General features: G+C 74.5%; 59 protein-coding genes (2 of these 59 running past the window's edge). 25 read left to right on the plus strand and 34 right to left on the minus strand.

The genetic code is table 11. The annotated features are described in order from the left end of the window. The 3 genes in view from nusB to PH189_RS00295 are tightly spaced (at most 14 nt apart) and all read right to left on the minus strand, a layout consistent with a single transcriptional unit that may run on beyond the window. A protein-coding gene (gene nusB, locus PH189_RS00285) for a transcription antitermination factor NusB (RefSeq protein ID WP_274186732.1) crosses the window boundary here: on the minus strand, window positions 1-41 show its beginning. 490 nt of this gene lie to the left of the window's left edge; the window shows 41 of its 531 coding nt (coding positions 1-41); it begins with the start codon at window positions 39-41; the stop codon falls past the left edge of the window. A 1-nt stretch (window position 42) separates the two neighbouring features. After that, complete coding sequence (efp, locus tag PH189_RS00290) at window positions 43-606, minus strand: elongation factor P (RefSeq protein WP_274186733.1); 564 nt, start codon at window positions 604-606, stop codon at window positions 43-45. Window positions 607-620: 14 nt separating this feature from the next. Further along, window positions 621-1760 carry a M24 family metallopeptidase gene (locus PH189_RS00295; RefSeq protein WP_274186734.1) on the minus strand — a complete coding sequence of 380 codons (1140 nt, stop codon included), beginning with the start codon at window positions 1758-1760 and terminating at the stop codon, window positions 621-623. Window positions 1761-1811: 51 nt separating this feature from the next. On the opposite strand from PH189_RS00295, the gene PH189_RS00300 reads away from it, so the two are divergent. Beyond that, window positions 1812-2759 (plus strand): hypothetical protein, encoded by a 948-nt coding sequence (locus PH189_RS00300; protein ID WP_274186735.1) that lies wholly within the window; start codon window positions 1812-1814, stop codon window positions 2757-2759. Between the two features lie 87 nt (window positions 2760-2846). Here the strand turns inward: PH189_RS00300 and aroB are convergent, their stop codons facing one another. From aroB to PH189_RS00380, 16 genes are all read right to left on the minus strand, one after another. Beyond that, window positions 2847-3932, minus strand: a complete 1086-nt coding sequence (gene aroB / locus PH189_RS00305) for a 3-dehydroquinate synthase (protein WP_274186736.1) — start codon at window positions 3930-3932, stop codon at window positions 2847-2849. Next, window positions 3922-4449: a shikimate kinase gene (locus PH189_RS00310; protein ID WP_274186737.1), complete on the minus strand. Its 528-nt coding sequence runs from the start codon at window positions 4447-4449 to the stop codon at window positions 3922-3924. Before PH189_RS00310 ends, aroB begins: the two co-directional genes overlap by 11 nt. After that, the gene (gene aroC, locus PH189_RS00315) at window positions 4446-5666 is read right to left on the minus strand and encodes a chorismate synthase (RefSeq protein WP_274186738.1); all 1221 of its coding nucleotides are present in this window, start codon (window positions 5664-5666) and stop codon (window positions 4446-4448) included. Before aroC ends, PH189_RS00310 begins: the two co-directional genes overlap by 4 nt. Before the next feature lie 27 nt (window positions 5667-5693). After that, window positions 5694-6320 (minus strand): prepilin peptidase, encoded by a 627-nt coding sequence (locus tag PH189_RS00320; protein WP_274187150.1) that lies wholly within the window; start codon window positions 6318-6320, stop codon window positions 5694-5696. Window positions 6321-6602: 282 nt separating this feature from the next. Then, complete coding sequence (locus tag PH189_RS00325) at window positions 6603-7466, minus strand: shikimate dehydrogenase (RefSeq protein ID WP_274186739.1); 864 nt, start codon at window positions 7464-7466, stop codon at window positions 6603-6605. A gap of 2 nt (window positions 7467-7468) precedes the next feature. Continuing rightward, entirely contained in the window at window positions 7469-8986 is a 1518-nt protein-coding gene (locus PH189_RS00330) for an endolytic transglycosylase MltG (protein ID WP_274186740.1), read from the minus strand. 65 nt (window positions 8987-9051) lie between these two features. Next, window positions 9052-9549 carry a Holliday junction resolvase RuvX gene (gene ruvX, locus PH189_RS00335; protein WP_274186741.1) on the minus strand — a complete coding sequence of 166 codons (498 nt, stop codon included), beginning with the start codon at window positions 9547-9549 and terminating at the stop codon, window positions 9052-9054. After that, window positions 9521-12193: an alanine--tRNA ligase gene (gene alaS / locus PH189_RS00340; RefSeq protein WP_274186742.1), complete on the minus strand. Its 2673-nt coding sequence runs from the start codon at window positions 12191-12193 to the stop codon at window positions 9521-9523. Before alaS ends, ruvX begins: the two co-directional genes overlap by 29 nt. Before the next feature lie 51 nt (window positions 12194-12244). After that, window positions 12245-12547, minus strand: coding sequence for a hypothetical protein (locus PH189_RS00345; RefSeq protein WP_274186743.1), 303 nt, complete (start codon window positions 12545-12547; stop codon window positions 12245-12247). Then, a complete protein-coding gene (locus PH189_RS00350; protein WP_274186744.1) occupies window positions 12544-12939 on the minus strand; it encodes a DUF948 domain-containing protein in 396 nt (131 codons plus the stop codon). Before PH189_RS00350 ends, PH189_RS00345 begins: the two co-directional genes overlap by 4 nt. A 157-nt stretch (window positions 12940-13096) precedes the next feature. Next, a complete protein-coding gene (locus tag PH189_RS00355; protein ID WP_274186745.1) occupies window positions 13097-13864 on the minus strand; it encodes a hypothetical protein in 768 nt (255 codons plus the stop codon). Between the two features lie 177 nt (window positions 13865-14041). After that, the gene (locus PH189_RS00360; protein ID WP_378014881.1) at window positions 14042-15463 is read right to left on the minus strand and encodes a replication-associated recombination protein A; all 1422 of its coding nucleotides are present in this window, start codon (window positions 15461-15463) and stop codon (window positions 14042-14044) included. After that, the gene (locus tag PH189_RS00365; protein WP_274186746.1) at window positions 15460-15723 is read right to left on the minus strand and encodes a hypothetical protein; all 264 of its coding nucleotides are present in this window, start codon (window positions 15721-15723) and stop codon (window positions 15460-15462) included. The genes PH189_RS00360 and PH189_RS00365 overlap by 4 nt, the downstream gene beginning before the upstream one ends. Next, a complete protein-coding gene (locus PH189_RS00370; protein ID WP_274186747.1) occupies window positions 15720-15926 on the minus strand; it encodes a hypothetical protein in 207 nt (68 codons plus the stop codon). Before PH189_RS00370 ends, PH189_RS00365 begins: the two co-directional genes overlap by 4 nt. Then, window positions 15926-16807 (minus strand): polysaccharide deacetylase family protein, encoded by an 882-nt coding sequence (locus PH189_RS00375; RefSeq protein ID WP_274186748.1) that lies wholly within the window; start codon window positions 16805-16807, stop codon window positions 15926-15928. The genes PH189_RS00370 and PH189_RS00375 overlap by 1 nt, the downstream gene beginning before the upstream one ends. Window positions 16808-16816: 9 nt before the next feature. After that, window positions 16817-17785, minus strand: coding sequence for an asparaginase (locus PH189_RS00380; RefSeq protein ID WP_274186749.1), 969 nt, complete (start codon window positions 17783-17785; stop codon window positions 16817-16819). Window positions 17786-17837: 52 nt separating this feature from the next. Between PH189_RS00380 and PH189_RS00385 the strand changes: the two genes are divergently transcribed. Together PH189_RS00385 and PH189_RS00390 are read left to right on the plus strand one after the other, a co-directional pair. Beyond that, a complete protein-coding gene (locus tag PH189_RS00385) occupies window positions 17838-18317 on the plus strand; it encodes an Lrp/AsnC family transcriptional regulator (protein ID WP_274186750.1) in 480 nt (159 codons plus the stop codon). After that, window positions 18317-19486, plus strand: a complete 1170-nt coding sequence (locus tag PH189_RS00390) for an aminotransferase class I/II-fold pyridoxal phosphate-dependent enzyme (protein WP_274186751.1) — start codon at window positions 18317-18319, stop codon at window positions 19484-19486. The genes PH189_RS00385 and PH189_RS00390 overlap by 1 nt, the downstream gene beginning before the upstream one ends. Window positions 19487-19527: 41 nt before the next feature. Here PH189_RS00390 and PH189_RS00395 read toward each other — a convergent pair whose 3' ends face one another. Beyond that, a complete protein-coding gene (locus tag PH189_RS00395) occupies window positions 19528-20301 on the minus strand; it encodes an isocitrate lyase/PEP mutase family protein (RefSeq protein WP_274186752.1) in 774 nt (257 codons plus the stop codon). A gap of 191 nt (window positions 20302-20492) precedes the next feature. Here PH189_RS00395 and PH189_RS00400 point away from each other — a divergent pair, with 191 nt between their 5' ends. The 13 genes from PH189_RS00400 (at window position 20493) to PH189_RS00455 (ending at window position 30485) form a co-directional block, all read left to right on the plus strand. After that, window positions 20493-21500 carry an NADH-quinone oxidoreductase subunit B family protein gene (locus PH189_RS00400; RefSeq protein ID WP_274187152.1) on the plus strand — a complete coding sequence of 336 codons (1008 nt, stop codon included), beginning with the start codon at window positions 20493-20495 and terminating at the stop codon, window positions 21498-21500. Between the two features lie 50 nt (window positions 21501-21550). After that, window positions 21551-23356: a nickel-dependent hydrogenase large subunit gene (locus PH189_RS00405; RefSeq protein ID WP_274186753.1), complete on the plus strand. Its 1806-nt coding sequence runs from the start codon at window positions 21551-21553 to the stop codon at window positions 23354-23356. Continuing rightward, on the plus strand, window positions 23356-23886 hold the full coding sequence (locus PH189_RS00410) for a NifU family protein (RefSeq protein ID WP_274186754.1): 531 nt from the start codon (window positions 23356-23358) through the stop codon (window positions 23884-23886). Before PH189_RS00405 ends, PH189_RS00410 begins: the two co-directional genes overlap by 1 nt. Beyond that, the gene (locus tag PH189_RS00415; protein WP_274186755.1) at window positions 23883-24539 is read left to right on the plus strand and encodes a DUF5947 family protein; all 657 of its coding nucleotides are present in this window, start codon (window positions 23883-23885) and stop codon (window positions 24537-24539) included. The genes PH189_RS00410 and PH189_RS00415 overlap by 4 nt, the downstream gene beginning before the upstream one ends. Further along, window positions 24536-25207, plus strand: a complete 672-nt coding sequence (locus PH189_RS00420) for a DUF6084 family protein (RefSeq protein WP_274186756.1) — start codon at window positions 24536-24538, stop codon at window positions 25205-25207. The genes PH189_RS00415 and PH189_RS00420 overlap by 4 nt, the downstream gene beginning before the upstream one ends. Beyond that, window positions 25204-26565: a hypothetical protein gene (locus PH189_RS00425; protein ID WP_274186757.1), complete on the plus strand. Its 1362-nt coding sequence runs from the start codon at window positions 25204-25206 to the stop codon at window positions 26563-26565. Before PH189_RS00420 ends, PH189_RS00425 begins: the two co-directional genes overlap by 4 nt. Beyond that, window positions 26562-27089, plus strand: a complete 528-nt coding sequence (locus PH189_RS00430) for a hydrogenase maturation protease (RefSeq protein WP_274186758.1) — start codon at window positions 26562-26564, stop codon at window positions 27087-27089. Before PH189_RS00425 ends, PH189_RS00430 begins: the two co-directional genes overlap by 4 nt. Next, window positions 27086-27190 (plus strand): DUF6893 family small protein, encoded by a 105-nt coding sequence (locus PH189_RS30390; RefSeq protein WP_378014882.1) that lies wholly within the window; start codon window positions 27086-27088, stop codon window positions 27188-27190. The genes PH189_RS00430 and PH189_RS30390 overlap by 4 nt, the downstream gene beginning before the upstream one ends. A gap of 4 nt (window positions 27191-27194) precedes the next feature. Next, window positions 27195-27566 carry a hydrogenase maturation nickel metallochaperone HypA/HybF gene (locus tag PH189_RS00435; protein WP_274186759.1) on the plus strand — a complete coding sequence of 124 codons (372 nt, stop codon included), beginning with the start codon at window positions 27195-27197 and terminating at the stop codon, window positions 27564-27566. Beyond that, on the plus strand, window positions 27566-27853 hold the full coding sequence (locus PH189_RS00440) for a HypC/HybG/HupF family hydrogenase formation chaperone (protein ID WP_274186760.1): 288 nt from the start codon (window positions 27566-27568) through the stop codon (window positions 27851-27853). Before PH189_RS00435 ends, PH189_RS00440 begins: the two co-directional genes overlap by 1 nt. Continuing rightward, the gene (gene hypD, locus PH189_RS00445; RefSeq protein ID WP_274186761.1) at window positions 27850-29001 is read left to right on the plus strand and encodes a hydrogenase formation protein HypD; all 1152 of its coding nucleotides are present in this window, start codon (window positions 27850-27852) and stop codon (window positions 28999-29001) included. The genes PH189_RS00440 and hypD overlap by 4 nt, the downstream gene beginning before the upstream one ends. Window positions 29002-29081: 80 nt before the next feature. Then, window positions 29082-30137, plus strand: a complete 1056-nt coding sequence (hypE, locus tag PH189_RS00450; RefSeq protein ID WP_274187153.1) for a hydrogenase expression/formation protein HypE — start codon at window positions 29082-29084, stop codon at window positions 30135-30137. A 24-nt stretch (window positions 30138-30161) separates the two neighbouring features. After that, the gene (locus PH189_RS00455) at window positions 30162-30485 is read left to right on the plus strand and encodes a hypothetical protein (RefSeq protein WP_274186762.1); all 324 of its coding nucleotides are present in this window, start codon (window positions 30162-30164) and stop codon (window positions 30483-30485) included. A 56-nt stretch (window positions 30486-30541) separates the two neighbouring features. Here PH189_RS00455 and hypF read toward each other — a convergent pair whose 3' ends face one another. The 3 genes from hypF to PH189_RS00470 form a co-directional block, all read right to left on the minus strand. After that, window positions 30542-32797: a carbamoyltransferase HypF gene (gene hypF, locus PH189_RS00460; protein WP_274186763.1), complete on the minus strand. Its 2256-nt coding sequence runs from the start codon at window positions 32795-32797 to the stop codon at window positions 30542-30544. Next, window positions 32794-32973, minus strand: coding sequence for a HypC/HybG/HupF family hydrogenase formation chaperone (locus PH189_RS00465; protein ID WP_274195293.1), 180 nt, complete (start codon window positions 32971-32973; stop codon window positions 32794-32796). Before PH189_RS00465 ends, hypF begins: the two co-directional genes overlap by 4 nt. A gap of 80 nt (window positions 32974-33053) precedes the next feature. Then, complete coding sequence (locus PH189_RS00470) at window positions 33054-33401, minus strand: helix-turn-helix transcriptional regulator (RefSeq protein WP_274186764.1); 348 nt, start codon at window positions 33399-33401, stop codon at window positions 33054-33056. 119 nt (window positions 33402-33520) lie between these two features. Here PH189_RS00470 and PH189_RS00475 point away from each other — a divergent pair, with 119 nt between their 5' ends. Further along, window positions 33521-34174, plus strand: a complete 654-nt coding sequence (locus PH189_RS00475) for a hypothetical protein (RefSeq protein WP_274186765.1) — start codon at window positions 33521-33523, stop codon at window positions 34172-34174. A gap of 6 nt (window positions 34175-34180) precedes the next feature. Here the strand turns inward: PH189_RS00475 and PH189_RS00480 are convergent, their stop codons facing one another. The 5 genes from PH189_RS00480 to PH189_RS00500 all read right to left on the minus strand — a co-directional run bounded on the left by PH189_RS00480 (window position 34181) and on the right by PH189_RS00500 (window position 40313). Next, window positions 34181-35428: a hypothetical protein gene (locus tag PH189_RS00480; RefSeq protein ID WP_274186766.1), complete on the minus strand. Its 1248-nt coding sequence runs from the start codon at window positions 35426-35428 to the stop codon at window positions 34181-34183. A gap of 13 nt (window positions 35429-35441) precedes the next feature. Continuing rightward, on the minus strand, window positions 35442-36407 hold the full coding sequence (locus PH189_RS00485) for a DUF389 domain-containing protein (protein WP_274186767.1): 966 nt from the start codon (window positions 36405-36407) through the stop codon (window positions 35442-35444). After that, window positions 36404-38218, minus strand: a complete 1815-nt coding sequence (gene aspS, locus PH189_RS00490; protein WP_274186768.1) for an aspartate--tRNA ligase — start codon at window positions 38216-38218, stop codon at window positions 36404-36406. The genes PH189_RS00485 and aspS overlap by 4 nt, the downstream gene beginning before the upstream one ends. A gap of 69 nt (window positions 38219-38287) precedes the next feature. Further along, window positions 38288-38701 carry a PPOX class F420-dependent oxidoreductase gene (locus PH189_RS00495; protein ID WP_274186769.1) on the minus strand — a complete coding sequence of 138 codons (414 nt, stop codon included), beginning with the start codon at window positions 38699-38701 and terminating at the stop codon, window positions 38288-38290. 28 nt (window positions 38702-38729) lie between these two features. Further along, window positions 38730-40313: an Rv2578c family radical SAM protein gene (locus tag PH189_RS00500; RefSeq protein ID WP_274186770.1), complete on the minus strand. Its 1584-nt coding sequence runs from the start codon at window positions 40311-40313 to the stop codon at window positions 38730-38732. 56 nt (window positions 40314-40369) lie between these two features. Between PH189_RS00500 and PH189_RS00505 the strand changes: the two genes are divergently transcribed. The 4 genes from PH189_RS00505 to PH189_RS00520 all read left to right on the plus strand — a co-directional run bounded on the left by PH189_RS00505 (window position 40370) and on the right by PH189_RS00520 (window position 45642). Beyond that, window positions 40370-41227 carry an SCO6745 family protein gene (locus PH189_RS00505; RefSeq protein WP_274186771.1) on the plus strand — a complete coding sequence of 286 codons (858 nt, stop codon included), beginning with the start codon at window positions 40370-40372 and terminating at the stop codon, window positions 41225-41227. Between the two features lie 65 nt (window positions 41228-41292). Continuing rightward, window positions 41293-42663 carry an acyl-CoA dehydrogenase family protein gene (locus PH189_RS00510; RefSeq protein ID WP_274186772.1) on the plus strand — a complete coding sequence of 457 codons (1371 nt, stop codon included), beginning with the start codon at window positions 41293-41295 and terminating at the stop codon, window positions 42661-42663. 310 nt (window positions 42664-42973) lie between these two features. Continuing rightward, a complete protein-coding gene (locus PH189_RS00515) occupies window positions 42974-44158 on the plus strand; it encodes a YibE/F family protein (RefSeq protein ID WP_274186773.1) in 1185 nt (394 codons plus the stop codon). Continuing rightward, on the plus strand, window positions 44155-45642 hold the full coding sequence (locus tag PH189_RS00520) for a hypothetical protein (protein WP_274186774.1): 1488 nt from the start codon (window positions 44155-44157) through the stop codon (window positions 45640-45642). The genes PH189_RS00515 and PH189_RS00520 overlap by 4 nt, the downstream gene beginning before the upstream one ends. 197 nt (window positions 45643-45839) lie before the next feature. Here PH189_RS00520 and PH189_RS00525 read toward each other — a convergent pair whose 3' ends face one another. The 5 genes from PH189_RS00525 to PH189_RS00545 all read right to left on the minus strand — a co-directional run bounded on the left by PH189_RS00525 (window position 45840) and on the right by PH189_RS00545 (window position 51078). After that, window positions 45840-46835: a hypothetical protein gene (locus tag PH189_RS00525; protein ID WP_274186775.1), complete on the minus strand. Its 996-nt coding sequence runs from the start codon at window positions 46833-46835 to the stop codon at window positions 45840-45842. Between the two features lie 183 nt (window positions 46836-47018). Then, window positions 47019-47747, minus strand: a complete 729-nt coding sequence (gene eutC, locus PH189_RS00530) for an ethanolamine ammonia-lyase subunit EutC (RefSeq protein ID WP_274186776.1) — start codon at window positions 47745-47747, stop codon at window positions 47019-47021. Beyond that, a complete protein-coding gene (locus PH189_RS00535; protein ID WP_274186777.1) occupies window positions 47744-49117 on the minus strand; it encodes an ethanolamine ammonia-lyase subunit EutB in 1374 nt (457 codons plus the stop codon). Before PH189_RS00535 ends, eutC begins: the two co-directional genes overlap by 4 nt. Continuing rightward, window positions 49114-50550 (minus strand): ethanolamine permease, encoded by a 1437-nt coding sequence (gene eat, locus PH189_RS00540; protein ID WP_274186778.1) that lies wholly within the window; start codon window positions 50548-50550, stop codon window positions 49114-49116. Before eat ends, PH189_RS00535 begins: the two co-directional genes overlap by 4 nt. Before the next feature lie 96 nt (window positions 50551-50646). Beyond that, window positions 50647-51078 carry a MarR family winged helix-turn-helix transcriptional regulator gene (locus tag PH189_RS00545; RefSeq protein WP_274186779.1) on the minus strand — a complete coding sequence of 144 codons (432 nt, stop codon included), beginning with the start codon at window positions 51076-51078 and terminating at the stop codon, window positions 50647-50649. An 88-nt stretch (window positions 51079-51166) separates the two neighbouring features. Between PH189_RS00545 and PH189_RS00550 the strand changes: the two genes are divergently transcribed. The 4 genes from PH189_RS00550 (at window position 51167) to PH189_RS00565 (ending at window position 55243) form a co-directional block, all read left to right on the plus strand. Beyond that, window positions 51167-51943 carry a crotonase/enoyl-CoA hydratase family protein gene (locus tag PH189_RS00550; protein ID WP_274186780.1) on the plus strand — a complete coding sequence of 259 codons (777 nt, stop codon included), beginning with the start codon at window positions 51167-51169 and terminating at the stop codon, window positions 51941-51943. After that, complete coding sequence (locus PH189_RS00555; RefSeq protein WP_274186781.1) at window positions 51943-53871, plus strand: acetoacetate--CoA ligase; 1929 nt, start codon at window positions 51943-51945, stop codon at window positions 53869-53871. Before PH189_RS00550 ends, PH189_RS00555 begins: the two co-directional genes overlap by 1 nt. Next, window positions 53868-54746, plus strand: coding sequence for a 3-hydroxyacyl-CoA dehydrogenase NAD-binding domain-containing protein (locus PH189_RS00560; RefSeq protein ID WP_274186782.1), 879 nt, complete (start codon window positions 53868-53870; stop codon window positions 54744-54746). Before PH189_RS00555 ends, PH189_RS00560 begins: the two co-directional genes overlap by 4 nt. A gap of 83 nt (window positions 54747-54829) precedes the next feature. Beyond that, window positions 54830-55243 (plus strand): DoxX family protein, encoded by a 414-nt coding sequence (locus PH189_RS00565; protein ID WP_274186783.1) that lies wholly within the window; start codon window positions 54830-54832, stop codon window positions 55241-55243. A gap of 19 nt (window positions 55244-55262) precedes the next feature. Here PH189_RS00565 and hisS read toward each other — a convergent pair whose 3' ends face one another. Beyond that, window positions 55263-55823: the 3' end of a histidine--tRNA ligase gene (gene hisS, locus PH189_RS00570; RefSeq protein WP_274186784.1), read on the minus strand. Its footprint extends 714 nt past the window's final position; only the last 561 of its 1275 coding nucleotides appear in the window; the start codon falls outside the window, past its right edge; it ends in the stop codon at window positions 55263-55265.

A 55823-nucleotide genomic window follows, 5' to 3' on the forward strand; every position in this document is an offset into this window, starting at 1 on the left:
GCCTTGGACCGGGAGCCCTTCCGCGCCTGGGGTGCGGTCACCTCAGCTGCTCACGCGGCCCAGGTAGCGCCCGTCGCGGGTGTCCACCTTGACCCTCGTACCGGTCTCCAGGAACAGCGGGACCTGGATCTCCGCACCGGTGGAGACGGTGGCGGGCTTGGTGCCGCCCGTGGAACGGTCGCCCTGCAGGCCCGGGTCGGTCTGCGTGATCTCGAGCTCGACCGAGGCCGGGAGCTCGATGTAGAGCGGGGCGCCGTCGTTGAACGACACCTGGACCTCCTGGTTCTCCAGGAGGAAGCGGGCCTGGTCGCCGACCGTCTGCTCGGGGATCGGGATCTGCTCGTAGTCCGCGGCGTCCATGAAGATGAAGTCGGCGCCGTCGCGGTAGAGGTAGGTCATGTCGCGGCGGTCGACGTTCGCGGTCTCGACCTTGGTGCCGGCGTTGAACGTCTTGTCGACCACCTTGCCGGTCATGACGTTCTTCAGCGTGGTGCGGACGAAGGCACCGCCCTTGCCGGGCTTGACGTGCTGGAACTCGGTGACGGTCCAGAGGTTGCCGTCGATCCGCAGCACGAGGCCGTTCTTCAGGTCGTTCGTGGTCGCCACGGTGACGCTCTCTCCTACGGTTCGTCTCGGGACTGGGGAACGAGGTCCCGGGGGCTCTGCGTGAGGGCGGCGGCACCGTCGTCGGTGACGACGAGCGTGTCCTCGATCCGGACCCCGCCCCGCCCGGCCAGGTAGACCCCCGGCTCGACGGTGACCGTCATCCCTGCCTCCAGGGTAGCGGTCGCGGTCGACGACACCGCCGGAGCCTCGTGGATGACGAGGCCGACGCCGTGCCCGAGGCCGTGGACGAACTGCTCGCCGAACCCCGCGGCCGTGATGACGTCCCGCGCGGCGGCGTCGACGTCGCGGGTCGCGACCCCGGGGGCGAGGGCGGCGCGCCCGGCGGCGGCGGCCTCCGCGACGAGGTCGTGCAGGTCGCGCTGCCAGGCCCCGGGCACCCCGACGACCAGGGTGCGGGTCATGTCCGAGTGGTAGCCCTCGACGAGCGCGCCGAAGTCCATGGTCAGGAGGTCGCCGTCGGCCAGCGGCGCGTCGGTGGGCCGGTGGTGCGGGATCGCAGCGTGGGCGCCCGCGGCGACGATGGTGTCGAACGACGGCCCCTCGGCGCCCGCCTCGCGCATGCGCTCCTCGAGGTCGCGGGCCACCTCGCGCTCGGTGCGCCCGGCCCGCAGGCCGCCGGCGGCGATCATCCCGGCGAGGGCGACGTCCGCGGCGGCGCAGGCCTGGCGCAGCGCGTCGACCTCGCCCGCGTCCTTGACCGCCCGCAGCGTCTCGACCAGACCCGGGGCGCGCCGCAGCTCGCCGTGCGTCAGCGCCGCCGTCAGCTCGGCGTGGCCGTCGACGGTGACGTGGGCGCTGTCGAAGCCGACCGCGCCGTGCTCCCCGTCGGCGCCGAGGAGTCCGGCGGCGCAGGCGCGGGTGACGAGGACGCGCAGGTCCGGCGTCTCGTGCGCGGCCTGCTGGGTGTAGCGGCCGTCGGTGGCGAGGACGGTGCGGTGCTCGCCCCGGTCCGCGTCGTCGCCAGCGTGCACCAGCACCGCGGCGTTGGAGCCCGTGAAGCCGGTCAGGTAGCGGACGTTGACCAGATCGGTGACCAGCAGGGCGTCGAGATCCGCCCTGCGCAGCAGGTCACGCAGCGCGTCGCGGCGCCGGGCGTGCCCGCCCGGCGCCCGTTCGGGACGGGTGGGCTCCACGCCCGTCAGCCTAGGTGAGGACGGGTGACAGGGGTCTCGTACGGTGTCGGGGTGCGTCCCTGGGTTCCGCGAACGCTCGTCCTGACCGTCGTCTACGGCATCGCCGAGACGTTGTTCGTCGCCCTGCGGTCGTGGTCCCCCGACCTGTTGAGCCTCTGGAGCGTCCTGCTGCTCCTGGTCGTCGTCGCCGTGGTGATCGGCTGGGTGGGGGCCGAGATCGTCCTCGACCGGCGCCCGCCGGAGTGGACGTGGTTCATCACGGCGCTCGCCACCGCGCCCGCGGCGGGGCTGCTGAGCTGGATCCTGCTCGCCCTCTTCGTCGACGACACCGGCGTCGCCGACCTCCAGGCCGCGCTCGTCGGGCGCGCCTCGTTCACCGCGCTGCTCATCCTCGCCGCGGTGTTCATCGGCTCGCGCCTCGGCTGGCTCTCGATGCGTCGCCACGGCGAGGGTGCCGACGACCCGATGCTCGACGCCGACGACGACGAGGTCGCGCGCCAGGCCGGTCTCGAGCGCTCCGGCGCCTCCGCCGGCGACGACCGCGCGGCGGCCGCGGCGCGCGCGGCGGCCCGCGTCGGCGTCACGCCCTCCCCCCGCGCGGCGCCCGGACCGTCCGTCCCCGGGGTGCGCACCCCCGGGCGTCGCTCGCCCGAGCGCGTGCCCGCGGCGACCGGCCCCGAGCTCGCCGAGCGCGCCCGCATGCCCGAGGCGCCCCGCCTGGCGGGCGAGCGGCGGGTGTCGACGGTGCGCACGACCGCCCGCCCCGCCGAGCCGGTCTCCTCGCCGTTCGGGGCCGAGGCCAGCACGCCCGCCCTCGAGCGGCCCACGTCCGATGTCCCCGAGTCGCTCGAGCCGCCGGTCGTCGCGGTCCTGCCCGCCTTCCCGATGCCGGGCGGCCCGCTCGACGACACCGGCAGCCAGCAGGCCGTGCCGGACCAGGAGCCCGCGCCGGAACAGCCCTCGCGCCGCACGTTCGGCCTGCGGCGCCCGAAGTCCTGAGCGGCCAGCTCTCCCGGCAGCGAGGGACGCCCCGGCTGCGCAGGACGCAGCGGGGGTGACCCTCGCTCCTCGGGCGGGCGCGGGGCGTCAGGTCGCGAGGGCCGCGTAGGCCGCCGCGAGGTCGGCCGGGTCGGGGCCCTCGAGGCGCCCGGGCTGCCCGAGCCCGTCGAGCACGACGAAGCGCAGCAGGGCGCCGCGGGACTTCTTGTCCAGGCGCATGGTGTCGGCGAGCTCGTCGAAGGCGGCGGCCGGGTAGGTCACCGGTAGCCCGACGGACGCGAGCGTGGCGGCGTGCCGGTCGGCCGTCGCGTCGTCGAGGCGCCCGACCCGGCGGGCCAGCTCGGCGGCGAAGACCAGCCCGATCGACACCGCCTCACCGTGGCGCCAGCGGTAGCGCTCGCGGCGCTCGACGGCGTGGCCGAGGGTGTGGCCGTAGTTGAGGATCTCGCGCAGGTGGGACTCGCGCAGGTCCGCGGCCACCACGTCGCCCTTCACCCGGATCGAGCGGACGACGAGCTCGCCGAGCACGTCGCCGGTGGGGTCGAGCGCCGCCTCGGGGTCGGCCTCGACGAGCTCGAGGATCCGCGGGTCGGCGATGAAGCCGGTCTTGATCACCTCGGCGAGGCCCGCCGCGAGCTCGGGACGGCTGACGGTGGCGAGGGTGTCGAGGTCGGCGATCACCGCGGTGGGCTCGTGGAAGGCGCCGACGAGGTTCTTGCCCGCGCCGGTGTTGATCCCCGTCTTGCCGCCGACCGCGGCGTCGACCATGGCGAGCAGGGTCGTCGGCACGTGGACGATCCGCACGCCGCGCATCCAGGCGGCCGCGACGAAGCCGGCGAGGTCCGTCGCCGCACCGCCGCCGACCGCCACGAGGGCGTCGGAGCGCGTGACCCCGAGGCGGCCGAGCTCCTCCCAGCACGCCCCGGCGGTGGCGAGGTCCTTGCCGTCCTCGCTGTCGGGCAGGGCGAGCAGGTGCGTGCGCGTGCCCGCGGCCTCCAGGGCGTCGCGCACGGCGCCGGCCACCCCCGCGACGGCGGGCTGGTGGCAGACGACGACGGTCGCGGTGCCGGCGAGGGCCTCGGCGACCGCGCCGGTGATCCCGCGGCCGACGACCACGTCGTACGGGGAGGCGCTCGCGACGTGCAGGCGCTCGAGGACCGACTCAGCGGGCACCGTCGCCGACCTCCGCGCGCAGGGCCGCCAGGACGGCGTCGACGACGCCGTCGGGGCTCACGTTGTCCGTGGCGATCTCGTGGCGGGCCACCGAGCGGTACACCGGCAGGCGTTCCTGCAGCAGCGCGGAGAACGTCGCGCGCGGGTTGACCCCGGCGAGCAGGGGCCGCGCCGTCGACAGGCCGACGCGGCGGACGCCGACGGCCAGCCCGACGCCGAGGAACACCACGGGGTGCCCGTCGAGCAGGTCGCGGACCGCCTCGGTCATCACCGCTCCCCCACCGAGCGCCAGCACGCCGTCGTGGTCGGCCAGCCCCCCGGCCACCGCGTCGCGCTCGAGCGCGCGGAACACCGGCTCGCCGTCGGTGAGGAAGATGTCGCTGATCGCGCGGCCGGCCGTCGCCTCGACCAGCGCGTCGCTGTCGGCGAAGGGCACGCCCAGGCGCTCGGCCAGCAGCGTCCCGACGGTCGTCTTGCCCGCCCCGGGAGGCCCGACGAGGACCGCGACCGGGCTCACGGCAGGCCCGCGCCGTCGCCGGTGTCGACATGGCGACGCGGGTCGATCGCCGCGGCGTACGCCGAGGCGTTGCGGGCGGTCTCGCGCAGCGAGTCGCCGCCGAACTTCTCCAGCGCCGCCTCGGCGAGCACGAGCGCGACCAGGGCCTCGGCCACCACGCCGGCCGCGGGTACGGCGCAGACGTCGGAGCGCTGGTGGTGCGCGGTGGTGCCCTCGCCGGTGACGACGTCGACGGTGCGCAGCGCCTTCGGCACGGTGGAGATCGGCTTCATGGCCACGCGCGCCCGCAGGGGCTCGCCGTTGGTCATGCCCCCCTCGATGCCGCCGGCGCGGTTGGTGAACCGGGCGACGCCCGTGTCGTGGGCACCGTGGAGGATCTCGTCGTGCGCCGCGGACCCGCGGCGGCGCGCGGTGGTGAACCCGTCGCCGATCTCCACGCCCTTCATCGCCTGGATGCCCATGAGGGCTGCGGCGAGGCGGGCGTCGAGCCGGCGGTCGGCCTGGACGTAGGACCCGAGGCCCACGGGCAGCCCGTGGGCGACGACCTCGACGACGCCGCCGAGCGTGTCGCCGTCCTCCTTGGCGGCGTCGACCTCGGCCACCATCCGCGCGGTGGAGGCCTCGTCCACCGCGCGCACCGGGCTCGCGTCGATGCGCTCGCCGTCGCCGGGCATCGGGATGACGTCGGGCGTCGCGTCGGCCGTCCCGAGGCTCACGACGTGCGAGAGCACCTCGACGCCCAGGGCCTGCGTGAGGAACGCCTTCGCCACCGCGCCGAGGGCCACCTTGGCGGCGGTCTCGCGGGCGCTCGCGCGCTCGAGCACCGGGCGGGCCTCGTCGAAGTCGTACTTCGTCATGCCGGCGAGGTCGGCGTGGCCGGGGCGCGGACGCGTCAGCGGGGCGTTGCGCGCGCGTCCCTCCAGCAGCACCGGGTCGACGGGGTCGGCGGACATCACCGTCTCCCACTTCGGCCACTCGCTGTTGGCGATGCGGATGGCGACCGGGCCGCCCATCGTCAGGCCGTGCCGCAGGCCCCCGGAGAGCTCGATCTCGTCGGCCTCGAAGCTCATCCGCGCGCCACGGCCGTAGCCGAGACGCCGCCGGGCGAGCTCGGCCGACACCTCCTTCGAGCTCACCGAGACGCCCGCGACCATGCCCTCGAGCACGGCCGTGAGCGCCGCTCCGTGCGACTCTCCCGCCGTCAGCCACCGCAACACGGACCCATCGTTTCACGTCGCCGACGGTCATCGGGCGATCACGGTCGCGGCGAGGGTGAACCACGTCGCCCCGAGCAGCGGTGGGCCGTACGGGACGCGGCGCGCGCCACCCGCGAGCACGAGGACGAGGACGCCGACGGCGGCCAGCACCGGGGCCGCCACCAGCCCGCCCCAGGACGCGGCGGCCAGCGGCGCGCCGAGCGCGGGGGCCAGCTTGACGTCCCCCGCTCCCAGCGCGCCCGGGGCCGCGAGGTGCACCGCGGCGAACGCCCCGCCGAGGACGACGGCGCCCAGGAGGCCGGCGACGAGGTGCCCGGTGCCGAGCGGGACCAGGGCGGCGAGGGCGGCCGCCGCGCCCGGCAGCGTGACGGCGTCCGGGAGGCGCCGGGCGACCAGATCGGTGGCGCTGCCGGCGACGACGAGCACGCCGAGGACCAGCCACGCCGGGAGCCATGTCGTGGGCACGAGCCCCGCGGCGACGCCCCCCGCCGGCGCGGCCCAGAGCGCCGCCAGCGTCCCCGCGCACGGCAGGACCGGGACGAGCGCCCCGCGCCGCACCCGCGCGAGCAGGGCCCGCACGCCCACCCCCGCGAGAGTGCCCGCCGACCCGGCGCCGAGGACCACCGCGAGGACCACTGCGGGGACCGTTCCCATGACCACGCCGTCGAGCCTGGAGCAGCTCGACCACCCCGGTCACGCACCGTCTCGGGACCTGTGGACAGGTCCGGAGGATGGGGACGGCGCACGGAGCAGCGAGCAGGGTCGAGCCCCGCCGGCAGCGTTGGGAACGCTTCGGTTTCCGAAGCATCTCGCGCGGAGGAGGTCAGGTATCACCGGACCACGCGCCGACCTCAGCCGCGCGACCCCGGGGCACCGAGCGGGGGGATTTCCTGACGTCTGACGTGAGGGTGGCCCCAGGCTGGCACCCGCGCGCGCTCACCCCGGCAGGGGCAGGAGGGCGACGTCGGTGGTGGCCGCGAGGGCCTCGTGCATCGCCTCGCGCGGCGCAGGCAGGCCCGTGAACTGCTCGACCTGACCGAACGCCTGGTGCAGGAGCATGTCGAGGCCCGTGGCGACGGGAAGGCCCCGGGCCGCGGCGGCTGCGGCCAGGGGTGTCGGCCAGGGGTGGTAGACCGCGTCGAGGACCACCGACCACGGGGGCAGCGCCGCGACGAGGCGCTCGGCCAGCCCGGGCCCGATCGCGTCGGCCGGAGTGGTGTTGATCAGCGACGTGGCCGTGACCAGATGGCCCACGTCGAGGTCGTCCCACGTGACGGGGCGGCGGTGGAAGCCGTGGGCGCGGGCCACCGCGAGGGTGCCGGCGGCCCGGGCGACGTCGCGCACCACCAGCGTCACCGACTCGCTGCCGACCTCGAAGACGCCGGCGATCGCGGCGCACGCCGTGGCCCCGCTGCCGAGGACGACCACGTCCGTGATGCCCGCGGCGATGCCCGCGTCGCGGACCCGCGCCGCGCGCAGGGCGCCGGCGATGCCGTCGACGTCCGTGCAGTCCGCGGCCCAGCCGCCGTCCCGGGGCACCAGCGTGTTGGCCGCCCCGACCCGCCGGGCCCGGGGGGTCACGCTCGACGCCAGCTCGAGAGCCGCGCGCTTGCCCGGCATCGTCACCGACAGGCCCGCCCACGACGCGTCGCGGGCCGCGACCCAGCGGGGCAGCTCCTCGGCGGTGCACTCGACGGCCTCGTAGGTCCAGTCGTCGAGGCCCAGCGCGGCGTAGGCGGCGCGGTGCAGGACCGGGGAGCGGGAGTGCGCCACCGGCGATCCCAGGAGTGCGGCGCGCACGATCAGTAGACCCCGCGCTCTTGGGCGAGGCGGCGGTTGGCGTCGTGCTCCTCGGGGGCGACGGCGAAGCAGGAGATGCCGTCGGTCTGGCACTTCACGAAGTACACCCACGGCCCTGGCGTCGGCTCGAGGGCCGCCCGCAGCGCCTCCGGGCTGACGGCGCCGATGGGGGTCGGGGTCAACCCGAGGTTGAGGTACGTGTTGTACGGACCGGGCCGCGCGCGGTCGAACGGGCTGGTCAGGAGCGTCTGACGGTCGAGGGGATAGTTCACCGTCGAGTCGAACTGGAGGCGCATCGGGACCGCGAGCCGGTTGTAGATGACCTGCGCGACCTTCCCGAAGTCCGCCGCGACACCCTCCCGCTCGGCGAGCGAGGCGACGATCAGCGCGTCGTAGGGCGGCACCCCGCGCGCCTGCGCCTCCTCCACGAGACCGGACGACTCGAGCCGCGGCACCGACGCGCGCACCACCTGCTCCAGCGCCTCCCGGGCACCGATGCCCGGCGCGAGGTCGACGGTGCCGGGGGCGAGGAGACCCTCCAGCCGGCGGGCCGGCTCGGCGCGCCGCACCCCGTCGAGCGCCCAGGTCGGCACCCCGAGCTCGGCGGGGTCGGTGTCGGCCATGGCGGCACGCAGGTCCGCCACGGAGGCGCAGCGCTCGGCACCGGCGTCGTCGACGGTGCACGTGGCCCGCGAGATCAGCGACAGGACGCCGGGCACCGTGGAGTCGCCCGCGCCGACGGTGTCGTCGAGCTGCACCCCGCTGCGGATCTCCAGACGGCCGACCCTGCTGGCCGGGTCGAGCAGGGCCTCGACCGCACCGGCCGAGGACATCTGGCGGCGGAGCTCGTAGAAGCCGGGCTGGATGCCCCGGCCGTTCGGGTTCTCCTCCGCGGCGTCGCCGAACGAGCGGGCCGAGGCCACGACGTCGTCGGCGACGAGCTGCTCACCGATCTCGCGGGTGGACGAGCCGTCCGCCACCTCGACGACGACCCGGCCGGTGCCGGGGCCGTCGTAGTCGGGCGGGAAGACGATCGGGAGCAGGTCGCGCGCGAAGAACACCCCGCCGGCGAGGACGACGACCAGCAGGACCGCGATCCCCGGCCACAGGAGGCGCCGGCGGGACCGCTCCGCGCGCCCCTGGGGCAGGGCCTCGGTGAGCGCGTCGCCCCCCGGGGCGGGCGGGTCGTCGCCGAGGAGCCAGCCGGGGTCCGCCTCGGGATCCGGCTCCGGCTCGGGTTCCGGGTCGCGACGGTCCGACCCACGGTCCGATCCGTACGTAGCGAACGCGGTCCCGGCGACGTCGGTCTCGGCATCTGCGTCGGCGGCGTCGCGCGCGATCTGCTCCGGGCGCAGCCAGGCCGAGGCGTAGTGGCGCTCGGTCTCGGCGTCCCCGTGATCGCCGGGGCGGCCCCCAGCGCGGTCGACGGGCCGTGCGACGACCGGTCGTCCTGCCGTCGGCCCGCGCCCCGCGACGGGGCGTCCGGCACGCACCCCCGGCCGCTGGGGGGTCGCCGACATCCTCACGATCCGCCGCCCCGACGGCGTCCCGTTCTCCGGCGCGTCCGGCCGCCCGTGACGTCCGGTCACGTGTCCTCCGCGGTCGCGCCGCCTGCGGGCCGCGCGCGGCGGGCGTCGAGGTAGCCCTGCAGGATGCCGACGGCGGCGGCCTGATCGATCACCTTGCGCTGCTTGCGGCCCTTCACGCCCCGGTCCGAGAGCGTGCGCATGGCGGTGACGGTGGTCAGGCGCTCGTCGGCCAGCACGACCGGCACGTCGCGCCCCGCCGCCGACAACCGCCCGCGCAGGGCGGCCGCGTAGTCCTGGGCCTTCTGCGCGGCCGGACCCTCGCGTCCGGCCAGCGTGCGGGGAAGCCCCACGACCACCTCGACCACCTCGTGCTCGTCGACGAGCGCCACCAGCCGGGCCAGGTCGGCACCGGCCGATTCATCGTGATCGAGGGTAACGAGCGGTGTCGCGAGCACCCCGCCGGGATCGGACAGGGCGACGCCCACGCGCACGCTGCCGACGTCCACGCCGAGGCGCCGGCCGTTGTCAACCGCCAGCGCGGGCCACCTCCGCACGCAGGGCGGCGATGGCGTCGTCGATCCCGGCGACCCCGCTGCCACCGCCCTGGGCCAGGTCCGGCTTCCCACCGCCCCGGCCGTTCACGGCGGGCGCGAAGGCCTTGACCAGGTCGCCGGCGGCCAGGCCGCGCTCGCGGGCGCCCTCGGTGGTCGCGACGACGAACGAGACCTTGTCCCCGTCGGGCGCGAACAGGGCCACGACGCCGGGCCGGGCCTGCAGTCGCCCGCGCACGTCACCGGCGAGCGACCGCAGGTCGCCCCCGCCCACGCCCTCGGGCGTGCGGGCGGCGACCAGGGCGATCCCGCCGACGTCCTCGGCGCCGTCCACGAGCGACCCCGCCGAGGAGAGCACCTCGCGGGCCCGGATCGTCTCGAGCTCCTTCTCCGCGGCGCGCAGGCGGTCGACCACCCCGCCGATGCGCTCGGGCAGCTCCTCGGGCTGGGCGCGGAACTGCTCGGCGAGCTGGTTGACCAGCACGTGCTCGCGGGCCAGGAACCGGAAGGCGTCGATGCCGACGAGGGCCTCGACGCGGCGGACGCCGGACCCGATGGAACCCTCGCCCATCAGCTTGACCAGGCCGAGCTGCCCCGAGCGGCCCACGTGGGTGCCGCCGCAGAGCTCGCGGGAGTACTCGCCGACCTCGACGATGCGCACGGCATCGCCGTACTTCTCCCCGAAGAGGGCGACGGCGCCGAGCTTGCGGGCCTCGTCCATCGACGTGACGAAGGCGCGCACCTCGTCGTCGCCGAGGAGCACGGTGTTGACCTCGTCCTCGACGTCGGCGAGCACGCTGGCCGGCACCGCGCCCTCGGGCGAGGTGAAGTCGAAGCGCAGCCGGCCCGGGGCGTTGAGGGACCCCGCCTGGGCGGCCGAGTCGCCGAGGGCCTTGCGCATCCCGGCGTGCACGAGGTGGGTCGCGGTGTGCGCGCGCGAGATCGCGGCGCGCCGCTCGACGTCGATCTGGGCCGAGACCGCGGCGTCGAGGGTGGCCTCGCCGTGCAGCACGCGACCGCGGTGGACCGACAGGCCGGGCACCGGGGTCTGCACGTCGGTGATCTCGATGGTGAACCCGTCGCCGAACAGCCGCCCGGTGTCGGCCTGCTGGCCGCCGCCCTCGGCGTAGAACGGGGTGCGGTCGAGCATGACCTCGACGTCGTCGCCCTCGGTGGCGGCGGGGACGCCGACACCGTCGACGACGAGCCCGACGATGGTGGCGTCGGCGCGCTGGTCGGAGTAGCCGAGGAAGTCGGTCAGCCCGGCCCGCTCCAGGACCTCGCGGTAGGCGCTGGCGTCGGCCCCGCCGTGCTTGCGGGCGGCGGCGTCGGCCTTGGCGCGGGACCGCTGCTCCTCCATCAGCGAGCGGAAGGCGCCCTCGTCGACCGAGAGCCCGGCCTCCGAGGCCATCTCCAGCGTCAGGTCGATGGGGAAGCCGTAGGTGTCGTGCAGGGCGAAGGCACTGGACCCGGGCAGCATCGTCGAGCCGGAGGCCCGGACGTCCGAGACCGCCGACTCGAAGATCCGCGAGCCGGTGGCCAGCGTGGCGAGGAAGGCCTCCTCCTCGCGGCGCACCACGGCGGCGATGCGCTCGTAGGAGGTGACGATCTCCGGGTACGACGGGCCCATGGCGTCCCGCACGACCCCGACGAGGTCGACGAGCACCGGCTCGGTGATGCCGAGGAGCCGGGCGTTGCGCACGACGCGGCGCAGCAGCCGGCGCAGCACGTAGCCGCGGCCCTCGTTGCCGGGCACGACGCCGTCGCCGATCAGCATGGCGCCGGTGCGGACGTGGTCGGCGATGACCCGGAAGCGGACGCCCTGCTCCTCGGTCCCCTCGTCGTAGGAGCGGCCCGAGAGCTCCTGCACGCGGTCGATCACCGGACGCAGCAGGTCGGTCTCGTAGACGTTCTCCACGCCCTGCAGCAGGAACGCCACGCGCTCCACGCCGAGCCCGGTGTCGATGTTCTTCTGCGGCAGCTCCCCGATGGGGGCGGCCCCGTACTTCGGGCTGGCCTCCCCGCGGATGTCCTGCATGAAGACGAGGTTCCAGATCTCGACGTAGCGGTCCTCGTCGACCACCGGGCCGCCCTCGAGCCCGTGCTCGGGGCCGCGGTCGTAGTAGATCTCCGAGCACGGCCCGCCGGGGCCGGGGATGCCCATGTCCCAGTAGTTGTCGCGACCGTCGCGGCGCTGGATGCGCTCGGGCGGCAGGCCGGCGACGTCCTGCCACAGGCGCTCGGCCTCGTCGTCGTTCTCGAAGACGGTGACCCAGATGCGCTCCGGGTCGAAGCCGAACCCGCCGTCCTCCAGGGAGCCGGTGACCAACGTCCAGGCGTGACGGATCGCGCCTTCCTTGAAGTAGTCACCGAACGAGAAGTTGCCCGCCATCTGGAAGAACGTGTTGTGGCGGGTGGTGTGGCCGACGTTCTCGATGTCCCCGGTGCGCACGCACTTCTGGATCGACGTGGCCGTGTCGTAGGGCGCCGGGGCCTCGCCGAGGAAGTACGGCTTGAACTGGACCATCCCCGCGTTGACGAACAGCAGGGTCGGGTCGTCGAGGATCAGCGAGGCGCTGGGGACGGGGGTGTGACCGGCGTTCTCGAAGTGGGCGAGGAAGCGTCGGCGGATCTCGTGGGTCTGCACGTCTGTCCTGCTTCGCAGAGATGCGGGTGGGGGCGAGAGGGCGCGGGGGCCTCAGCGGGCGTGCGAAGCTCCCCGCCGCGGCGCTCGCGCGTGACGGGCGTCCGAGGCGGGCTCGGGCCGCACCGGGATCTCCGTCGTGTCCTCCACCATCGCGTACAGCTCCTCGGAGCGTTCGTTCATTCCGGCGCGCACCTCGGCGCCGAACGCCCCGAGCCCGGCGCCGAGCTCGCGCAGCCCCTCGCCGAGGCTGGTGCCGATCCCCGCCGGCGTGGCCTTCTGCGTGAACTCGTTGACCTTGCGGGTCGCGGTGACCCCGACGGCCACCCCGACACCGACCCAGAACAGACGCTTCATGCGCGGGCACTCCGCTTCGACTTCTTCGGGGGCGGGGCGTTCTTCAGCCGACGGGCCTGCTGGGCCTTGCGGAGGCCGTAGGACAGCGCCGCGGCCTTGACCAGCGGGCCGCCGAGCGTCGCGGTGAACAGCGTGCTCAGCGCCTTGGTGTTGGCCGCGACGGCCTGGGCGCTGGCGGTGACGCCGTCGACGCGCTCGAGCTGGGTGTTGACCGTGGTGAGCGTGACCCCGGCGTCGGAGAGCAGGGGCTCGGTGCCCTCGTGGGTCTTGCGGATCGCGATCGTGGCCTCGTCGAGCGTGCGACCGAGCTTGATCAACGGGATGGCGAGCAGCACCACCAGGATCACGAACGCCCCCGCGGCGATGATCGCCGCGATCTGGCCGACCGACACGGGTCCTCCTCGGTGCTGGGTGCGATACAGGTCCCCGGACCGCCGCCCGGCGACACCACCCCACAGGGCGGGGTCGTCGGCCGACACCTGGCGCAGGTGGCGGCAGGTTACCGTGCGCCGTCCGGACCTCTCCGGGGGACGGTGATCAACCGAGTGGTCAGCAGAGGGGCAGTCCGAGACCCCCGCGGTAGGCCGGCGCGAGGTAGACCTCGGAGATGTAGCCGACCCGCCCGTCGGGCGCCCGCGCGCCCAGCCAGAGCTCCGAGACCGCCGCGTTCGGGTTCTGGCCGATGCTCGTCGACGTGAGGTCGGCATTGGTGATCGACTCACCCGTGAGCTGGCAGACCGCGACGAACGTGGCGCCGGTCCCCACGTCGGTGCCGGGGATCTTGCAGCCGGGCATGTTCGCGCAGCGCGCGACGGGCCGCACCCCGAGGTAGGACGGCGTCCGGTCCTCGACCAGCTGACCCTCCCCGATCGCCACCTTGTTCTGCACCACGACGGTGCGGGTCTCGACATCCGGCGGGCTCGTCAGCACGACGACGAGGGTGGTCGCCAGGGCGACGACGAGCACGACGAGGGCGGCGAACACGGCGATCTCGACGCGCCGCCGGGTAGTGCGCGGTCCGGTGGGGGGTCCGGGGGCGTGCCCCTGCCCGGGTTCGGGCGGTGCGGCGGGAGCCGTGTCCCGCAGCGCCTCGTGACGGGCCCGCCAGCCCTCGACGTCGGCCGGCTCGACACCGACCGCGGCGAGCACGTCGGTGACGAGGTCGACGTTCGGCAGCCCGGGCCCGCGCGTCGCCGCCGCGATCGTCGACTTCCCCCAACCCGAGAGCCCTTCCGCACGCCGGAACGAGACGCCGCGTCGTTGCATGATCGCGAGGAAGTCGGCGCAGAACTGCGCGGGGGTGTCGCCGGGGCTCACGGCGCCGCCCGTCCGGCGGATCGGCGTCGTCGCAGGTCATGCGCGTCCGGACGGTGTCCGGGACACCGGCGGACGCCGCGTCGCGAACCGTCGGGGATCACAACGGGAAGGCTACGACGAGGCGGGCCCACAGCGATGCGGGGCGCGGGTGCTTCCGGGGGGCGCACCTGCGGGACCTCACCGCTCGGGCCCGCCTCCCCGCACGACCTCGCGCAGCCGGGCGAGCCGCTCGCCGCGGTTCCGTTCGTCACCCCGGCCCGCCGGGCGGTAGTAGTCGCGGCCCACGAGCTCGTCGGGCGGGTACTGCTGGGCGACCACCCCGGCGCGGTCGGCGTGGGGGTAGACGTAACCCACCGCGTTGCCCTGGGCCTCGGCCCCCGCGTAGTGCCCGTCCCGCAGGTGCGGGGGCACCGGGCCGGCGGCGCCCTGACGGACGTCGCTCATCGCCTCGTCGATCGCCGTGATCACCGCGTTGGACTTGGGGGCCGTCGCGAGGTGGATCGTCACCTGCGCGAGGTTGATCCGGACCTCGGGCAGGCCGATCAACTGCACCGCCTGGGCTGCGGCGACCGCGGCCGGCAGGGCGGTGGGGTCGGCGAGCCCGATGTCCTCGCTGGCGTGGACGACGAGGCGGCGCGCGATGAACCGCGGGTCCTCCCCCGCCACGATCATGCGGGCCAGGTAGTGCAGGGCCGCGTCCGGGTCCGAGCCGCGGATGGACTTGATGAACGCCGAGATGACGTCGTAGTGCTGGTCGCCGGCGCGGTCGTAGCGCACCGCGACCTCGTCGACCACACGCTCGACGTCGGCGAGGGTCAGCGGACCGGTGTTCCCGACGGCGTCGGCGGCGGCCTCGAGCGCGGTGAGGCTGCGCCGGCCGTCGCCCGCCGCCAGCCGGACGAGGTGGGCGCGAGCGTCGGGCTCCAGAGTCACGGCGCCGCCGAGGCCCCGCGGGTCGGCGACCGCCCGGTCGAGCAGCAGCCCGACGGCCTCGTCGTCGAGGGCGTGCAGGCCGAGGACGAGGCTGCGGCTCAGCAGCGGGGCGACGACGGAGAAGCTCGGGTTCTCGGTGGTGGCGCCGACGAGCAGCACGACACGGTCCTCGACGGCGGCGAGCAGCGCGTCCTGCTGGGTGCGGGAGAACCGGTGGATCTCGTCGATGAACAGCACCGTGCGCCGCGGCTCGGAGGCCGCGAGGCGACGGCGCGCGACCTCGATGACCCCGCGCACCTCCTTGACCCCGGCGTTGAGCGCGGACAGCGCCTCGAACGCCCGGCCGGTGGCCTGGGAGATCAGGCGGGCGAGCGTCGTCTTGCCCGTCCCGGGCGGACCGTGCAGCACGACCGACGCCGGCGCGGCGCCCTCGACGAGGCGGCGCAGGGGCGCTCCCGGCGCGAGCAGGTGGTCCTGGCCGACGACCTCGTCGAGGCTCGCGGGCCGCATCCGCACCGCCAGCGGCGTCCCGTCCCCGCTGGTGGGGGCGGGGCGGTCTTCCACGACCCCCCGCGTCACCGGACGGCCGAGATCCTTCTGGCTGGGATCGGGGCCCGTCACCGGCGCCTCCGGCACCTCGACCTCGAACAGCCCGTCGTCGCTCACGCCCCGAACGGTACTGAGGCTCCCGACACGCTCCAGGTCGCGGAGTCACGCGGGACGACGTCGACGACGCCACGACGGACCCGCAGCCGGCGCCGGGGCCCGGGGTCGGGTCCGGAGAGGACGAGCGGACCGTCGCTGAACAGCGCCGCCACCGAGACCCGCACGACGGCCTCGGCGAGGTCGAGTCCCGCGTCGGGGTCGTCCTCGGGGAGGCGCCGGCGGAGGGCGTCGGGCCGGGCGGCGTGCGCCCGGTCGATCACCTCGTCGATCCCGGTGGCGGCGCGAGGGCCCCGTGCGGTCCGACGAGCGTGTACCCGCCCGTCCAGGCGCGGACCGTCCAGCGCCAGGGCGCCAGCCAGCGGGTGAGGGCGGCCGCGCGGCGCCGGGCCGCGCCGGGGTCGGGCGGGCCCAGGGTGTCCTCCCACGGGGCGCGGACCCGGCCCGATCCGCAGGCGCCGCACATCAGGTGCGACGCGGGGACCGCGCGACGAAGTCCTGCGCGATCGCGTCGAACGTCGACCAGCGCACGCCCTCGTGGCCGTTGATGTGCTCGATGAGCCGCTCGAGCGCCATCAGCACCTGCGGGCGCCCGGAGACGTCGGGGTGGATCGTCATGGTGAACGCCGCGTAGTCGCACTCGCGGTAGGTCCAGTCGAACTGGTCGCGCCACATCTGCTCGATGTCGCGCGGGTTGACGAAGCCGTGGCTGTTCGGGCTGCCCTTGATGAACATCATCGGGGGCAGGTCGTCGAGGAACCAGTTCGCCGGGATCTCGACGAGGTCGGTCTCGTGCCCGCGCTCGAGGGGCTTCATCCACGTCTGCGCCGGCTGGTCGTAGTCGATCGGCGTCCAGGTGTCCCCGACGCGGACGTAGTACGGCGTCACGTCGCGGTGCATGAGCGAGTGGTCGTAACGGATGCCGCGGTCGAGGAGGATCTCGTTGGTGACCCGGCTGAACTCCCACCACGGCGCGACGTAGCCGGTGGGACGGCGCCCGCTGCGGCGCTCGATCAGCTCGACGCAGTAGTCGAGGATCGTCTCCTCCTGCTCGCGGGACATGGCCAGCGGGTTCTCGTGGCTGTAGCCGTGCACGCCGATCTCGTGGCCCGCGGCGACGCAGGCGTCGAACTCGTCCGGGAAGGTCTCGACGGAGTGGCCGGGCCAGAAGAACGTCTGGGTCATGTCGTGGCGGCGGAACAGCTCGAGCAGCCGCGGGACGCCGACCTCGCCGGCGAACAGCCCGCGGGAGATGTCGTCGGGCGAGTTCTCGCCGCCGTACGAGCCGAGCCAGCCGGCGACGGCGTCGACGTCCACCCCGAACGCCACGAAGATCTCTTTGGGCACGGTTCCTCCTCAGGTCAGGTGCTCGTCGAGGAGTGCCCGCGGGCGTGCCGGATCAGCCGCCAGGGCGAGTCCGAGCAGCATCCGGGCCTGCCACGGGCTCAGGTCGCCGACCAGGAGCGCCCCACGGTCGGCCAGCGCGCCGCCGCCGGCCGCGTAGCGCGGCGAGACCGGGCCCTCGGGGACGCGGCTCGCGACGAGCACGACCACCCCGGCGTCGACGGCCTCGCCGACCGCCGCGACGACGTCCGGGCTCGCGTTGCCGATGCCCACGGCGGCGAGCACGACGCCCCGGGCGCCCGCGGCGACGGCGGCGCGCACCAACGCGCCGTCGGCGCCGTGGTGGGCGGCGACGACGTCGACCCGCGGCGGGTCGGTCTCCGTCGCAGGCAGGGTCGCCGGCAGGGTCGCCGGCAGGACGGGGCGGCGCACCGGCCGGGTCACGCGCCGGACCGTCCCGTCGACCACGCGGTGCACGACGGTCCCGCCGAAGGCACCGGCGGCGAGCGTGTGGCGCTTGGCGACGCCCCGGGCGGCGAACGCCTCGCCGTCGAAGCAGACGAGGACCCCGTCGCCCCGCGCGGCGGGGTCGGACGCCAGGGTCAGCGCCGCGCGAAGGTTGGCCGGGCCGTCGGCTCCGGGCTCGTCGGCGGCGCGCTGCGCACCGGTCAGCACCACGGGGCGGTGGTCGGCGAGCAGCAGGTCCAGCCCGTACGCGCTCTCCTCCATGGTGTCGGTGCCGTGGGTGACCACGACGCCGTCGGCCCCCTCGTCGAGCGCCGCCACCACCGCCGTGCGGAGGCGCCGGAGGTCGTCCCACCCCATCGCGAAGCTCCCGGCGGTCGCGAGGTCGGTGACCGTGACCTCGGCGTCCGTCCCCGTCGCGGCCAGGAGCGCGCGCCCGTCGCGCGCGGCGCGCAGCGGTCCCGGGAAGCCGGTGCTGGCGATGGTGCCGCCGGTGGCGACGAGGTGGACGGGCATCGGTGCGCCTCCGGAGGCCGGGAACGACGGGGGACGACTAGGGTCGTTCCCCATGCGCGAGATCCTCACCGTGCTCGAGGCCGACGCCCGCGCCACGCCGGAACGGATCGCGGGCCTCACGGGGATCCCGGAGGACGAGGTCCGCGCGGCGATCGCAGGCTGGGAGGCCGAGGGCGTCATCCGCCGGTACAAGACGGTGGTCGACTGGGACCGCCTGGGCGACGAGCGCGTCACCGCGTTCGTCGACGTCACCGTCGCCCCCGAGCGGGGTCGCGGGTTCGACGACGTCGCCGAGCGGATCGCGCGGTTCCGCGAGATCCGGGCGGTGCACCTCGTGTCCGGCGCGCAGGACCTGCGGGTCGAGGTGGAGGGCTCCTCGATGAAGGAGGTCGCCGACTTCGTCGCCCAGAAGCTGTCGGGCGTCGAGCGCGTCACCGCGACGAGCACCCACTTCCTGCTGCGCCGCTACAAGGACGACCACCAGCTGCTGACCGAGCCCGAGCCCGACCAGCGGCTGTCCGTGATGCCCTGATGGGGGCGCCGCAGAAGCCGCTGTCACGGGTCGTCGAGGCCTGCCCGCCGTCGGGTATCCGCAAGTTCTTCGACCTCGCGCAGACGATGACGGGCGTCATCACCCTGGGGGTCGGCGAGCCGGACTTCCCGACGCCGTGGGGCGTGCGGGAGGCGGCGATCCACGCGCTCACCCGCGGGGCCACCACCTACACCGGCAACTCGGGGCTGCTCGAGCTGCGCGAGCTGATCTGCGCCGACCTCGAGAGGCGCCACGGCACGAGCTACCGCCCCGCCGACGAGTGCCTGGTGACCTCCGGCGTCTCCGAGGGCCTCGACCTCGCCCTGCGCGCGCTGCTGAACCCCGGCGACGAGGTGATCGTCCCGGAGCCGTCGTACGTGGCCTACCAGCCGTGCGTGGCGTTCGCGGGCGGCGTGGCCGTGCCGGTGGCGAGCGACCCGGAGCAGGGCTACCGGCTGGACGCCGAGCGGATCGCCGAGGTGGTGACCCCGCGGACCAAGGCGGTGCTGTTCGGGTCGCCGTCGAACCCCACCGGTGCCGCCCAGTCCGCCGCCGACCTCACCGCGCTGGTGGCGCTCGCGGAGCGCGAGGACTTCTGGCTGGTCAGCGACGAGATCTACGACCGGCTGACCTACACCGGCACGCACACCAGCACCGCGGCGGTGCCGGGCGCCTGGGACCGGACGGTCGTGCTCAACGGCTTCTCGAAGTCCTACGCCATGACCGGCTGGCGGGTCGGCTACGTCTGCGCGCCCGAGCCCCTGGCGGCGCTGATGCACCGCATCCACCAGTACACGATGCTCTGCGCCCCGCACGTCAGCCAGGTCGCCGCGATCGAGGCGCTGCGCAGCGCGGACCCCGACGTCACCGAGATGGTCGCCGACTACGACCGGCGCCGGCGGCTGTTCGTCAAGGGTCTCGGCGAGCTGGGACTGACCTGCCCGGAGCCCGGCGGCGCCTTCTACGCGTTCCCGTCCATCCGCTCGAGCGGGCTGTCGTCGCAGGACTTCGCCGAGCAGCTGCTCGAGGAGCAGAAGGTCGCGGTGGTGCCGGGCGACGTGTTCGGCCCCTCGGGCGAGGGCCACGTCCGCTGCTCCTACGCCACCGCGCTCCCCCTGCTCGAGGAGGCCCTCGAGCGCATGGGCCGGTTCCTCGCCGCACGTGCGTGATCTTCTGAGCCATAGCTCAGAAGATCACGCACGTAGGGGTGTCAGTTGAGCTTGCGCGTGCCGTCGGGCAGGCCGCCGCCCGCGTAGGCGTCCTCGGCCAGCTTGGCCAGGGCCGTGAGGGCGACGTTCTGGCTCCACGGGCCGAAGGAGCAGCGGGCGACGCCGAGCTCGCCCAGACGCTTGGTGCTCGGCACCCCGGGCACGCCGATGACGTTGACTCGTCGCTCGCCGAGCTCGGCGACGAGCGCCTGGATCGTCTCCTCGTCGAGCTTGCCGGGCACGAAGAACGACGTCGCGCCGGCCTCGAGGTAGGCGCGACCGCGCTCGATCGCATCGTCGAGGATCACCTTCGGGTCGCGGTCGCCGCCGCGCACCCACGCGTCGGTGCGGGCGTTGAGGGCGAACGGCACCCCGGCCTTCTCGCCCGCCGCGACCGCCGCCTCGACGGCCTCGACGGCCTCGGAGAGCGGCTTGAGCTGGTCCTCGAGGTTGGCCCCGACGATCCCGACGTCGATGGCGCGGGCGATCGTGCCGCCCGGGTCGCCGTAGCCGGCCTCGAGGTCGGCGGTGACGGGGAGCTCGGTCTGGCGGGCGATGAGCCCGACCTCGGCGATCATCTCGTCGCGCGGGATGACCTCGCCGTCGGGGTAGCCGCGCGAGGCGGCGATGCCGTGGCTCGCCGTGGCGAGGGCCTTCGTCCCGGGGGTGTTCGCGACCGTGGTCGCCGTGATCGCGTCCCACACGTTGACGACCACGAGCAGCTCGGGGTCGGTGTGGAGGCGCTGTAGTTGCTGGGCCTTCTCGGCGGTGCTCATACCCGATCCGTACCCCTCGGAGCGGCGGCCCGCACGGTCACCTAGGTGATCGCGTCACTTACCGGTGACCGGCGTCACTGTCAGCCTCTCTGGGTCGGCAGCCCACCACCTGCTGGCTCGCCCTCGACCAGCTGGGGGACCTCGTGACGACGTTCGCCGACCACCGCGACACCACCGTCCACATCCTCTGGATGAACGCCGGACTGTCGTGCGACGGGGACTCGGTGGCCCTCACCGCGGCCACCCAGCCGAGCATCGAGGAGATCGCGCTCGGTGCGCTCCCCGGGCTGCCGACGGTCGCGGTGCACTGGCCGCTGATCGACTTCGAGTCCGGCCCGGTCGGCGGCTCCCAGTCGTTCATCGACTGGTTCTTCAAGGCCGAGCGGGGCGAGCTGGACGGGCCCTTCGTCCTCGTCATCGAGGGCTCGATCCCCAACGAGTCGATCAAGTCCGAGGGGTACTGGTGCGGCTTCGGCAACAACCCGGTGACCGGGCAGCCGATGACCACCAGCGAGTGGATCGACCGGCTCGCCCCCAAGGCCCTGGGCATCCTCGCCGTCGGGACGTGCGCGACCTACGGCGGCATCCACGCCATGGCCGGCAACCCGACCGGCGCGATGGGCGTCGCGGACTACCTGGGCTGGGACTGGACGTCCTCCGCCGGCCTGCCGATCGTCAACGTCCCGGGCTGCCCGGTGCACCCGGACAACTTGTCCGAGACGATCCTCTACTTGCTCTACCAGGCCGTGGGCGACGCCCCGATGATCCCGCTCGACGAGGCCGGCCGTCCGACATGGCTGTTCGGCGCCACCGTGCACGAGGGCTGTGACCGCGGCGGCTACTACGAGCAGGGCCAGTTCGCCACCGAGTACGGCTCACCGGAGTGCCTGGTCAAGCTCGGCTGCTGGGGCCCGGTCGTGAAGTGCAACGTCCCCAAGCGCGGCTGGATCAACGGCGTCGGCGGCTGTCCCAACGTGGGCGGCATCTGCATCGGCTGCACGATGCCCGGATTCCCGGACAAGTTCATGCCGTTCATGGACGCCCCGCCGGGCAGCAAGGTCTCCGGGGCGGCGAGCGGCGCCTACGGCGTGGTGATCCGCAAGCTGCGCGACATCACGGCGAAGACCGTCGACTCCGAACCGCGCTGGCGCCGCCCGGGCCGGCAGCTGACGACCGGATACCGGCCCACCGCGTTCTGACGCGCGCACGACTCCCCTGACGACCACCCCGGTAGAAGGGATGCCCCGCGATGACCGCCGTGGCACCGAAGAGCTCGACCGGCACGAAGACCGACCTCGTCGAGATGGCGTGGGACCCGATCACGCGCATCGTCGGCAGTCTCGGCATCTACACGAAAATCGACTTCGCGGCGAAACGCGTCGCCGAGTGCCACTCGACGTCGTCGATCTTCCGTGGCTACTCCATCTTCATGAAGGGCAAGGACCCGCGGGACGCGCACTTCATCACGAGCCGGATCTGCGGCATCTGCGGCGACAACCACGCGACGTGCTCGGTCTACAACCAGAACATGGCCTACGGGGTGCGCCCGCCGCACCTGGGCGAATGGATCATCAATCTCGGCGAGGCCGCCGAGTACATGTTCGACCACAACCTCTACCAGGACAACCTCGCCTGCGTGGACTACTGCGAGAAGATGGTCGCGGACACGAACCCCGGGGTCCTCGAGCTCGCGAACCGGACGCCGAGCCCGCACGCCGAGGACCACGGCTTCCGCACCATCGGCGACATCATGCGGGCCCTCAACCCGTTCACCGGCGAGTTCTACCGCGAGACGCTGAAGGTCTCCCGCTACACGCGCGAGATGTTCTGCCTGATGGAGGGGCGTCACGTCCACCCGTCGACGCTCTATCCCGGCGGGGTCGGCACGGTGGCGACGATCCAGCTCCTCACCGACTACATGACCCGGCTCATGTGGTACATCGAGTTCATGAAGCGGGTCGTGCCGATGCACGACGATCTCTTCGACTTCATGTACGAGGCGCTTCCCGGCTACGAGGAGGTCGGTCGCCGCCGCGTCATCATCGGCTCGTGGGGGGCGTTCAACGACCCGGAGCACTGCGATTTCGACTACAAGACCATGTCGAACTGGGGACGGAAGATGTTCGTCTCCCCCGGGGTCGTGGTGGACGGCAAGCTGGTGACGACCGATCTCGTCGACATCAACCTCGGCATCCGCATCCTGCTCGGCAGTTCCTTCTACCGCGGCTGGGAGGACCAGGAGAAGTTCGTCGACCGCGACCCGCTCGGCAACCCGGTCTCGATGGACCACCCCTGGAACCAGCACACGATCCCGGCGCCGCAGAAGCGCGACTTCGACGACAAGTACTCGTGGACGATGTCGCCGCGTTGGTTCGACGGCACCGACCACCTCGCGATGGACACCGGCGGCGGCCCGCTCCCCCGGCTGTGGGTGACGGCGCTCGCCGGTCTGGTCGACGCCGGCGGCTACGTCCGGTCGACGGGCCACAGCGTCGAGCTCAACCTCCCGCGCACGGTGTCGAAGCCCGAGAAGACGTTCACGTGGACCCCGCCGGTCGACAAGCAGGGGCGGCCGCTGTCCAACGCCATCGAGCGGGACCGCGCCCGCACGTACTTCCAGGCCTACGCGGCCGCAGCGGCGATGCACTTCCTGGAGAAGGCGCTCGCCGAGGTCCGCGGCGGGAACACCAAGACCTGGGAGTCGTTCGTCGTGCCCGACGAGTCGGTGAGCGTCGGGTTCACCGAGGCCGTCCGCGGCGTCCTGTCGCACCACATGGTCGTGCGCGACGGGAAGATCGCGAACTATCACCCGTACCCGCCGACGCCGTGGAACGGCAGCGTCCGCGACAAGTTCGGGACGCCCGGCCCGTACGAGGACGCCGTGCAGAACACCCCGATCTTCGAGGAGAACGGACCGGAGGACTTCAAGGGCATCGACATCATGCGGGCGGTGCGCAGCTTCGACCCCTGCCTGCCGTGCGGGGTGCACATGTACCTCGGCAACGGCAAGCAGTTGCACCGGGAGACCTCGCCGACCCAGCTGAACCTGCCCTGATGGAGCCGCCGGAGACCGAGCGGGTCGCCGAGAGCATCGCCGAGCTGCTCGACTCGATGTCGGCCGACCCCGCCGCGCGCGAGGCCGGCGAGGACCTCGTGCGCGTCCTCATGGAGTTCTACGGCGCGGGCCTCGCCCAGATGGTGTCGATCGTCCGTCTCGGGTCGGGCGACGCGCTCGTCCACCGGCTCGCCGCGGACCCGCTCGTGGCGGCGCTGCTCGCCCTGCACGACCTGCACCCCGTCGACCTCCCGACGCGGGTCGGCCACGGGATCGACACGGCCCGGCGCCGCCTGGGCCACCACGGCGCCGGCATCAGCCTCGAGCGCGTCGACACCCACACCGGCACCGTCCATGTCGCGCTGGCGCCGGGCTGCGGCTCGTCGTCGGACACGGTGCGCGACGTCGTCCGGACCGCCGTCTCCGAGCTGGCCCCGGAGGTCGTCGCCGTCGAGTTCGTCACCGAGCCCGCCGGGCCGGCGCTGCTGCAGATCGGGGTGCGGCCCCCGAGTTCGGTGGCGGGGTCGTGACGGCCTCCCTGCGCCGCTTCCTGGCGCCCCGACAGGCCCCGCCGGTCGCACCGACGGTGGAGCGCTGCGAGCTGTGCGCGGGCGAGGTCGCGCCCGAGCACCCGCACCTCGTCGACGTCGCCGGGCGGGTGCTGAAGTGCGCGTGCCGCCCGTGCGCGCTGCTCTTCGTCGACCGCACCCGGGAGATGGCCGGCACCGCGTACCGCACGGTGCCCGACCGCTACCGGTACGACGCGGAGTTCACCCTCGCCGACGCGCAGTGGGACGCCCTGCAGATCCCGGTCGGGATGGCGTTCTTCCTGCGCAACTCGGTGCGCGCGGACGCGGTGGTGGCCTGCTACCCGAGCCCGGCGGGCGCGACCGAGAGCGAGCTCGACCTGTCGGAGTTCGTCGACGGCGTCGGCGCAGGCCGGCTCGGCGAGATGCTCGAGCCCGATGTCGAGGCGCTGCTCGTGCGGCACGACTCCGGACGCTCGGAATGCCTGCTGGTGCCCGTCGACGCGTGCTACCGGCTCGTCGGCCTCGTTCGGCGGCACTGGCGGGGGTTCGACGGCGGCGCCGAGGCGTGGACCCACATCGACCGCTTCTTCGACGACGCCCGCGCACGGGCCCGCGACGTGGGGGGCAGCCACCGAGGAGGGCCGAGCAGATGACCCTGCCCTTCCCCCGCGCCGCCCCGGGACCTGCGTTCGGGTTCGCGGTGACCCACGCCGACCACGACCCGCAGGCCGCCGGCCCGACCCTGCGGCTGCACACCACGATCACCGAGACCACGGGCACGCGGGTCCACGCCCTCGCCCTGCGCGCCCAGATCCGGCTCGAGCCCGCCGCACGGCGCTACTCCCCCGACCAGCAGGAACGCCTCGTCGAGCTGTTCGGCGACCCGTCGCGCTGGGGCCGCACGCTCAACCCGATGCAGCTGGCGACCGTGTCGACGGTGACGCCATCGTTCTCCGGCGAGCAGGAGGTCGTGTTCGAGGTCCCGCTGACGTTCGACACCGACGTCGCGACCACGCGCTACTTCCGGGGGGTCGGCGACGAGGGTGACGCCCCGATGCGCCTGTTGTTCAGCGGCACCGTCTTCTACGAGGCCCCGTCGGGCGTGCAGATCGGGCTCGTCCCGTGGCATTCGGAGGCCACGTTCCGGCTGCCGGTCGCCGTGTGGACGGACATGATGGACGCCCACCAGCACGGGATGGCGTGGCTCCGGCTCCCGGAGCACACGCTCGCCGAGCTCGGCGCCTGGCGTGCGGCGCGGGCGCTGCCCACGTGGGAGCAGACGTTCACGGCCCTGCTCGCCGCGGCGGGTGACGGGCCATGACCGCCACCGACCCCCTCGACGCCCTCGACACTGTGGCCGCGATCGCCGACGCCGTGCTCTTCGAGGGCTACCTGCTCTACCCCTACCGCGCCTCGGCGCAGAAGAACGCGCTGCGCTGGCAGTTCGGGGTCCTCGTGCCGCCTGCGGTGTCGGCGGCCCTCGCCGAGCCCTCGGCCAGCCGCACCGAGTGCGTGATCGACGCCCGGCCCGGCGCGACGCTGCGGCTGCGCCTGCGGTTCCTCGGCCTGCAGCGCCGGAGCGTCGTCGACGCCGACGGCACGGAGCACGACCGCCTCGAGGTCGACGGCGTCCCCCATACCGCCTGGGAGGAGGGCGTGCCGCGCCAGGTCGACGCCGCCGTCGCACTCGACGCGCTGGCCGAGGCTCCGGTGACCGTCGACGTCACGTGCCCGGCCACCACGACCTCGGAGGAGATCCGCGACGCGACGGGCGCGCTGCGCGGGCACCTCGTCCGGCGCGCCGAGGCCCTCACCGGGCGGGTGGTGCTCGCGACCGAGCCGCTCCCCGGGCCCTACGGCGCGCTGCGGCTGCGTCTGGACGTGGTCAACGACGGTGTCGCCGACCCGTCCGCGCCGCGCGCGGAGGCCCTGCGGACGGCCCTGATCTCGGCGCACACCGTGCTGGGCCTCGACCGCGGCGCGTTCCTCTCGAGTGCCGATCCGCCGCAGTGGGCCGCGTCCGCCGTGGCGGCCTGCGTCAACGCGCACAGCTGGCCGGTGCTCGCCGGCCCCCCGGGAGACGGCTCGCTGCTGCTCGCGACGCCGATCATCCTCGAGGATCACCCGCAGCTGGCCCCGGAGAGCCCGACGAACCTGTTCGACGGCACCGAGAACGACGAGATCCTCGCGCTGCGCACTCTCGCCCTCACCGACGACGAGAAGCGCGAGGCCCGGGCCACCGACCCGCGTGCCGCCCACATCGTCGACGCGGTCGACGCCATGGGCCCGGCGATGTTCGAGCGTCTGCACGGCGCGATCCGCCCCGACGGCCGCGCGCCGGACGACATCCCGACGCTGGCCACCCCGGGCACGCCCTGGTGGGACCCGGGCGCCGACGCCTCGGTCGACCCCGACTCCGACGAGGCCCTCGTCGACGGGCGCCCCGTCGTGCGCGGCAGCTCCGTGATCCTCGTGCCGGGCCGCGGCAGCGACGCCCAGGACACGTTCCTGCGCGGTGCCGCGGCCACCGTCCAGGCCGTCCTGCGCGACGTCGACGGCGGCACCCACGTCGCCGTGTCGCTCGACGACGACCCGGGCGCCGACCTCCAGGCCACCCACGGCCGCTTCCGCTACTTCCGGCCCGACGAACTGGCCCTGGCCGACGGGGGGCCCTCATGAAGGTCCTGGTCGCCGGGGTGGGCAACGTCTTCTTCTCCGACGACGGCTTCGGCTCCGAGGTGGCGCGGCGCCTGCTCGCCGACCCCGGTGCGCTGCCGGCGTCGGTGGACGTCGTCGACGTCGGCATCCGCGGCATGCACCTCGCCTATCAGGTGCTCGACGGCTACGAGGCGCTGGTGGTCGTCGACGCAGCCGCCCACATCGACGACGGTGCCGCGGGCGAGCCGGGGACGCTGACCCTCGTCGAGCACGACCTCGCGGCCGCCACCGGTGACGCCGCCTTCGACCCCCACGGCATGGAGCCCGACGCCGTCCTCGAGCTCGTCGGCGCGCTGGCCCGCGGCGTCGGCGAGGGCGGCGTCGACCGCGTGCTCGTCCTGGGCTGCGTGCCCGCCGACGTCGGGGCCGGCATGGGGCTGAGCCCGCCGGTGGCCGCCGCGGTCGACGAGGCCGTCGACACCGTCGGCCGGATCGTCGAGCGCCTGATCGAGCACCGTCCCTTCACCGAGGTGGGAGCGTCATGACCAAGAAGATCCTGTTGCTGGGACTGATCGGGGGCGTCGGCTGGATCGCGTGGGAGTCGCGCACCGACGTCCAGCGCTACCTGCGCCTGCGGGCGATGTAGCGCCGTGCACGAGTTCGGGGTGGCCGCCGCGGTGCTCGAGGCCGTCGACGCCCGGGCCGCCGGGCGCCGCGTCCGCGCGCTGCGGCTGCACGTCGGCGCGCTGCAACGGCTCGACCGGGCGGTGTTCGACCAGGCCTTCGCGATGATCGCCGACGGGGGCGTCGCGCAGGACGCGACGGTCGACGTCGTCGAGGTCGCCGTCGAGATCCGCTGTCGCGGGTGCGCCGCGACGGCGACCGGCACCGAGCTGATCACGACGTGTCCGGGCTGCGCGGGCCACGACCTCGAGCTCGTCGCAGGCGACGACCTCGTCCTCGAATCGATCACGCTCGCGGACCGGGACGCCCCGGTCCGCGCGGAGCAGGAGGTGGGCTGATGTGCCTCGGCATCCCCGGTGAGCTCGTCGAGCTCGCCGACGACGACACCGATCTCGCGACGGTCTCCGTCGCCGGGGTCCGGCGGAAGGTCAACGTCGGGCTCCTGATCGAGGACGAGGAGCTCGCCGTCGGCGACTGGATCCTCATCCACGTCGGCTTCGCGCTGGCCAAGATCGACGAGGCCGAGGCGGCCGCCGCCCTGGACATGCTGCACAGCATGGGCCCGGCCTACGACCAGGAGCTCGAGGAGTTCGTGGCCTCCTCGACCGGGAGGGAGGGACTGTGAAGTACGTCGACGAGTTCCGCGACGGCGACACCGCCCGCGCGATCGGCACCCGCATCGCCGCGCTCGCCGAGCCGGGCCGGCGCTACGCCTTCATGGAGGTGTGCGGCGGGCACACGCACACGATCTACAAGCACGGCCTCGAGGACCACCTGCCCGCATCGATCCGGCTCGTGCACGGCCCCGGCTGCCCGGTCTGCGTGCTGCCGATGGGGCGGGTCGACGACGCGATCGCCATCGCCCGCGACCCGGACGTCATCATGACGGCGTTCGGCGACATGATGCGCGTCCCGGGCAGTGACGGCTCCTTCTTCGACGCCAAGGCCGAGGGCGCCGACATCCGGATGGTCTACTCCCCGCTCGACGCCCTGAAGATCGCGCGGGCGAACCCGGAGCGCCGCGTCGTGTTCATGGCCATCGGGTTCGAGACGACCACCCCGTCGACGGCGATGACGATCCTGCGGGCGGCGCGCGAGGGACTCGAGAACTTCTCGGTGTTCTGCAACCACGTCGTCGTCATCCCGCCGATGACCGCGATCCTCGACTCCCCCGACCTGCGCCTCGACGGCTTCATCGGGCCCGGGCACGTCTCGACGATCATCGGTTGCGAGCCCTACCGGTTCATCGCATCCGAGCGCGGCAAGCCGCTGGTGGTCGCGGGGTTCGAGCCGCTGGACATCCTGCAGTCGATCCACCAGCTGATGGTCCAGCTCGCGGAGGGACGCTGCGAGGTCGAGAACCAGTACGGGCGCGTCGTGCCCTGGGACGGCAACCGCCGCGCGCTCGAGGTGGTCGACGAGGTCATGGAGCTGCGCGACACCTTCGAGTGGAGGGGATTGGGCTGGATCCCGGAGTCGGCGCTGCAGCTGCGCGAGGCCTACGCCGCCTTCGACGCGGAACGGCTCTTCACCATCCCGGGCCGGCGCGTCGCCGACCCGAAGGCCTGCCAGTGCGGCGACGTGCTGCAGGGCGCGCTGGAGCCGTGGGAGTGCGGGGTGTTCGGGACGGCGTGCACCCCGGAGACGCCGATCGGCACCTGCATGGTCAGCTCCGAGGGCGCCTGCGCGGCGTACTACAACTACGGGCGGTTCAGCCGCTCGCGCACCCGCGGTGCGACGGCTCTCCCGGACCCGGTGGTGGTGGGCCGGTGAGTAGCGACGTGACCGCGGGCTGGGCCCAGGACGCCCTCGACCGGGCTCCCCGGCAAGGTCCCGACCGTAGCGAGGAGGCGGTGCTCGCCCGCATCGAGAAGGTGCGACGGCGTCGCCCGCGGGTGCGCGAGGAGCGGATCACCCTCGCCCACGGGGCGGGCGGCAAGGCGACGGCGACGCTCATCGACGCCGTCTTCCTCGAGGCGTTCCGCAACCCGGCCCTCGAGCGGCTCGGCGACGGCGCCGCCGTGGAGGTCGACGGCACACGCCTGGCGTTCACCACCGACTCCTACGTCGTCTCGCCGCTGTTCTTCCCCGGCGGCGACATCGGCGACCTCGCCGTGAACGGCACCGTGAACGACCTCGCGATGTGCGGGGCGCGCCCGCTGTGGCTCTCGGCGGGCTTCGTCCTCGAGGAGGGCTTCGCCGTCGCCGAGCTCGAGCGGATCGTGGCGTCGATGGCCCGCGCCGCCACCGCGGCCGGCGTCAGCATCGTCACCGGCGACACCAAGGTCGTCGGACGTGGCAAGGCCGACGGGCTCTTCGTCACCACGGCCGGCGTCGGGGTGCGCGAGCGCCCCACGGTGCTCGACGCCGCGGCCGCCCGGCCCGGCGACGTCGTCCTCGTGTCCGGCCCGATCGGCGACCACGGTGTCACGATCCTCATCGCCCGCGGCGAGCTGGACATCGACGCCGACCTCGCCTCGGACACCGCGCCGTTGCACGAGCTCGCCGCGGCGGTCCTCGACGCGGGCGGCGACGGGGTCCGGGTGCTGCGCGACGCAACGAGGGGCGGCGTCGCCACGATCCTCAACGAGATCGCCGTCGCCTCGGACGTCGCCGTCGTCGTCGACGAGACGACCGTGCCGGTCCGTCCCGAGGTCGCCGGGGCGGCCGAGCTGCTCGGGATCGACCCGCTCTACGTGGCGTGCGAGGGCCGGATGGTCGTCGTCGTCGACGCGGAGCGCGCCCCGGCGGTGCTCGCGGCGATGACCGACCGGCCCGACGGCACCGAGGCGGTCGCGATCGGGCGGGTCGCCGACGACCCGCCGGGCCTGGTGCTGCTGCGCACCGGCTTCGGCGGCACGCGGATCGTCGACGTGCTCGTCGGCGACCCGCTCCCCCGCATCTGTTGATCCCGAGGCCTCAGGAGGCCCGACATGAGTGAGGACGAGAGCGTCCACAAGGCGTTCCGCGCGAAGGAGTACGCCCCGGAGCCCGGGCCCGGCCGGGAGGTCTCGCCCGAGGAGGCCGCGGGGATGACCGACACCGACCCGGCGCCGAAGCCCCCGCTCGGCGTCGGGGAGAGCATCAACGAGCGGGCGGAGGACGTGGCCCGGCACGCCGAGGAGCGCGCGGGGCGCAAGGGCGCGGCCGACCGGCCCTACGCCGCGGACACGGGCAAGGACACCCGCGGCGTGCACCCCACGCCGTCGGTCACCGAGGGCAGCCCGGACCTCCCGCCGGGCGACCAGGGCGGCTGAGCGGGGTGCGCTGCGCGCACGTGAGCACTTTGGGGTGCCGGAGCCCCCGAAAGTGCTCACGTGCGCGCAGCGCACACGGCGACCTGGCCGAGGGCGATGCCGCCGTCGGTGCACGGCACCCGGGTGGGCACGAGGACCCGCAGGCCCGCGGCCTCCAGCCCGGCGCGGACCCGCTCGAGCAGGACGGCGTTGACGAAGACCCCGCCCGAGAGGGCCGCGGTGTCCACCCCGTGCTCGCCGGCGAGCCGGGCCACGGCGGCGACCGTCGCGTCCGCGAGCCCGTGGTGGAAGCGGGCGGCGATCCGGCCCGTCCCGACGCCGGCCGCCAGGTCCTCGACGACCGCGGCGACCAGCTCGCCCCCGGGCAGGACGTCGCCGGCGGTGACCGGGTAGGTGCCGCGCTCGTCGGGGTCGACGCGCTGCTCGAGCTCGATCGCGGCCTGGCCCTCGTACGTGACGGCGTCGCGCACCCCCAGCAGCGCCGACACCGCGTCGAACAGCCGCCCGACGCTGGACGTGGGCGGCGACGCCGTGCCGGAGCGCGCCAGGGCGACCACGGCGTCCCAGCGGTCGGCGTGGCGGTCGCGCACGGCCGACCGCGCGTCACCGACGTAGGCCGCGGCCATCCGCCAGGGCTCGCGCACGGCGGCCGCCCCGCCGGGCATCGGGACCGTGGCCAGGTGCCCGACGCGGCGGTAGCCGCCGAGGCCGGCGAGCAGCAGTTCGCCGCCCCAGATCGTGCCGTCCTCGCCGAACCCGGTGCCGTCGTAGGCGACCCCGAGCACCGGCGGGTCGTCGGGCGTCGCCCCGTGCTCGGCGAGGCAGGCGGCCACGTGGGCGTGGTGGTGCTGCACGCCGACCGTCTCGAGCTCGGGCTCGGCGTCGGCGCGGTCGAGGGCGTACCGGGTGGCGAGGTAGTCGGGGTGCAGGTCGTGCGCGAGCACGAGCGGGGTGATGCCGAACAGGCGGCCCAGGTGCTCGGTCGCCTCGTGGAACGAGCGCAGCGCGGCCGGGTTCGTGAGGTCCCCGAGGTGCGGGGACAGGACGGCGCGGCGGCCGGCGGCGAGGCAGATCGCGTTCTTGACCTCGGCGCCGCACCCCAGCACCGGGCGGCCGACGTCGAAGGCGAGCGGCACGGGCTCGGGGGCGTACCCGCGGGCGCGGCGGACGGGCAGCTCCGCGCCCCGGTGCAGGCGCACCACCGAGTCGTCCGTGCGGACGTGGATCGGGCGGTCGTGGGTGAGGAACCCGTCGGCGAGGTCCGCCAGGCGTGTGCGGGCGTCGCCGTCGACGTGGGCGATCGGCTCGTCCGAGGTGTTCCCGCTGGTCAGCACGAAGGGCACGCCGAGCTCGGCGGCGAGCAGGTGGTGCAAGGGGGTGTACGGCAGCATCACCCCGAGGTCACGGTTGCCCGGCGCGACGGCCGGCGCCACCGCCGCACCCGGGATGCGCGGCAGCAGGACGATCGGCGCCCGGCGCGACCCGAGCGCCTGCGCCGCAGCCGACCCGACCTCCACCAGGGCGCGGGCGTCCTCCAGGGAACCCGCCATCACCGCGAACGGCTTCTCCTCGCGGTGCTTGGCGGCCCGCAGCCGGGCCACGGAGTCCGCGGCGTCGGCGCGGACCGCGAGGTGGTACCCGCCGAGCCCCTTCATGGCCAGCACCGCCCCGTCGCGCAGCCGGGACGCGGCCTCGCGCACCGGATCGCCCGGGCCCCCGGGTCCGGCGGGCTCCAGGACCAGCGTCGGCCCGCAGTCGGGGCAGCACGTCGGCTGGGCGTGGAAGCGCCGGTCGGCGGGGTCGTGGTACTCGGCGGCACACGGCGCGCACATCGTGAAGCCCGCCATCGTCGTCGTCGCCCGGTCGTACGGGACGTCGCGGACGATCGTGTAGCGGGGTCCGCAGTTCGTGCAGTTGACGAACGGGTAGCGGTGCCGCCGGTCGGCGGGGTCGCGCATCTCGGCGAGACAGTCGGCGCACGTGGCGGTGTCCGCCGCCACGAGTGCGGTCCGCGCGCCGGTGACCGCGCTGCCGGTGATGACGAGCCCGTGGGATCCCGTCGGCGGGATGGCCTCCGACCGGACGGACTCGACCACGGCCAGGGCGGGCGGCCGCTCGCGGAGAGCGAGGACGAAGTCCCGGACCGCCGCCTCGCCGCCCTCGACCTCGACGACCACTCCGGCGGCGTCGTTGCCGACGGAACCCGCCAGGCCCAGCTCCCGGGCGAGGCCGTGCACGAAGGGTCGGAAGCCCACGCCCTGCACGATGCCCTCGACGTGCACCCGCACGCGGACCGGCGCCGTGGCGGTCACGGCGGCCCCAGCGCGGCGATCGCCTCCCCGGCGTGCACGAGCACGACGTCACCGACCGCGGCGTCCACGAGGGCCACGGACACCTCCTCCTCCCCCGCCCCGGTGTCGACGCGGGCGGTGCCGTCGGGGTGCAGGGCCACCACGGTCACCCGGACCGCCTGGTCGGAGCAGGTGATGCAGACCGGGCCGTCGCAGGGCGCACGGGTCGGGGCCGGTGGCACCGGGGGCCCGGCGGTCTCGCAGGCCAGGAACCAGGTCACGACGTCGCCTCTGATCCCATCGCGCGCCCGCAGCGCCCGAGGAACGAGTGCAGCAACTGGTGGGTGGCCTCCAGCGTCTCGATCTGGCGGCGCAGGCTGTCCGACCCGGCAGGGGTCAGCGCGTAGGTCCGCCGCGCGGGCCCGGTGGCCGGGATGCTCCACGTCGACCGCACGAGGCCTTCGCGCTCGAACGACCGCAGGGTGCGGTAGACGCCGCCCGCGTCGGTGTCGTCGATCAACGAGGCGTGGAGTCGCTCCACGAGGTCGTAGCCGTGCGCGGCTCGCTCCTGGATCAGCAGGAGCAGGCAGGGCCGCAGGAAGTTCCGGGGTTCGCATTCGCCCATGACCGCCCCCTCGCGAGGGTCCCGCGGGCCAGGGGATCCCATTGCTCGTGTGGTGTGTATCACATAGGGTGGCACCGGTCGTGACGCAGAGCAAGGCCGCCGAACGAGGTGCTGGACCGATGGACGATGCGACACGGGCCCTGATGGGGCTCTGGGACGTGGCCGGCGAGAACGTCCGCGCGCTGGGCGCCGACGACTGGGCGCGGCCGCTGCCCGGCGCCGGTGTCGGACCCGCCGACGTGGCGGAGCTCGCCGTCCACCTCACCGGTGTTCACTACGCCGGGCCGGAGACGCTGCGCGAGGCCGTCGCGGCGGCGCGCCACCGCGCGGAGACCCAGCTGGCCGGCCGCACGACGGGCGACCCGGTGCTGGGCGCCCAGTGCCTCGACATGTGCCTGCACGTCCACGACCTCACCGCGGCCCTCGGCGCCCCGGCCGACCTGCGCGACCACGACGCGGCCGCTCGCGAGGCGTGCCGACTCGTCCTGCGTGTGCTGCCGCGCCTGCTCGTCGCGGCGGTGGGTGCCGACGACGCGACGCTGCGCGTGGCGGTCCGTCTCGGCGACGACCGCGCCGTGCACGTCACCCACGGGTCCGTCGTCCCGGGCCGCCCGGAGGACGCCGCGGACGCCGTCGAGATCGATCCGGCCGGGCTCCTCCTGCTGCTCGCGGGCCGCCGCGACGCCGAGTCGTTGCGCGACGCGGGTGCGCTGAGCTGGACCGGCCCGGCCGCGGAGGCGTTCGTCCACCGCGCCCGGCTGGTCGCGGCGTAGCCGGCTCTAGCGACCTCCGGCGAACGCGGGGTAGGGCGGCAGCACGGCCTCGCCGCCGTGGCGTCCGAGGGCCCCGACGACGGCCGCCGCGACCTCGGCGGTGGCGACGTGCCCGGCGCGCTCGGCGTCCATGCCGAGGCGCCGCCAGAGCGCGCTGAGCACCGCGGGGGCGTCCTCGCCCGGGTCGGCGACGACCACGCGCGCCACCCGGCCCGACGGCCGGACACCCACGACGGCGGGCAGCAGGGCGCGGGTCGAGAGCCACACCCAGAGCACCTCGGCGTGCAGCAGGCGCTCGCGCAGGACCTCGGGGTCCGCGAGCTCGCTCCAGACCGGCGTGATCTCGGCCTGCCAGGCGGCCACCATCGCCTCGGCCATGCCCGGCGGCTGGGCGCGCGCCGGGCCCCCGCTGGGCAGCGGCAGGCGCAGCGAGGCACCCATGAGCGCGACGTCGCGGAAGCAGCCCCACTCGAAGTCGAGGAAGCGCGCGCCGCTGCCGGTGAGCAGGCAGTTGTCCGGCCGGATCTCCGCCGGACTGAAGGCGCGGTGACCGGACCCGCCCAGCAGGCGGGCGGCCCGGCGCGCCTCGGCCACCCCGGCCGGCGCCGCCTCGACCCGCAGCAGCTGGGCGAGCTGATCGGGCACCTCGGCCAGCGCCGCGCGGGCGTCGTCGGCCAGGGGGTCGCGCCACGTGCGCTCGCCGAAACGGCGCAGCAGCGCTCCGAAATCGTTCTCGCGGCCCGCCGTGGCCGCCTGCATGCGTCCCAGCGCCCGGGCCCAGCCGAGCAGCGCGCGCTCGGCGGCCTTCGGGTCGCGCTCCTCGAGGCGCTCGGCCAGGGTGGCGCAGCGCCCGAGGTCCTCGAGCACGAGCAGGCGGTGGGCCGGGTCGTTGGCCACCAGCATCGGGCTCGCCCGCTCCTCCGAGGGCATCGCCGTCAGCAGCTGGCACGACGCGGCCTCGTAGTGGAACCGGTCGATGCTCTGCTCGCCCGCGCCCGGATCGTCGAGGAAGTGCTTGACGACGAGCGTGCGCGGCAGCGAGAAGGGGTTCTCGGCGACGCGGACCCGCACGACCAGCGAGCGCGAACTGCCGCCGAGGTCCTCGGGATCCGCCAGGCGCACCGTGGCGCCGTGGCGCCGCGTGAGGAGCTCTTCGGCCAGGTGCAGCACCTCGGTGGTGCGGTCGTCCGCGCCGGCCGGGCCGGTGGTGCGCCCGTTCGAGGTATCCGCGTCGTCCGTCGTCAGGGGAGCCATCAGCCGGAGGAGTCTACCGGTCCGGGCGCCGCCCCGGGAGGGATTCGGGGAGCCCGCGACGCCGGTACGAGGCCCGCACGAGCAGGAGCACGACGGTGCCGGCGACGACGATCCCGACCAGGTTGACCACCAGCTGGAACAGGGAACCGCCCGCCCGCGGCCAGTCACGCAGGACGGCGGCCACCGCCGCGAAGCCGGCCGCGGGCACCGTCGTCACCGAGATGAACACCCCGACCAGGACCCCGGAACCTTCCCCTGCCACCAGCGCGACCATGCCGGCGACGCCGGCGAGCAGCGCCACCACCAATGAGAACGGGCCGACCTGGTAGACGAACTCGACCCCCGAGAGGTTCGTCAGGGCGTTGTCGGGGATCGCGCCGAGTGCCTGTGCCCCCGCGGCGGCCACGGCCGTCGCGAGCACCGCGATCCCGAAGCCGACGCCCAGGGCGAGCCCGGCCGCCCGGGCCGTCGGACCGTCGCGGCGCACCACGACCAGAGCCAGGGCCGCGAGCGGCCCGAACTCGGGCCCGAGAACCATCGCCCCGACGACGGTCACCGGCGAGTTCGTCACGACCCCGATCGCCCCGAGCAGGCAGGCGATGGTCAACATGATCACGAACGTCAGCGACAGGCGGGCGCCCTGGCCGGTGCGGCCGACCAGCTCGTCCCACACCACGGCGTCGACGCCTTCGCCCGGCGCGGCCGCCTCGGCGCGCTCGGCGGCGTCGGACACGACCGTGTCGAGGGTCTCGAGGACGATGCCGCCGTGCTCCGCGCAGCCCAGCTCACGGAGCTGCTGGAGCACGCCGTCCACCGATTCGCGGGCCAGGTCGGCCTCCACGACGTCACCCGGCGGGGACACCGCCGCACCGCGCAGACGGACGACGTGCACGACCCCCGGCTCGCGGTCCAGGACGGCCAGCACATCGTCCGCCGCGCCCGACCTCCCCTGCGGGCAGAGGACACGCAGCCGGATCACTGCACCGGTCGCTCCTGCGGCTTCACCGGCGCCGCGGGCTTCGTCTGCGTCCCGGGCGCCGGTGCGTCGACGCCCGCCTCCTTGCGCTGCAGCGAGGTGATGGGGGCCGGCGCCCCCGTGAGCGGGTCGTAGCCGCCGCCGGTCTTCGGGAAGGCGATGACCTCGCGGATCGAGTCGACCCCGGCGAGCAGGGCGCAGATGCGGTCCCAGCCGAACGCGATCCCGCCGTGCGGCGGCGGGCCGAAGGCGAACGCGTCGAGCAGGAAGCCGAACTTCTCCTCCTGCTGCTCGGGCGTGAGGCCCATCAGCGCGAACACGCGCTCCTGCACGTCGCGCCGGTGGATACGGATGGACCCCCCGCCGATCTCGTTGCCGTTGCAGACGAGGTCGTAGGCGTAGGCCAGCGCGTTCTCGGGGTCGGACTCGAAGGAGTCGATCCACTCCGGGGTGGGCGAGGTGAACGCGTGGTGCACCGCGGTCCAGGAGCCCGACCCGACGGCGACGTCGTCGGTGGAGCCCGCGGCCTCGAACAGGGGCGCGTCGACGACCCAGACGAACGACCAGGAGCCCTCGGGGATGAGGTCGAGGCGGCGCGCGATCTCGCCGCGGGTGGCGCCCAGCAGGGCACGCCCCTCGGCCCGCGTGCCGGCGCCGAAGAAGATGCAGTCGCCCGGGTTGGCGCCCGCGGCCTTGGCCAGGCCCTCGCGCTCGGCGTCGGTGATGTTCTTGGCGACGGGCCCGGTGAGGGTCCCGTCCTCGCCGACCAGCACGTAGGCGAGGCCCTTCGCGCCGCGCTGCTTGGCCCACTCCTGCCAGCCGTCGAGCGTGCGCCGCGCCTGCGAGGCGCCGCCGGGCATGACCACCGCGCCCACGTAGGGCGCCTGGAAGACCCGGAAGGTGGTGTCGGCGAAGAACTCGGTGAGCTCGGTCAGCTCGATGTCGAAGCGCAGGTCCGGCTTGTCCGAGCCGTAGCGGGCCATGGCCTCGGCGTAGGAGATGCGCGGGATCGGCGTCGGGATCTCGTGGCCGCCGAGCTCCGACCACAGCGCGCCGATGACCGCCTCGCCGAGGGCGATGACGTCGTCCTGGTCGACGAAGCTCGCCTCGATGTCGAGCTGCGTGAACTCCGGCTGGCGGTCGGCGCGGAAGTCCTCGTCGCGGTAGCAGCGCGCGATCTGGAAGTAGCGCTCCATCCCGGACACCATGAGCAGCTGCTTGAACAGCTGCGGCGACTGCGGTAGCGCGTACCAGGACCCCGGCCGCAGGCGGGCCGGGACGAGGAAGTCGCGCGCCCCCTCGGGCGTCGACCGGGTCAGGGTCGGCGTCTCGATCTCGAGGAAGTCGCGGTCGGACAGCACGTCGCGGGCGATCTTGTTCGCGCGGCTGCGCAGGCGGACGGCCGACGCCGGGCCCTCGCGGCGCAGGTCCAGGTAGCGGTAGCGCAGGCGGACGTCCTCGCCGACCTCGGCGTGCTCGTCGAGCGAGAACGGCAGCGGCGCGGACTCCGAGAGCACCGTCAGCGCCGTGGCGCTGATCTCGACGTCCCCGGTGGCGAGGTCGGCGTTCTCGCTGCCCGCCGGGCGCTGCTCGACCGAGCCCGTGATCTGCACGCAGAACTCCGCGCGCAGACGGTGCGACTCCTGCGCCACCTCGCCGGCGCGGAACACCACCTGCACCACGCCCGAGGCGTCGCGCAGGTCGATGAACACGACCCCGCCGTGATCGCGCCGACGGGCCACCCATCCGGCGAGGGTGACGGTGGCGCCGACGTTCTCGGCGCGCAGCGTGCCGGCGGGGTGCGTGCGCATCATCTGCGGTGGTGCTCCTGGATCGGACGGACGAGTCACCTTTCAGGCTATCGACCGGGTCGACGCGGCATCTCAGCCGCTCTTGTCGGGGCCCGCCCGGTCGAGGTGCACCCGCAGGAGGACCCGGCGCTCGCGGTGCATGGCCTCGTCGAAGTCCGCCCAGTCGGGGTGCTCGGCGCCCTGCACCTGCCGGTAGAGGGCGCGCAGGCCGTCCAGCGCCGCGGGCAGCTCGACGATCTCGACGTCGCCCTCGACCTGGACCCACCGGCCGAAGAAGCCGTCGGGCAGGACGCAGAGCCACGCCCGCCCCTCCCGGCGCAGGTTCTTCGTCTTGAGGGCGGTCTCGCGCGTGCTGATCGTCGCCGCGCCGTCGTCGTCGATGCCGACGACCACGGGCGAGAGCTGGGGCGCGCCGTCGGTGCGGCGGGTCGCGAGGACGGCGCGGTGCTGCTCGCGCAGCACCTGCCGGGCGTCGTCGAGGTCCATGTCCCGGAGGCTAGGCCGCCCCGGCGACTCAGAGCAGGGACAGCTGCTCCGGCGGCGCCTCGACGACCTTCTCCGGGATCTCCGGCACGGCACCCTCCGGCCACGACCGCTCGGTCTCCCGCCCCTCGTCGCCCTGCCGGCCGCCCATGGCGTGCCCACCGCCGGTGAGGCCGTGGCGCGCGAGCAGCGGGCCGACGCGCGCGGCGAGGTCCTTGCGGTAGGCCGCGTCGACGTAGGCGCCGCGGCGGTAGAGGGCGGCGTAGCGCTCGATCAGCGCGGGGTGGTCGCGCGCGAGCCAGGCGTGGAACCACTCCCGCGTGCCCGGCCGCAGGTGCAGGGCGAGCACGGACGCGCCGCTCGCCCCCGCCGTGGCGATCTCGCCGAGCAGGGCGTCGAGGGCCTCGTCGGAGTCGGTGAGCCCGGGCAGGACCGGGGCGACGAACACCCCGCACGGCAGGCCCGCGTCGCGGATGCGGCGGACGAGATCGAGCCGGGCCCGGGGCGTCGGGGTGCCCGGCTCGACGCGGCGGTGCAGCTCCGGGTCCAGCAGGGCCAGCGACACCCCGACCCCGACGGGCACATCGCGAGCGGCGGCCGCGAGCTCCGGCAGGTCGCGGGCGAGCAGCGTGCCCTTGGTGAGGATCGAGAACGGTGTGCCGCTGGCCCCCAGGGCCCCGATGATCCCGGGCATGAGCGCGTAGCGGCCCTCCGCGCGCTGGTAGGGGTCGGTGTTGGTGCCCATCGCGACGTGCTCGCGGGCCCAGCGCGGTGCGCGCAGCTCGCGGGCCAGCACCTCGGGCGCGTTCAGCTTGACCACGACCTGGCGGTCGAAGTCGTCGCCCGCGTCGAGGTCGAGATAGGTGTGGGTGTTGCGGGCGAAGCAGTTGTGGCTGATCACCCCGTCGGCCACGAAGTCGCCGGTGCCGGTGGTGAGGTCGCCGAGGGCGCGCTCGCCGGGCAGCTCGTCCACCCCGACCACGACGCGCCCGCCGGGCTCGTCGCCGGGCGGCGCCGGCGCCACGGGCGGCGACCCGGGCCGGCGGAACGCCTCGTCGGCCAAGGTCTCGGCCCCGACCAGGGCCTCGCCGATCCGCAGGTGCGGCCGCTCGTCACCGTCGCAGCCCTCCGGCCGCACGTGGACCCAGCCGCGGCGCGTGAGGAAGCGGTGGTCGGCGCTCGCGACGATCGCCGTGCCGTCGAGCAGACGGACCCGCCAGGCCGCCCTCGTCGTGGTCCATGCGGCGTGCACCGGCGTCGGCACCAGGGACCGGATGCCGTTGCTGCGGACCTCGGAGCCCACCACGAGATCGCCGACCCGGACGTCGGCCAGCCGCACGCTGGTGCCGTCGACCATGAGAATCCGGGTGTCGAGCGAGAGGCAGTAGGTGCACGCGTGGCTGCACCCGCGGTAGGGGTTCACGGTCCAGGCGAAGGGCATCGGCGACGCCCCGGGCACGCGGTTGAGCACCGAGCGCGCCCGGACCTCGTGGAAGGTGATGCCGGCGAACTCCGGCGTGCGGACGCTGCGCACGAGGCCCTTGAGCGCCGGCATGCCCGGCAGCTCCTCGGGGCCTCCCGCGACCTTCTGCTCGTCCCACCGCACGCCCACCATTCGAACACGTGTTCGAGCGGTAGGCAAACCCCCGTCCGGCGGCCACCATCGTGCCCGTGGACGACGCGCGGCGCCTCTGGACCTTGCTCGAACCCCTGCACGCGGTCACCTACTTCGCCCCCGAGGCGCGCGCCGCCGCCGACGCCGTGGGGCTGAAGGGGTTCTGGATGGGCTACGTCGCCCAGCGTGCGGCACCACTCGGCGCCGTCGGCCCGGAGGTGGCGTGGGCGTCGTTCCACAGCTTCCACCGCGACCGCCTCCGCCGCGCGTTGCCCGACGCCTGGGCGCTCGCCTCCCCCGCGACCTGCCTCGGGGCGCGCCTCGCGGGGGTGGACGCGACGCTGCGACGACTCCTCGCCGACCTCCCCGGCGGCGTGGACTCCCCGGCGATCGCGGAGGCCGCGCGTCTCGCCGGGGAGGCCGCCGACGCCGCGGACATGGCCGGGCGCGTCCTCGCGGCGGCGAACCAGGCGCTCCCCCGCCCGGCACCGCCGCACCTCGCACTGTGGCAGGCCGCGACGACGCTGCGCGAGCACCGGGGCGACGGTCACGTCGCGGCGCTCGTCGCCCACGACGTCGGTCCCGTCGCGGCGCACCGGCTCAAGATCGCCGCCGACGAGTCGTCGGACGGCCTCCAGGAGTCCCGGCGGATCGACGACGAGACGTGGTCGGCGGCCGGCGAGGAGCTGGCCGTGCGCGGCTGGCTCGACGCGCACGGCGCCCTCACCGACGACGGACGTCGTGCCCGCGACGAGGTCGAACGCGCCACCGACCGCGCCGCGTCCGGGCCGTGGCGGGCGCTCGGCCGGGCGGGCACCGACCGCCTCGCCGGGCTCCTCGGACCGCTCGTCACGGCCGTCGTCGACGCGGGCGCCGTCCCGTACCCCAACCCGATCGGCCTCCCGCGGCCCTGATCTCGCGTGTGTTTCGGTACCAGCGGTACGCGGTACTAATCGGTAACACCAGAACGGAGCAGCCGATGAGTGCCTTCACCCTGGAACTGACGCCCGCCCACCACGAGCTGATCCGGCGGACGCACGCCTTCGCCGAGGACGTCGTCCGGCCGGCCGCGGCGAAGTACGACGCCGCCGAGGAATGCCCCTGGGAGATCGTCGACCGGGCCGCCCGGGAGGGCTTCTACAACGCCCTCTTCTACGCCGACCTCATCGCCGACCCGACGGGTCTCTCGCTCCCGCTCTTCCTCGAGGAGATGTTCTGGGGCTGCGCCGGCATCGGGCTCACGGTCGTGCTGCCCGCTCTCGCGCTCTCCGCGCTCAACCAGGCCGGCACCCCCGAGCAGCTCGCGCGCTGGGCCCCCGAGATGTTCGGCGAGCCCGGCGACATCAAGCTCGCCGCGCTCGCCGTGTCCGAGCCCCAGGGCGGCAGCGACGTCGCCAACCTGCAGACCCGCGCCCGCAAGGAGGGCGACGAGTGGGTGCTCGACGGCGAGAAGATCTGGATCGGCAACGGCGGGATCGCCGACGTCACGATCGTCAACGCCGTCGTCGACCCCGAGCTCGGCACCAAGGGCCAGGCGATGTTCGTGGTCCCCAAGGACACCCCGGGCATGGAGCAGGTCCGTCGGCTGCGCAAGCTCGGGCACCGGGCGTCGCACACCGCCGAGCTGCGCTTCGAGAGCTGCCGCATCCCGGCCGAGAACCTCCTGGGGGGAGAGGACAAGCTCGAGCACAAGCTCGAGAAGGCGCGGCGGGGCGAGGGCAAGCCCGCGGCGCTCGGCACGTTCGAGCAGACGCGACCGATGGTCGCCGCCATGGCGCTCGGTGTGGCGCGGGCGTCGTTCGAGTACGCCTGCTCCTACGCCCGGCAGCGCGAGGCCTTCGGCGGCCCGATCATCGGCAACCAGGGCGTCTCGTTCCCGCTCGCCGACCTCGCCGCCGACATCGACGCCGCGCGGCTCCTGACCTGGCGAGCGTCGTGGATGGCCGCCAACGGCGTGCCGTTCCAGGCCGGCGAGGGCTCGATGTCGAAGCTCAAGGCCTCCGAGGTCGCCGTGCGTGCCGCCGAGCAGGCCGTCCAGACCTGCGGCGGGTGGGGCTACGTCGACGACCTCCCGGTCGAGAAGTGGTACCGCGACGCGAAGCTCTACACGATCTTCGAGGGCACGAGCGAGATCCAGCGGATGGTCATCGGACGCACGCTGACCGACCCCGAGGCCACCGACACTCCGCTGCACCACCACCTGCCCGGCGACCGGGGCGGCGTGAGCCGGAAGTTCGGGCACGGGTCGCTCGCCCGCGCCCGGGCCGGGGAGGCCTTCATGCGGCTCGCGAAGAAGGCGCCCGACTCCGTGTTGCGGCTCGGCGGGAAGCTCGCCTCCCCCGGCGCGTGACGAAAAGGCTCCCGGAGATGATGGCCGGGTGACCTCCTCCCGGCCCGTGGGGCGCCGCGCGCGGTCCGCGACCGCGGAGGAGGACGCGGGCGACGACGCGGTGACCGGTCCGATCGAGGTGCCGCCTGACCGACCGCCCCGCCGGCGAGCGGGGGGATCTGCTGACGTTCAACCTCAGCGTGGCCCCCGGGCTGACCCACCCCGGCCGACGCGCCGGCGACGCGCGGACGCGCCCCTCGAGGCGAGTCACGGCCACGGGCACGGGCACGGGCACGGCGGGGGCTCGCTGGATGGTGCGTCGGCCACGCGGGTGCGACGGCTCCTGGCCCTGCTGCTCGTGCCCTGCGGGCTGGCGGTGCTGTTGGGCCTCGTGGTGCTCGCCCCGTCCCCGTCCGAGTACGCCCGGGTGGCGGAACGGGCCGCGACCGGCCAGGGCGCGCCCGGGCTCGGGTCCCAGACCCCGGTCGACGCCGAGGTCCTGCGCGCCGCCGGGGAGTCCGACTGCACCGACCCCAACCTGCCCTCCCCCGGCGAGGGCGAGGGCTGTGTCGCGGTGACGCTGCGCCTGCAGGACGGGCCGGCGGCCGGGAGCACGATCGTCACCCTGGCGCCGACCACCCCCGGCTCGCCGCGCTTCGCCGTCGGCGACGCCGTCGTGCTCGGCTGGGCCGGCGGGGACCCGACGGACGCCCTGGGCTACACGATCGTCGACTTCCAGCGCGGCCAGCCGCTGCTCCTGCTCGGCGGTCTCTTCGCGCTCGCGGTGCTGCTGCTCGGCCGCTGGCAGGGCCTCGCCGCGCTCGTCGCCCTGGGCGCGACGCTCGGGGTGCTCGCGGTCTTCGTCCTGCCCGCCCTGGCCACCGGGGGCCCGCCGGTCCCGGTCGCGCTCACAGCGTCCGGGCTGATCGTCGGCATCGTTCTGCCGCTGACGCACGGCCTCTCGGCCCGCACGGCGACCGCGGCGCTCGGCACGCTCGCGAGCCTCGGGCTCATCGGCGTCCTCGCCCTGCTCTTCGCCGCGCTGTCGCGCCTCACCGGTCTCGGCGAGGAGGCCTCGGAGCTCGCCGGGTTGGTGGGACCGGGGCTCGACCTGCGCGGGCTGCTGCTCGCGGGCGTGATCATCGGCGCGCTCGGGGTGCTCGACGACGTCACCGTCACCCAGACCAGCGCCGTCTGGGAGCTGCACCGCGCGAACCCGGCCGCGCGGCTCGCCGACCTCTATGGTGCCGCCATGCGTGTCGGTCGTGATCACGTCGCCTCGGCGGTGAACACGCTCGTTCTCGCCTACGCCGGGGCGGCGCTGCCCCTGCTGCTGCTGTTCGCGCTGGCGGGCCGGGGTCTCGGTGACCTGCTCACCGCGGAGGACGTGGCGCAGGAGGTCGTACGGACGCTGGTGGGCAGCATCGGCCTGGTCGCCTCGGTCCCGTTGACGACCGTCCTCGCCGCCGTCGTCGTCCGTGCCGTCAGCCCCAGCACCCGGAGCCCTGCCGCATGAGCCGCCCCGCCCTGCCCCGCTCCGTCGAGGCCCCGCCGAGCGGCGTGCTCGACACCGCCCGCGCCCTCGTCGTCGCGTCGACCCGCACGGCCGTGGAGCTCACGCTGCAGGGGCCGACGATCGTGCGGGGCCTCGCCGACCTCGCCCGCACCGGCGCCGGGACGGCCGCCGACCTCAGCCCCCTCGTCGTCGACGCCCTGCGCGCGCTCCCGCGGCTCGTGCGGCTGCTGGAGCAGCTGGCGCCGGTCGCCTCCGGGCTCCAGCACACGCTCGACGAGATCGCGCCCGACCTCACCCGCCTCTCCTACGCCGTCGACGCCCTCGACCGTCTCGCTGGTGCCGTCGACGACCTCCACGCCCTGGCCCGTGCCGTGCCGGCGCTGCAGGCGATCGCCGGGGCCGCGCCCGACATCCGCGTCCTCGGCGAGGCGGTGCCGGCACTGCAGGAGATCGGCCGGGCCCGCGAGGACATCGCGACCCTCGCGAGCGCCGTGCCCGCGCTCCAGGAGATCGGCCGGGCCCGCGGCGACATCGCGACCCTCGCGAGCGCCGTGCCCGCGCTCCAGCAGCTCGCCGGGGCCGTCCCCGACATCCACGCCCTCGGCGAGGCCGTCCCCGCGCTGCAGGAGATCGCCGCGGCCCGCGAGTCCATCGCGACGCTCGCGAGCGCCGTGCCCGCGCTCCAGCAGATCGCCGGCGCCGCGCCCGACATCCGCGCGCTCGGCGAGGCCGTCCCCGCGCTCCAGGAGATCGCCGCGGCCCGCGGCGACATCGCCGCCCTCGCGAGCGCCGTGCCGTCCCTCGAGCGCCTCGGCTACGCCACCGACGACCTGCAGGTCATCGCCAGCGCCGTGCCCGCCCTCCAGCAGATCGGCGAGGCGGCGGGGCAGCTCGAGACCCTGGCGGGCGCGGTCCCGGCCCTGGAGCGCCTCGCCGGCGCCGTCGGCGACATCGGGACGATCGCGGGCGCCACCGGCACCGTGGAGCGGATCGCCGGGGGCGTGCCCACCGTCGGACGCCTCGCCGACGCCGTCCCCACCATCGTCCGGTTGGCCGAGGCGATCCCGACGCTCGAGACCCTCGGCGGCGCGGTGGACGACCTGCACGCGCTCGGTACCGCCGTCACCGATCTCCACCACCTCGCCGAGGCCGCCCCGGCCCTGCAGCAGATGGCCGGCGCGGTCGACGAGGTGCGCAAGCTGACCGGGGCGATCGAGCACGTCGAGGTCCTCGCCCGTCACGCCGACACCACGTTCCCCGACGTCCCGCCGCGCCTGGCCAACCTCGACGCCGGGCTGTCGACCGCCGCCGGCGAGCTGCAGAAGGTCAGCCCGGACCTGCGCACCCTCGCCGGACGGATCGACAACCTCGACGAGCAGATCAAGGTCCTCGCCGACGCCCTCGCGCCGCTGCAGGGCACGACCGAGCGCCTCGGCCGCGTCGTCGACCGCCTGCCCGGGCGCAAGAGGTCGGACGACCGGTAGCGCGTCCCGGCCGAGCCGGCGGGAGCTCTCCGGTTCGATCTCTCGACAGTGCCGCCCGTGCGCCCGCTCTGATGACACTCCGGAGAGATCGAGAGGGAGAGGTCGCCGATAGCCCCCTCTGACCGGACGGCGCCGCCGCGAACGCCGACGGCCCCCTCGCCGCGCGGGCGAGGGGGCCGTGGCGTCTTCAGGAGTTCCTACTTGCAGGGGTCTTCGGGCTCCGGCTGGGGCTCGGGGTCCTCGTGGCCGCCGTTGTCGGGCTGCTCGTGGCCACCATCGCTGGGCTGCTCGTGGCCACCGTCCTCCGGCTGATCCTGGCCGCCGTCCTCGTGACCGCCGTCCTGTTGACCGCCGTCCTCGTGACCACCGCCGTGCTCACCCTCGGGCACCTCGGGGAGCTCCGGCACCTCGGGCAGGGTCGGCTCCTCGCACTCGCCCCCGCCGGGGATGACCTCCGGCGCGGTGAGCTCGAAGTCGTAGGTCGTGCTCGGTGTGGAGACGAGGTCCACGCCTGCGTCGAGCCCGGGGTTACCGCGACCCTGGTTGATCACCAAGCCGGTCACCCTGATGTCGGGCTGGGCGGTGATGAACTCGCTCAGCAGCTTGGTGCCGTCGTTCGAGCAGGAGCGCTGCCCTTCCTCGATCACGCCCGGAATGGCGCGCGTCGAGCACCACCTGCCGGTTCCGGCCTCGTAGCGATTCCAGACGTTCGGCTCTGTGCTCTCAGTGGTGTTGTAGATCGGCTCGTAGGTGAGGGTCGAGAAGCCCACCTTCGGGTCGTCGGGGTCGTAGTCGACGACGAGCTGCATGCTCGGGAACTGGTCTTCGTTGACCGCGCCGTTCTGGTAGGCGGAGTAGGCCGCCGTCGTGATCCAGTCCCCCAGCGGGGAGTTCTCCGCCTTTCCGATGGCTGCCTTCGCATCGCCGTCCGGCGTCTGGAGCCGCAGCGCAGCGTCGCCTCCGAGGGGCGGAGCCGGGGGCACGAACTCGTCGGAGACCTCGAATGTCCCGCCCTTCGGGTCGTCCTCGGTTCGCGCGAACGGCGCCAGAGCGCCGTCGGCATCCGGCACGACATATGTCGTGCCCGCCGCCGCGACCGGCAGCGGGACCAGCGGGTCCGCGTTGCCGGACCCGACCATCGCGACGGCACTGCCGCCGACGATCAGGGCCCCGGTGGCCGCGAGTGCAGCCATCCCCCGACGTCCGAGTTTCGCCCTGTGAAGACCCATGTGTGTGATGCCTTTCCGCCCCTTGGGTGATGTGGCCGCCGTCGGGCCACACGCCGAAGTAACGAAGAGGACACGGTGGGGTGACGAGCGAATCGTCCGAAGGACGTAATTCGATACCGGCGATCAGAGGATCACGCGCGAGGACCCTCAGCCCGCTCCCGACGGCAGGGCGGCGCCGGTGTCCTTCAGCTCGACGCCCGAGAGCTGCAGGCGGAAGGACTCGGTCAGGAGGGCGGCGAGGATTTCCGCGGCGCCCTCGTAGGTCAGACCGTCGGGCGGGCGGATGTTCGAGACGCAGTTGCGCTCGGAGTCCACGCGCCCCAGCCGCGGCTCGAAGGTCAGGTACGCGCCGAGGGAGTCGGGGGACGACATCCCCGGGCGCTCGCCGATGAGCACGAGCACCATGCGCCCGCCGAGGGCGACGGCGATCTCGTCGCCCAGCGCCACCCGGGCCTGCTCGGCGACGACCACGGGGGCCACCGACCAGCCCTCCAGCCGCGGCAGCAGGGCGTCGACCACCGCCACGGCGTGGTCCTGCACCGCGCGGGCCGAGAGCCCGTCGGAGAGCACGACGACGAGGTCGTGCTCGCCGGCCTCGAGTCCGTGGTCGGGGGCGAGGCGGCGCCCCAGGTCGGGGCGCTGCAGGTACTCGGCGCGGTCGGCGGCCTGCGAGTGAACGACGGGCCCGGCCCGCTCGCCGAGCGCGGTGACGATCGCGTCGGCGTCCAGCGCGGTGTGCACGGCGTCGCGGGCCTGCGCGTGGGCGGCGGCGAGGCGGAGGTTCTCGGCGGTGGACAGGCCGTCGCCGGCGCGTCCGAGACCCACGCGCGCCCGCGTCGCGGCCCGCAGCGCGTCCCAGGGATCGACCTCGCTCATCCCATCAACGCCCGGATCGGCTCCGGCACCAGCTGCGGCACGCGACCGGCGTCGTCGAGCAGTCCGACGGACCCCAACCACGCCTCGAACTCGGGCGCCGGCCGCAGCCCGAGCGTCTGACGGACCTGCAGCACGTCCTGGAACGACAGCGACTGGTAGTTGAGCATGATGTCGTCGCCCCCCGGAACGGTGATCACGAACGAGCAGCCCGCGGCGCCCAGGGTGAGCAGCAGGGTGTCGGTGTCGTCGGCGTCGGCCTCGGCGTGGTTGGTGTAGCAGACGTCGACGCCCATCGGGACGCCGAGCAGCTTGCCGCAGAGGTGGTCCTCCAGGCCGGCGCGCAGGATCTGCTTGCCGTCGTAGAGGTACTCCGGGCCGATGAAGCCGACGACGGTGTTGACGAGCAGCGGGTCGAAGGCCCGGCACACGGCGTAGGCGCGGGCCTCGAGGGTCTGCTCGTCGACGTCGTGGTGGGCGTCGGCCGACAGCGCCGAACCCTGCCCCGTCTCGAAGTACGTGACGTTGTTGCCGACGGTGCCGCGGTGCAGCTCGGACGCCGCGGCATGGGCCTCGCGCAACTGGTCCAGCGTCACCCCGAAGCCGCGGTTCGCGGCCTGGGTGCCGGCGACGGACTGGAAGACGAGGTCGACCGGCGCGCCCTGTTCGAGCAGCTCCAGGGTGGTGGTCACGTGGGTGAGCACGCACGACTGGATGGGCGCCCCCAGCCGTTGGCGCGCGTCGTCGATCAGCTCGAGCAGCGCGCGCACCGTCGACGGCCGGTCGGTGGCGGGGTTGATGCCCACCACCGCGTCGCCGGCGCCGTGCAGCAGCCCGTCCACCAGCGACGCCGTGATGCCGACGGCGTCGTCGGTCGGGTGGTTCGGCTGCAGGCGCGTCGCCAGCCGGCCCTCGAGGCCGATCGTCGTGCGCAGGCCCGTGACGACACGGGTCTTGCGCCCCACGGCGACCAGGTCGCCGACGCGCATGAGCTTGCTGACCGCCGCCACCATCTCGGGCGTGAGCCCCGGCGCGAGGTCGCTCAGCACGGTGCTGTCAGCCTCCCAGGACAGCAGCCAGTCCCGGAAGCCGCCGACGGTCAGCGACCGCACGGGCGCGAACGCGGCGGCGTCGTGGGAGTCCATGATCAGCCGGGTGACGTCGTCGTCCTCGTAGGGAACGACGGCCTCGTCGAGGAAGTGTGCGAGCGGCAGGTCGGCGAGCACCGTCTGGGCGGCCACCCGCTCGGCGGCGGACGCGGCGGCCACGCCGGCGAGCACGTCCCCCGAGCGCGCCGGCGTGGCCTTGGCGAGCAGCTCGCGCAGGTCGGCGAAGCCGTAGGAGTGCCCGCCGAGCGTGGTGGACCAGCTCATCCGAGCTCCTCCTCGGCCTTCGCCAGTGCCGCGAACTCCTCGTCCGGCGCCGACGCGACGAGGTGGTGGCGTGAGTAGAACCCGAAGTAGGCCATGAAGAGGGCGAAGGCGCCGAGCGCGCAGAGAGCCGCGACGACGTCGACCAGGAACGTCGCCACCACGGCGGCGAGCGCCAGCACCAGCGCGACGCCGGTGGTGATCCGCCCGCCCGGCGTCCGGTACGGCCGGGTCATGTCGGGGTTCCGGACGCGCAGGACCTGGTGCGCCACCATCATCAGGACGTACGACAACGTCGCACCGAACACCGCGAGGTTGATGAGGATGTCGCCGTTGCCGGTCGCGGCGAGGACGAAGCCGATGGCGCCGGGGACGATCAGCGCGAGCGTCGGCGCCTTGCGGCCGTTGGTGCGCGAGAGCACCCGCGGCAGGTAACCCGCCCGCGAGAGCGCGAAGGTCTGGCGCGAGTAGGCGTAGATGATCGAGAAGAAGCTCGCGATCAGGCCGAGCAGACCGATGTAGTTCACGGTCGTCGACAGCCACGTCGATCCGCCGGAGCCGGCCTCGAGTGCACTGACCAGCGGGTTGTCGCTCGTCGAGAGCCCGAGGGAGCCCTGCGCGCCGGGCGCCAGGAACAGGACGGCGGCCGCCGAGACGGCCAGCACGCCCATCGCCACGATGATCCCGCGCGGCACCGCGCGCACGGGGTCGCGCGCCTCCTCGGCCGCCAGCGGGACGCCCTCGACGGCGAGGAAGAACCAGATCGCGAACGGGAAGCTCGCCCACACGCCGACCACGCCGAACGGCAGGAACGGGGATGCGCCGGCGGCGTCGCCGACCGGGATGTCGGTGAGGTTCGCGGTGTCGAAGGACCCGACGGCGCCGAGCGCGAAGAGCAGGAGTCCGGCCAGCGCGATCGCGGTGATCACGAAGGTGACCTTGAGGGCCTCGCCCACGCCCAGCAGGTGGATACCGATGAAGAGCACGTAGCAGGCGAGGTAGACCCACCAGCCGTCGGTGATCCCGAACAGGCCGAGCGACTCGACGTAGCCGCCGATGAACGTCGCGATCGCGGCGGGCGCCACGGCGTACTCGAGGAGGATCGCGGCGCCCGTCGCGAAGCCGCCCCAGGGGCCCATCGCGACACGGGCGAAGGTGTAGCCGCCGCCGGCCGCCGGCAGCGCCGACGACATCTCGGCGAGCCCGAGCACCATGCAGGCGTACATCACGGCCATGAGCACCGCGGCGATCGCGAGCCCGCCCCAGCCGCCCTGCGCGAGCCCGAAGTGCCAGCCCGCGTAGTCGCCCGAGATCACATACGCGACGCCCAGGCCGGCCAGCAGGACCCAGCTCGCGGATCCGGCCTTCAGCTGCCGCGCGGCGAGGTAGTCGCTCCCCGCGCCGGTGCCGGGACCCGACTCCACCCGATCCGCCATGTGTGTCCCCTTTCGCCGTCCCCCGGATGCCACAGCGTGAGGCAGGTGTGAAGTCCGTGGGTGACGATGGGGTTGCGATCGCCGACGTGCGTGAGGTCAGTCGCTGAGGTTCGTGCGGCAGCGGTTGAGCAGGGCGCGCAGGTCGGCACGCTCGGCGTCGTCGAACCCGTCGACCATGCTCGCCTCGACCTCCGCGGCGATCGGGGCGAGCCGCTCGAGCAGCGACCAGCCCTCGTCGGACAGGCCGATGAGCACGCGCCGCCCGTGCGCGGGGTCCGGGGTGCGCGTGATCCACCGCCCGCGCTCGAGGGCGGCGACCAGGTCGCCCATGGCCTGGGCGCTCACGAAGGCGTTGCGGGCGAGCTCGGCGCTGGTCTGCCCCTCGCGGCGCGCGAGCACCGTCAGCGCCGTCCACTGGGGCACCGTGATGCCCGAGCCCCGGAGCCGCTCGTCGAGGCGGGCGCGCACCGCGAGCTCCACCTGCTTGACGGCGTAGAGCAGGGAGGGCGGTCCCTCGGTTCTCGTCACCGCACCCTTCCCGGCGCCTTCCGTCGAGGCGACCCTCCCGATAATATCAACCTTCTTGACATCTTAGGTATCGCCCGGAAGGGGATCGATGGCGCCGCAACTGCCCCCGTCGCTGACGTTGGACCACGACGGGCCGGTCGCCGTGCTGCGCCTGGCGCGCCCGGACAAGCGCAACGCGCTCGACGACGCCACCGTCCTGGGGCTCGAGGCGTTCTTCGGCGCACCGCCGCCGGACGTCCGTGCCGTGGTGCTCGACGCCGAGGGCGACCACTTCTCCGCCGGGCTGGACCTCGCGGAGCTCGGAGCCACCGACGGCGTGGCCGGGGTCGAGCACTCGCGCTTCTGGCATCGCGTCTTCGACCGGATGGAGCGCGGGCGCCTCCCGGTCGTCTCCGTCCTCAAGGGCGCTGTGGTGGGCGGCGGGCTCGAGCTCGCCGCGGCCACGCACGTCCGCGTCGCGGAGACCTCCGCGTTCTACGCCCTGCCCGAGGCGCGTCACGGCCTCTTCGTCGGGGGCGGCGGCTCGGTGCGGATCCCGCGGCTCATCGGTGTGCACCGCATGACCGACCTGATGCTCACCGGCCGGGTGCTCGACGCCCAGGAGGGCCTGGCGCTGGGCATCTCCACGTACCTCGCCGAGCCCGGCGGGGGCTTCGCGAAAGCCCTCGAGCTGGCCCACCGCATGGCCGACAACCCGCCGGTGAGCACCTTCGCGGTGCTCCAGGCCCTGCCGCGCATCGCCGCGGCGCGCGACGAGGAGGGCTACCTCATGGAGTCGCTGATGGCCGCGATCTCCTCGAGCAGCGACGAGGCCCAGGACCGCATGGCCGCCTTCCTGGACGGACGCGCGGGGAAGGTCCGCTGATGACGACACCGGCTCCCCCACCGGCGGGCACCGTCATCGCCCGCTTCGTCGACTGGCTCGCGACCGAGCGCGGGCTGGTGTTCGACGACTATGACGCCCTGCAACGCTGGTCGGTCACCGACCTCGACGGCTTCTGGTCGGCGATCGCCGAGTTCTACGCGGTCCCGTTCCACGAGCCGCCCCGCACGGTGCTCGAGAGCCGCCGGATGCCGGGGGCCGTGTGGTTCCCGGGAGCGACGCTGAACTACGCGGAGCGCGCCGTCGAGGGCCCCGAGCCCGACGACGACGTCGCCCTGCTCGCGTACTCCCAGACCCGCGAGCCCCGGCGGTGGACCCGTGGCGAGCTGCGCGACGCCGTCGCCCGCGCCCGGGCCGGCCTGGTGCGCCTCGGGGTAGGACGCGGGGACCGCGTGGCCGCCTACGCCCCGAACATCCCCGAGACGGTGGTCGCGCACCTCGCCGCCGCGAGCCTCGGCGCGGTGTGGGCCTCGTGCGCGCCGGAGTTCGGGGCGCGCAGCGTGATCGACCGATTCGCCCAGATCGAGCCGACGGTGCTCATCGCCGTCTCCGGCTACGTCTACGGCGACAAGCCCGTGGACCGCAGCAGCGAGGTCGCGGCGCTGCGCGCGGCCCTCCCGAGCGTGCGCCACGTCGTCGCCGTGCCCTACGGCCCCGGCACGATCCCGGACGCGGTGGCGTGGTCGGAGCTGGTCGGGACCCCGGCGGCGCCGGCCTACGACCCGGTGCCGTTCGACCACCCGCTCGTCGTGCTGTTCTCGTCGGGCACCACCGGGCCGCCCAAGGCGATCGTGCACGGCCACGGCGGGATCACCGTCGAGCACCTCAAGAACCACGGCCTGGCCTGGGACGTGCAGCCCGGCGACCGGATGCTCTGGTTCACCACGACCGCCTGGATGATGTGGAACGCGCTGGTCTCCGGGCTGCTCCACGGCGCGGCGCTGATCCTCGTCGACGGCAACCCGCTGCACCCCGACCTGGCGTGGCAGTGGCGCCTCGCCGCCGAGGCCCGGGCGACCCACTTCGGCTCCTCCCCGGGCTTCCTCATGGCGTGCCGGGCCGAGGGCGTGCACCCCGCGCGTGACCACGACCTGTCCCCGCTGCGCCAGGTCTGCGTGGCGGGCAGCCCCCTGCCGCCCGAGGGCTACCGCTGGGTCGCCGAGGAGTTCGGCCCCGACGTCCTGCTGCTCGTGGGCAGCGGCGGCACCGACGTGTGCTCCGGCATCGTCCAGGGCGGGCCATGGCAGGAGGTCGTCGAGGGCGAGATCTCCGGCCGCGAGCTCGGGGTCGACACGGCGGCGTTCGACGAGGCCGGTCACGAGGTGGTGGGCGAGCGCGGCGAGCTGGTGATCCGCGCGCCGATGCCGTCGATGCCGTTGTTCTTCTGGGGCGACGACGACGGGTCCCGGCTGCACGCCGCCTACTTCGACACCTACCCCGGCGTGTGGCGCCACGGCGACTGGGTGCGCTTCTCGCCGTCCGGTTCGGTCGTGGTCTCCGGCCGCTCGGACGCCACGCTCAACCGCGGCGGCGTGCGCCTGGGCACCGCCGAGTTCTACGCCGTCGTCGAGGAGCTGCCCGAGGTGGCCGACAGCCTCGTGATCCACCTCGAGGACCCGGCCGGCGGACCCGGCGAGCTGCTGCTGTTCGTCGTGCCGGCCCCGGGCCACGAGGTCGACGACGCGCTCGTCGCGCGGATCCGCGGGGAGCTGCGCTCGTCGCTCTCCCCGCGCCACGTGCCCGACCGGATCCACGGCGTGCCGGCGGTGCCCCGCACGCGCACCGGCAAGAAGCTGGAGGTCCCGGCCAAGCGGATCCTGCTCGGCGCCGACCCGGAGACGGTCGCCTCGCGGGACGCGCTGGTCGACCCCGCGGCGCTCGACGCGTTCGTGCCGCTGGCGCGCTCATGATGATCGCGGTCGTCGGGACCGGCGTCATCGGGGAGAGCTGGGCGCGGCTGTTCCTCGCCCACGGCCACGACGTCACCGCCACCGACCCCGCGCCCGGCGCGGAGGAGCGGCTGCGCGCGTCGCTCGGTCCCTCGGAGCGCCTGCGGTTCACCGACGACCTCGCCGCGGCCGTCGCCGATGCCGACTTCGTGCAGGAGAACGGCCCGGAGCGTCTCGAGGTCAAGCACGAGCTGCTCGCCGGAGTCGACGCCGCCGCCCGGCCCGACGTCGTCGTCGCCAGCAGCTCGTCGATGCTGCGCCCCACCGACCTCGCCCGCGGCGCCCCGGCGCACCCCGAGCGCGTGCTCGTCGGGCACCCCTTCAACCCGCCGCACCTCGTGCCGCTGGTCGAGGTGGTGCCCGGGGAGGCGACGTCAGAGGCCGCGGTCGACGCCGCCATGGCGTTCTACCGCGCGGTCGGGCGCACCCCGCTGCGGCTGCGCGCCGAGCTCCCGGGCCACCTCGCGAACCGCCTGCAGGCGGCGCTGTGGCGCGAGGCGTACTCGCTGGTGGCGCGCGGGGTGGCGACGGTCGCCGACGTCGACACGGCGATCACCGAGGGGCCGGGCCTGCGGTGGGCGGCGCTGGGCCCGTTCGCCAATCAGCACCTCTCCGGCGGGCCGGGTGGCATCGCGCACGTCCTCGAGCACCTCGGGCCCGGCACCGAGGCGCTATGGGCCGACCTCGGGACCGCGTCGCACACCCCGGAGCTCGTGGCCCGCATCGTCGCCGGCGTCGACGAGGCCCTCGCCGGGAGCGACTCCGCCGACCTCCTCGCCCGCCGGGACGCGGTCATCGCCGCCGTGCTCGCCGCCCGGGCCCCCGACGGCGCCTGATCGGCCCGGTCACATCCGTGGCCGCCCGTGCGTCTCCTCGTCGACGTCGCTGATGACGTCCCCGACGACCCGAGGAGCCCACGATGGACGCCCGCACCCTGACCTACCGGACCACCACCGCCGTCACCGTCTTCGTGCTGCTCTCGGGCGGGCTGGCCTACCTGCTCGGCGCCGAGTGGGCCGTCGCGGGCGTGACCGCGCTCGGCTACCCCGCCTACGTCGTCACCCTCCTCGGCATGTGGAAGGTGCTCGGCGCCGTCGCCCTCACCGTCCCCGGCTATCCGCGGCTCAAGGAGTGGGCCTACGCCGGTGTCGTGTTCGACCTCAGCGGCGCGACGGTCTCGCACCTCGCTTCGGGCAGCGCCGCCTTCCACGCGGTGGTGCCCACGGCGCTGCTCCTCGTCGCCGGCGTCTCCTGGGCGACCCGGCCGGCAACACGACGCCTCGCGGCGGCCGAGCGCCGCGAGCCGATCGCCGAGCCCGTTCCCGCCGCCTGACCAGCCGGTAACCGTGCGGTCAGGAGTCCTCGAGGGCCCGGTCCACCGCGGCCGCTGCGCCGTCGAGGGCGATGGCCTGCTGGGAACCGTCGGCGAGGTCCTTGAGCTGGATCTCCCCGGCCTCGAGGTCGCGCTCCCCCAGCACGAGCGCGAAGCGGGCGCCCGAGCGGTCGGCCGCCTTCATGGCACCCTTCAGCCCGCGTCCGCCGTAGGCGAGGTCGGCGCGGATGCCCGCGCGGCGCAGCGCCCCGATGATCCCGACGAGGCGGTCCTTGGCCGCGTCGCCGAGCGGCACGCCGAAGACCTCGACCCGCGAGGCCGTGTCGAGGCCCGCCTCCTCCACCCGGCAGGCGAGGAGCGCGCGGTCGACACCGAGCCCGAACCCGACACCGGACAGGTCCTGCCCGCCGAGCTCGGCCATCAGGCCGTCGTAGCGCCCGCCGCCGCCGATGCCCGACTGCGACCCCAGGCCGTCGTGGACGAACTCGAAGGTCGTCTTCGTGTAGTAGTCGAGTCCGCGCACCATCCACGGGTTCTCGACGTAGGAGACGCCGAGGTCGTCGAGGTGACGCTTGACCGC

Source organism: Actinomycetospora chibensis (genome assembly GCF_028737215.1).
In the GTDB taxonomy this organism is placed as follows: Bacteria; Actinomycetota; Actinomycetes; order Mycobacteriales; family Pseudonocardiaceae; genus Actinomycetospora; species Actinomycetospora chibensis.

Coding starts and splice junctions, on each gene's coding strand:
- PH189_RS00320 (WP_274187150.1), bottom strand. CDS start 6,320: ATGGGAACGGTCCCCGCAGTGGTCCTCGCGGTGGTCCTCGGCGCCGGG.
- PH189_RS00330 (WP_274186740.1), bottom strand. CDS start 8,986: ATGTCGGCGACCCCCCAGCGGCCGGGGGTGCGTGCCGGACGCCCCGTC.
- PH189_RS00345 (WP_274186743.1), bottom strand. CDS start 12,547: ATGAAGCGTCTGTTCTGGGTCGGTGTCGGGGTGGCCGTCGGGGTCACC.
- PH189_RS00370 (WP_274186747.1), bottom strand. CDS start 15,926: ATGTGCGGCGCCTGCGGATCGGGCCGGGTCCGCGCCCCGTGGGAGGAC.
- PH189_RS00380 (WP_274186749.1), bottom strand. CDS start 17,785: ATGCCCGTCCACCTCGTCGCCACCGGCGGCACCATCGCCAGCACCGGC.
- PH189_RS00385 (WP_274186750.1), top strand. CDS start 17,838: ATGCGCGAGATCCTCACCGTGCTCGAGGCCGACGCCCGCGCCACGCCG.
- PH189_RS00390 (WP_274186751.1), top strand. CDS start 18,317: ATGGGGGCGCCGCAGAAGCCGCTGTCACGGGTCGTCGAGGCCTGCCCG.
- PH189_RS00395 (WP_274186752.1), bottom strand. CDS start 20,301: ATGAGCACCGCCGAGAAGGCCCAGCAACTACAGCGCCTCCACACCGAC.
- PH189_RS00400 (WP_274187152.1), top strand. CDS start 20,493: ATGAACGCCGGACTGTCGTGCGACGGGGACTCGGTGGCCCTCACCGCG.
- PH189_RS00405 (WP_274186753.1), top strand. CDS start 21,551: ATGACCGCCGTGGCACCGAAGAGCTCGACCGGCACGAAGACCGACCTC.
- PH189_RS00410 (WP_274186754.1), top strand. CDS start 23,356: ATGGAGCCGCCGGAGACCGAGCGGGTCGCCGAGAGCATCGCCGAGCTG.
- PH189_RS00420 (WP_274186756.1), top strand. CDS start 24,536: ATGACCCTGCCCTTCCCCCGCGCCGCCCCGGGACCTGCGTTCGGGTTC.
- PH189_RS00425 (WP_274186757.1), top strand. CDS start 25,204: ATGACCGCCACCGACCCCCTCGACGCCCTCGACACTGTGGCCGCGATC.
- PH189_RS00430 (WP_274186758.1), top strand. CDS start 26,562: ATGAAGGTCCTGGTCGCCGGGGTGGGCAACGTCTTCTTCTCCGACGAC.
- PH189_RS30390 (WP_378014882.1), top strand. CDS start 27,086: ATGACCAAGAAGATCCTGTTGCTGGGACTGATCGGGGGCGTCGGCTGG.
- PH189_RS00440 (WP_274186760.1), top strand. CDS start 27,566: ATGTGCCTCGGCATCCCCGGTGAGCTCGTCGAGCTCGCCGACGACGAC.
- PH189_RS00455 (WP_274186762.1), top strand. CDS start 30,162: ATGAGTGAGGACGAGAGCGTCCACAAGGCGTTCCGCGCGAAGGAGTAC.
- PH189_RS00470 (WP_274186764.1), bottom strand. CDS start 33,401: ATGGGCGAATGCGAACCCCGGAACTTCCTGCGGCCCTGCCTGCTCCTG.
- PH189_RS00475 (WP_274186765.1), top strand. CDS start 33,521: ATGGACGATGCGACACGGGCCCTGATGGGGCTCTGGGACGTGGCCGGC.
- PH189_RS00480 (WP_274186766.1), bottom strand. CDS start 35,428: ATGGCTCCCCTGACGACGGACGACGCGGATACCTCGAACGGGCGCACC.
- aspS (WP_274186768.1), bottom strand. CDS start 38,218: ATGATGCGCACGCACCCCGCCGGCACGCTGCGCGCCGAGAACGTCGGC.
- PH189_RS00495 (WP_274186769.1), bottom strand. CDS start 38,701: ATGGACCTCGACGACGCCCGGCAGGTGCTGCGCGAGCAGCACCGCGCC.
- PH189_RS00500 (WP_274186770.1), bottom strand. CDS start 40,313: ATGGTGGGCGTGCGGTGGGACGAGCAGAAGGTCGCGGGAGGCCCCGAG.
- PH189_RS00510 (WP_274186772.1), top strand. CDS start 41,293: ATGAGTGCCTTCACCCTGGAACTGACGCCCGCCCACCACGAGCTGATC.
- PH189_RS00520 (WP_274186774.1), top strand. CDS start 44,155: ATGAGCCGCCCCGCCCTGCCCCGCTCCGTCGAGGCCCCGCCGAGCGGC.
- PH189_RS00525 (WP_274186775.1), bottom strand. CDS start 46,835: ATGGCTGCACTCGCGGCCACCGGGGCCCTGATCGTCGGCGGCAGTGCC.
- eutC (WP_274186776.1), bottom strand. CDS start 47,747: ATGAGCGAGGTCGATCCCTGGGACGCGCTGCGGGCCGCGACGCGGGCG.
- PH189_RS00535 (WP_274186777.1), bottom strand. CDS start 49,117: ATGAGCTGGTCCACCACGCTCGGCGGGCACTCCTACGGCTTCGCCGAC.
- eat (WP_274186778.1), bottom strand. CDS start 50,550: ATGGCGGATCGGGTGGAGTCGGGTCCCGGCACCGGCGCGGGGAGCGAC.
- PH189_RS00550 (WP_274186780.1), top strand. CDS start 51,167: ATGGCGCCGCAACTGCCCCCGTCGCTGACGTTGGACCACGACGGGCCG.
- PH189_RS00555 (WP_274186781.1), top strand. CDS start 51,943: ATGACGACACCGGCTCCCCCACCGGCGGGCACCGTCATCGCCCGCTTC.
- PH189_RS00560 (WP_274186782.1), top strand. CDS start 53,868: ATGATGATCGCGGTCGTCGGGACCGGCGTCATCGGGGAGAGCTGGGCG.
- PH189_RS00565 (WP_274186783.1), top strand. CDS start 54,830: ATGGACGCCCGCACCCTGACCTACCGGACCACCACCGCCGTCACCGTC.